A 50,540-nucleotide genomic window follows, 5' to 3' on the forward strand; every position below is an offset into this window, starting at 1 on the left:
GTCCTCCAGGTCGATCTCCGTCGATGCCTGGATCACAGTACTCATCAGGTGCGTTCTCCTTGATCAGGAGTTACACCGAAGACCGTACAGTCCCGACGGCCTGACCTTCGCCCGCCGAGGGGCACCATGAGGCATCAGAGCCCCCTGGCTTACCGTTCAATCCTGCGCGGTTCCTCTTCAACGTTCGGGGCGCTCACGGGTAAGAACCCGCCATTCGGAACCGGCAGGGAACGCGTGGGAAGCACAGAAGTACCACCTCAGACGCCATTTGGCGGCTCATCGCATGGTTCTTAACGGCACGCCTACTCGGCACGTCTCCGTGATCGCTCATGTACGTGATAACGATCCGCCATCACGTACTTAGGTCAAGACGTTCTGGGCCCGATTCGGAGTCGGTGGGTGGCTGCTCGACCGGGAAAAAGATCGGCTGAGCCGGCGTTGGCTGGTTGGTCAACAGGGGCAGGATCACGCGACGGACGCGCGGCCACCGTATTCAGGTGGCACCCTCCAGGAGGCGCCGGCCCAGCGGCCCAGGCGGTAAGGCAGGCGGTATGGAACACCCACCTTGCCCGGCCTGGCCGACGACGGCCACGCCGACTTGGTGCGAGAGCTGACTTCTGTCATGCGGGACCTGTGACACAGCGCACTGACCTCCGCCGAGCGGAGGGCTCATGCTGGGCGCCATGACCATTCGTCGATTCGGCACGCTCGCCTCGCGGCTGGGAGCCGCGACCCTGGCCGCCGCGCTGCTCGCGGCGGGACCCGTGGCCGCCGCTGAGGACGGCGGCCTCGACCGGCAGCGGCTGCGCCAGACGCTGAACGCCGTGCACGAGGCCGGCATGTACGGCATCTATTCGAACGTCGTGGACGGGGGGCGGAGCTGGAAGGGCGCCGCAGGCGTCGCCGACGTCGAGAGCCGCCGCCCGATGCGGCCCGAGATGGTGCACCGGGCCGGGAGCATCACCAAGTCGTTCGTCGCCGTGGCCGTATTACAGCAGGTCGGCAAGGGCACGATCGAGCTCGACGCGCCCATCGGCCGCTACCTGCCGGATCTGATCCCGGGTGAGCGCGGGCAGCAGATCACCGTACGCATGCTGCTCAACCACACCAGCCACATCGCCAACCACACCGAGGTGCTCTTCCCGACGGTCGAGAGCCTGGACGCCAACCGCTTCCGCGCCTTCCCGCCGGAGGAGCTGGCGCGGGCGGGGCTCGGCGCCCCCGCGACCGGGCAGCCGGGGGTGACACCCGGGGCGTACTCGAACACGAACTTCGTCATCGCCGGCCTGCTGCTGGAGAAGGTGACGGGCATGAGTGCCGAGCGGTACATCACCGACCACGTCTTCCGGAAGGCCGGGCTGCGGCACACGTCGTTCCCGCGTACGCCGTACCTCCCTGGGCAGAGCTCCAAGGCGTACGAGGCGCTGTTCGGCTACTTCGACCCGCCCAAGGACTACAGCGTCTACAACATGTCCTGGGCCTGGACGTCGGGTGCGGTCGCCTCGACGATGGAGGACCTCAACCGCTTCTTCCGGCTGCTGCTGCGCGGCGAGCTGCTCGACGCGACTCTGCTCGCCGAGATGCAGAAGACCGTGCCCATCCGGTCGTTCTCGGGCGCCGTGGTCGACTACGGTCTCGGGATCTTCCCCCTCGACCTGCCGTGCGGCAGGTTCTGGGGGCACGACGGGAGCATCCCCGGCATGCAGACCTTCGCGTTCTCCAACACCGACAGCGGCCACCAGTTCGCCTTCGGCACCAACCTGAGGAACTACCAGCAGCTCGACGAGAACGGTAGTCCTGTCGCGCACCCCATCGACTTCGCGATCGGGAACCACCTGCTGGAGGCGGCGTGCGGGCCTGACGCGGGGGCGGCGACCAGGGCGGCACGGCCGCTCCCGGCGATCGGCGTGGACGGGGGTACGGCCACACCGTGACCGGCGGCGCGGCGCGGGCGGGTCACCGATCGGCGGCCCGCCACAGCGCCGCCACCGCTTAGAGCCCGCCGGCCATGAACGACCTGGACTACTCCGTCGCGCTCGAACGGTCACTGGCCGCTCGATCAGGCACTTCCACGGCCTGGCCACCCGTTACGACAAGACCGCCACTTCCTACGTTGCCGTCGTCACCATGGCCTGCCTCCTGCTCTGGCTGTGATCATTTGAAGACACGTCTAGGCTGGCGGGGATGACGAGATCGGCGGCGGGCGTGCGGACGCAGGAGCAGATGCGGCAGCGGAACCTGAGTGAGGTGCTGCGGCGCGTCCATAAGGACGGGGCGGTCTCACGGGCCGCGCTCAGCCGCCGGATGGGCCTCAACCGCAGCACCATCATGGACCTGACCGCCGAACTCGCCGCGGCTGGGCTCGTCCGCGAGGGCGTCCCCACCGGGCGGGGCCGTGCCGGGCGGCCGTCCATCGTCGTCATGCCCGAGCGAGGGACAGTGTATGGGCTCGCATTCGACGTCGCCGTGGATCGGCTGCTCGCGGCCCGTGTCGGGCTCGGCGGCCGGGTCCTCGACCGCCGCGAGGCCGTGCGCACCCGCGCCGGGGTCGACCTGGAGGACGTCGTCGGCGTTCTCGCCACCTTTGGTCGCGAACTGGTCGTCGGGGCCGGTCCGGGCGCGTTGTGCGTGGGTGTTGGCGCGTCGTATTGCGGGTTGATCAGGCGCGCCGACGGCACGGTCCGGTACGGACCGCACCTCGGCTGGGTGGACCAGGCGTTCGGCGCGGAACTCGCCGCCGGGCTCGGCCTCGGGCTTCCCATCGAGGTGGGCAACGAGGCGCACCTGGGTGCGATCGCCGAGCACGTGCGCGGCGCGGGATGCGACGTCGACAACCTCATCTACCTGCACGGGGACGTCGGCGTCGGCGGCGGGATCATCGTCGGCGGCAAACTCCTGGACGGCGACGCAGGCTACGGCTGCGAACTCGGGCACATGCTGGTCAACCCGTTCGACGGGCGGCCCTGCCTGTGCGGGTCGCGCGGCTGCCTGGAGGCCGAGGTGGGGGAGGAGGCGCTGCTCGACTACGCGGGACGGTCCGACGAACTCGTCGGACGCGACGGCGTCCAGGCCGTCGTCGCCCTCGCCGGGACCGGCGACGCCCGAGCGCGGGACGCCCTCGACCGCATCGGCGACTGGCTCGGCGTCGGCGTCGTCAACCTCATCAACCTGTTCAACCCGGCGCTCGTGGTCTTCGGCGGGATGCTCCGCGATGTCTACCCGGGCGCCGCGCCACGCGTCCACGCCCGGATCGACGCGCATGTCCTGCCGGTGTCGCGCGAACGTGTCCGCCTGGCCGTGACGGCCCTTGGTGACGACACCACGCTCGCCGGGGCTGCCGAACTCGCCTTCGCCAACCTCCTGGACAACCCCCTCGGCACATTGGCCACCCTACGCTGATGACACTGGGGCCTGTTCTGAGTTCGGATCTTCAGGCGGGCCCAAGGTCCCCTTCTTTCATGAGTGACTCTTGGTGATCGTATGGTATCGTTCTGACATCAGCATGCCCCATGCCCAGGCGACGCGGGGCACCCTCCTCGGTCCCATAGCCGTGCACGCTGGACCGATGGCGTCCGAAAGGACGTGCCACGCGGGCCGGGGGCTTTGTCCACCGGCACCAGGACACGAAGACGATCGGCGCATGCCCGGCATTTCGCCGTGCACTGTTCCTGGGGATTCCTCAGGATCGCCAAGCCGATCAGAGACGCTTGGGATCCAGTAGGTGGCGCCTCGTACGGGTACAGCCCAAGTAAGCCGGAAAGGGGCAGTCTCCGGGTCTGGCACGATGACTCCGCCCGCCCGACAGTTACGGTCGAGCATGGCGGGATAGTCCCGGCGCGATAACGATCAGCAGCGCCTGTCAACCCTCCGGCCCCGGGGTCGGCTCCGGGACCGGCCTGCACCCGGCCGCGGCGGTCCCCTCCGCGCCGGACGCCAGGCGCAGCGTCTGCCACCCGTCGGCCGTTTCCTCCACCCGCCACCTCGGCGGCCAACTCCGCGTCACGCCCTCGGCCGGTGCCACACCCACGCCGTCCAGCTCAGCTCTCTCCAGGCCGGCGGCCCCGTCGAACCTGGCGTCGCGGATGGGAGCGCGCCGGTTGGCCAGGTCAAGGTCCTGGACGTTGTGGCGAGGACCATCGCGGCGAGTGAGCCTCACCGAGCAGAGCGTCCTTCCTGATCGGCGTGCACCTCCCCAAGCGGTGGGTGACCTTTACTCCAGCGGCAAGGCGTGCCGTCCGGCAACCTGACGGATCTCCTCCAGCGGGTACGGCGTCTTCCTGCTCTCACTCTGCAGATCGTGGTAGAAGTCGTTCAGCACGGTGGCCAGCGGGCTGTGCCGCGACAGCAGGGCCGCGACCCCGCCCGGCACGCCGGCCGGCCGCTGGCCTGCCGCCCATTCCTTCACCAGTTCGCGCCGCCCCTGCCAGTCGGCGCCGTGGAAGGCGCCGGCCAGCCAGTTCACCAGGTACGTCAGTGTGTAGGTGCGGTCGAAGGTGAGGTGCCGGCGATAGAAGGCCTGTTCCTCCTCTGACAGGTCGAACCGGATCGACACGGCCTGCCCGAAATCGGTCAGGTAGAAGCGCCGCCCGTCGGTGAGGACGTTCTCGAAATGCGCGTCGAAGTGCAGTAGACCGCCCGCGTTCATGAAGGACACGGCCTCACGCAGCCCCTGGTCCGCCAGGGCGCAGGCGCGGTCGGCGTCGCCCGCGCGCACCCGCTCGTCCAGCCACTGGTGCAGGTTGTAGGGGAAATACTCCAGGAAGAGCGTCAGGCTCGCTGGAGCCTCTGCCAGCGCTTCGAGGCGGCGGCGCACGCCGGGCGCGCCCTCCCAGAAGGTGACCGCCCGATCGATGTCGGCCAGCTCTCCGTACAGCGGGGCGGGCTCGGCGTCGGGCAGCACCCGCCAGTGATACAGCAGCGGGAAGCCGGGGAACCGGCCGGTCAGCACCCACTCGGTGGTCATCGTGTGCGCGGCCAGCTCGCGCCAGGCGCCGAAGCCGGGCGAGCCGATGCCGTACTGGCAGAAGGGCGGCAGCCCGAACAGGTCGGCCGTCGACTGCGGGTGGCGCAGTTCGGGCTCGGTGAGGGGCACGCGTTTGACGAAGACCGAGGTGCCGCCGACCTCGAGCCGCGCGGACGCCCCGCCGATGCCGGTGCCGAGGGGCACGGCCTCGCGCTCCAGCAACTCGGCCAGTTGCCGGTCGTCGTAGCGGGCCATGGCCGTGGAAACGTCTCGGTGGGTGGTCAGCCGCGTGTCCGTCATCGTGATCACTTTACTGGCCGATGACGGCCGCCCTTGCCTGGCGGCCACCCTGCCGCACTGCTTGCCGAGCTGGTCGTTGACCTCTTGGCGGCCCTAAACTGCGCCGTTCCAGCGACTGGTGCCCAGCATGTTGCGCGCCTGGCGGTACTTCCAGCCCTTCTTGTGCCGCCACGCGGGCCCAGGAAGCCCTTACGGGCGTTTCGGTCGAAACGCTTGCCCGGACAGGCTTACGCGCCTACGTGCCTGTAAAGATCATATCTCTTTGACCTGCTGAAATGAGGACAGGAACCCAAGATGACTGCGGCTCCAGCCGGTGCAGTTCCGCTCGGCCTCGGCCTCGGCCGCCGGCTCGGCGGCGGTGAAGGACCTCTTCAGCAGCCCGATGGCCACCGGCGCCGCCGCCAGTTCCGCCGGATCCGCCATCGTGCCCAGGCCCTCTCGAGTAGGAAATGTCCGGCGAACCGGGGTTACTGTCACATTTGTTAACACCGGTCGGTTGACCAGGTCAGTCTTGCTGGATGGCGGAGTTCGAGGGTGTGGCGTTCATCCGGTCGGATGTTGAGCGGTTCTGTGCCGAGCTGGTCGGGTTGGCTCCGGCGATCAGGTTGTGGCGGCTCGCGGAGTTGCGGGTGATGCTGGACGGCGTGGTCGCGGAGGCGTCGACGGCAGCGATGGCGGACGCTCGGGGGGAAGGTTGGGGGTTGCGTCGGCTCGGTCAGCATGCGGGGATGTCGCACGAGCAGGTACGGCGGCTGTTGGCGGATGCTCCGTCGGATGGCACGGCGCATGGGGCTTTGGATCAAGCCCCATGAGCGCCGGTGCTCTCGCCGACTTCATGCTGGCCCGGCTGCTCAAAGAAGAGCAGTTGACGACTGGCGCAGTGCAGGCGGTCCCCCGCCACGGCGAGTTGTCAGCGGCTGCAGTAGGCGCGGTTGAGCAGGTCGACGTAGGCCGTCCCCGCCGCGGCTTCCAGCGACAGGGGATCCTCGTTGATCATCAGGACGGTTTCGTGTCGGGTGTCTGGGCTGATCCAGGTGTAGATCAGGTATCCGGGGCTGTTGCCGCTGTGGCCCCAGGCGACGCCGCACGGGGTCCATCGCTGTACGCCGAGCCCGGAGCGGCTGGGCAGGTCGCTGTCGTCGACCTCGATGGTCGTCTTCATCTCGGCCATGAGGGCGGGTGAGAGCAACCGGCCGTCGAAGAGAGCACGGAAGAACGTCGCCGAGTCGTCCACGGTGGTGGTCAGACCGCCCGCGGCCCAGGCGAACGGATACAGGTAGGTGATGTCGAGGTCGGCCGGCGGTTCGCCCACGACGATGTAGCCGTGTGCGTGCCGGCCGGCGATGCCGGGCACGGTGGGCAGGCTGGTGTCGCGCAGGCCGAGCGGGTTGATGATGCGCCGGCGCAACTCGTGGTCGAAGCTGTTCCCGGTGACGGCTTCGACGACGTACGCGGCGAGGAAGTATCCGGTGTCGGAGTAGGAGTATCGAGCGCCCGGCGGGAACAGCGGCGCATGCTCGAAGGCGATGTCGATCAGTTGCCGGGGCGTCCACACGTGGCCGAGGTCACCCGCGAAATAGGGTTCGAGCACCCGGGGGTCGTCGCCGAAGTCGAACAGGCCGCTGCTGTTGTGCAGCAGGTGGCGCACCGTGACGCCGGCGCCGTACCCGTGCGGTATCACGCCTGGTAGCAGGCCGTCCACCGCATCGTCAAGGCCCAGGCGGCGCTCCTGAACCAGTTGGAGGACGACCGCGGCGGTGAACGACTTCATCTGACTCGCGGCGCGGAAGCGGTCGCCGGCTCGCATTCGCCGGCCGGTGGCCATGTCGGCCAGGCCGCTGGTCATCCGGGTGGTGCGCCCGTCGTGACGGTCGAGCAGGATCGCACCGGGCGCGCCGGCGGCCACGACCCGGTCGAGCGCGGCCTGTAGCTGCCGGTCGTTTCGGCCCGGTGGCGACGATCCGGACGCCGCCTCTGCCGGAAACGCCCCCGCGAGCACCAGTGAGACGGCGACCAGCAGCAGCACCGTCAGGCGGTGTCGGGCATTTCGTCGCGTGCGTACGGCGGACCGGCGGCCCGCGTCGAGACGGTTCATGGGGTTACTCCCTGTGCGGATGTGCGTGCGGTGCCGAGGTAGTGCTGGGTGAACCGGGCCACGAATGTGCGCTGGGCGGCCAACGCGCGGTGTCCGGCGCGCAGGTCATCGGCGGTGCCGGTGCTGAAATACCCTTCGAGCAGGGCACCTGTCGCGGGGTCGGCTCGCGTCGCCTGCGGGTTGAACACCACCCAGTCGGTGTAGCCGTAATGCAGGATCGCCAGCTCGCGAACCGGGTGCGGACCGCGCAGGTTTCCCAGGAACTGGGCGAGCAGCGCGTTGCCCTCCAACGGTTGCTGGGAGCTGAGCATGAGGCCGAACGGCTGGTCGAGCCCGGCCAGGAGTACCTCGCCGCGAGGGCTGCCGTCCAGGTCGACGCCGGCGACGATCTGCGGGTGGTGGAGCATCGTTTCAGCCGCCGCGGCGCCGCCGCGGGAGTGCCCGATCATCGCGATGGGGGTACGGCGGCCGGCCTCGGGCACCAGCCGCGACAAGGCGCCGAGCACAGTCGCGGCGTCGAGGATCCGCTCCTGGAAGGGGTGGGTTTCTGGGTCGGTACCGGAGATGAGCCTTCCGTCGGGTTCCTCCACCACGAGACTCTCATGCGGGTGGTCCATGGTGACGACCGCGTAACCGCGGCTGGCCAGGTCGATCACCTGCCCGGTCTGGAACGCCGCGAGCAGGCCGCCGCCGTGCTGGACGATGACGATACCGGCGATGTCGCGGCGCGGGCGGACATCCGGTGACGCGTGGGTGTCGATGTCCAGCAACCCGGCCGGCAGGCTGAGGCTCCGTTCCAGATACGCGCGGATGGCCGGCGACACGTACGGCGCTGATGGGCCGGGCCCGCTGTGTACGGCCGGGTACCAGATCCGCACCGGCAGACGTCGGGGCCTGCCGGTCTCCTCGTCCATCCGCGCCGGGTCCGTGACCGAATCCGATCGCACGCCGACGGGGTGTTGCCCGGTGGGCCGGGGCAGGCTCAATACCGGCACCGCCGCGCTCACGGATGTGCTGATCATGGCGGGAGCCGCGTACCCAGCTTGGGCCCCGAACATCACCACCGCGAGCAGCGCCGCCGAACGGATGGCGGCCTTGACGGCCTGGTTGGTGTGAGTCATGGCGTAGCCCTTCCTGGGCTGGCTCGTCTTGACCCGATCTTCGTCGGGCCTCCCTGGCGGGTTGCTCCTCACGTTGGCAGACCGGGACGCAGGGGATAAGGCGGGCTTCTAGCCGGTTCGGGGCCGGTTTTCTGGTATCTCACCGCCAGGCACGCTGCGGACCGGCGTACCTGCGCGACGAGTTGCGCGCACCAGCCCGGCCAGCAGGCCAGACCGGGGGCAGGTAGCGGTGCAGCATGGGAACACGCCGGAAACCGGCCTGGAAGCGGTGTTTCGCCCGAGGCGGCTCGCTGTTACTGCGGCACCCACGCGGGAGAGTCCGAGACCACGTTGATCCCGATCCGCCTGTAGATCTCCCCGAACTCCCTGTGCACCGGCGGCGCCTCGGGATCGTGTGCTCGCCCCGGCCAGAATCCCGTGACCATCCCGGTACGACGTCGCGCCGAGCAGCAGCGCGAACGGCTCACGGCACGACGGCGGGGTCGTCGTCCAGGGCCTCGGTACTGGGTGATCCGGCGGGCGGGTGACGCGGCCCACCAGAAAACCGGCCCCCGCATCAAGGGGTTTCCCGGCTTATCGTGTGCGATACCGGGTGCGACGGTGGATTTGTCGCTCACTTGGAGGAGCAATGACAAATCAAACCGAGCCTGTCGCCGCCGCTGTCGCCACCGGCCAGACACTGCCGTTAGCGAGGGCGGCCGGTCCGCTCACACTGGCCGCGGGCCTAGCGCTGGTCCTCACCCAACTCGTCCAGATCGCCACCTTGGACGTCGGCGACTGGGCGGCCACCCTCGCCGACCCGCTCTACGTCGGCAACGCCATCGCCCAGTTCATCGCGATGGCCCTGCTCGTCGTCGCCGCCGTGGCGATCTACCAGCGGCAGGCGGCGCGGGCGGGCTGGTTCGGCGTGACCGCGCTGATCACCGTCCTGCTGGGCACGGTCCATCTGGCGGGAGACTACTGGTTCGAGGGATTCGCCAGCCCATGGATCGCCCAGACCGCGCCGCAGATCTTCGGGCAAGGAACTTCGGGCGTGCTGCTCGCCGGCGGACGCTCGGCATACGTGCTCTTCGCGGTCGGATGGGTGCTCTTCGGCGCCAGCTGCCTGCGCGCCGGTGCCCTGCCCAAGGCCATCGCCATCACCGTCATCGCCACAGGGGCCGTCGCCGTCCTGATGGGACAGCCTCCCTTGGGCGTGCCCTTGGGGCTGGCCCTCACCTGGGCCGGCCTGTGGACGATGCGGTCATGATGCCCAGGCCACCTGGCACACCGGGAAGCCAGGCGGCCCCTCCGTGCCGCGTAAGGCGATGACCACGGCGCACGCACGTGCCGCCGTACCGCTTGGGCGTCCTGATCGGCCGGCTCCGGCGGCGGCGCGGGGCCGCGCCGCCTTGGCCTTGCAGGCGCTGGTGCAGGAGGGAGCGTCGGCGCGCTTACGGCCTTGGCATCGCGTGACCGCAGTGACCGCATCGGGGCAGCGCGGCGACCAGGGCCAGGTGCGCGGCGTCGGCGGCGCGCTTGCGCACACAGCGCCTGAGCGGCGATACCCGCGTACTGGCGGCCAACCGCTTGCGGGCCTGGTGCACCTGGCCGCACAACCCGAGCTCCAAGCCGAATCCCGGCGCACGAGGAGTGCCGCCGGACGGTTGGCTAGCTGACGGCCAGAGGGCGTGTCATGGCATGGCCCCTTCCGGGTCTGGTCTCAGGTCACAACCGCCCTGAGCCGGAGATGTTCAGGTCTTGCCGCTCCCGGATGGACGATCGTCCGCTTCTGCCTGCTGCCCGGTGGGCTGGGCGGACTGGGAGGGCGTTGGGTCGCCGGGGGGAAGCGGTGGGTCGGGCTCCTCGCACTGGGCTTCTTCGAGGGCGAGCGGTGGCTCGTCGTCTGGGTCGTCTTGGATGACCCGGGTCTTCATTGCGGCTCCCTGGCGGTTTCTCGTTGCTGTTCACGCTGGCAGGCCAGGGGCGTGGCGGGTAAGGCGGGCTGCTGGCCGGTTGGGGGGCGGTTTTCTGGTATCTCTTCGCCGCCAAGAGCCCTGGCAGGCGGTCGCCAGGGGGCGTAGCGTGTGCGCGACGCCTCCTTTCATCCTGGCCGTCGCCCTGCACGACCGTTGGGAGAGGGGTGATGGATGCCAGTAACCCCCCAGCGGGCACCGGGGCCTCTGCTGGTCGTTCTCGCCGTCGCGCTCATGGCTGGCTTGGCCGGTTCGATCGCTCTGGCGGTGGCCGTCGGCGCCAACCCGTTGAACGCGACACTCCTGTGTGGAATCTCCTTGTCGTATACCGTCAGCGGCCTGATCGCGTGGCGGCGCAGGCCGGCCAACCGGCTCGGCCCGCTCATGATCGTAACCGGCTTTTCCTCACTTACGTCGATGCTGTTCCCGTCCGGCAACGCCGTGGCGCACACCATCGGGCAGGCGTTGGACCTGCTGCCGCTGGTGCTCATCGTGCACGTGTTCCTGGCGTTCCCGACAGGCCGATTAGCCGGGCGGCTGGAGCGGGCGCTGATCGGCGTCGGCTACGTGGCGGCGACCGGCGTGCAGCTCGCCGTGATGGTGCTGGGCGGCTTGGAGCCGCACGTACTGCGGCTCGTCGAGGCGCCGGTCCTGGCGCAGGGGATCTACCAGGTGGAGCTGGTCCTGATCAGTGGGGTCGCCTTGACGGGGGTCGCGCTGCTGGCCGGGCGGCGCCGAGCGGGGGAGCGGCCGCCGCGACGCCCGCTCGCGCTGATGACCGGTATCTCCGCGCTGGCGCTGGTGATGATCGCGCTCCTGCTCCTGGTCGGGGTGTTCGCCGAACTCTTCTTCCCGACGATCCAGCAGATCTGCCTGGCGGTGCTCGGCCTGGCCCCAGTCGCTTTCCTGGCCGGGTTGCTCCAGGCGCGGCTAGCGCGGGTGTCTGTGGGCGATCTCGTGGTCGAGCTGCGGGCGGAACCCGCGGACCTGCGTGGGCCGCTGGCCAGGGCGTTGCGTGATCCGTCGTTGTCGCTGGTGTACTGGCTGCCGAAGTTCGGCAGCTGGGCAGACCAGGACGGCAAGCCCGTGGAGCTGCCCACCGACCGGACCGGGGTGACGCCGATCGAGCAGGACGGCAAGCAGGTGGCGGCCCTCATCCACGACCCGGCGCTCATCCACGAGCCGGAACTGCTGGAGGCGGTCTCAGCCGCAGCCGCCCTCGCCCTGCACACCGGCCGGCTGCAGGCCGAGCTGCGGGCCAACGTCGAGGAGCTGCGCGGATCGCGGGCCCGGGTCATCGAGGCCGGCCAGAAGGAGCGGCAGCGACTGGAACGCGACCTGCACGACGGCGCCCAGCAGCGGCTGGTCGCCCTGTCACTCAACCTGGGCATGCTGGAGACCAGGCTCGAGGGTGACGCCGACGCCAGAGCCCTGCTGGCCCAGGCCCGCGACGAGGTCACGACCTCCCTGGCAGAGCTGCGCGACATCGCGCGCGGCCTGCATCCGGCCGTACTCACCGCCCACGGCCTCGCCGTGGCGCTGGAGTCGCTGGCCGCGCGGGCGCCGGTCCCGATCCGCCTGACCGTCGATCTGGACGGCCGGCTCGCCGAGGCGGCCGAGGTCGCGGCCTACTACGTGGTCTGCGAAAGCCTGGCCAACATCGGCAAGCACGCCCGGGCGAGCTCGGCCACCGTGGACGTCACCCGGGTAGACGACCAGCTCGTGGTCGAGGTGGTGGACGACGGCGTAGGCGGCGCCGACACCGAGAGCGGCAGCGGCCTGCGCGGGCTGGCGGATCGTGTCGAGGCACAGGGCGGGCGGCTGCGGGTGTGGACCCCACACGGCGACGGCACCCGGGTGAGAGCGGAGATGCCATGCGGGTAGCGATCGCCGAAGACAGCGTGCTGCTGCGGGAAGGCCTCGCCCGGTTGCTCGCCGACGCCGGCTTCGACGTAGTGGCCCGCTGCCGCGACGCCGACGAGCTGCGCCACGCGATGCGCGTCCAGCTCCCTGACGTGGTCATCGTCGACATCAGGTTGCCGCCCACGCACACCGACGAAGGCGTCCAGGCCGCCATGGAGATCCGCGCCTCCCACCCCGGCATCGGGGTGCTGGTGCTGTCGCAGTATGTCGAGCTCGGCCTGGCCATGAAGCTCCTCGCCGACTCCGCGGAGGGCGTCGGCTATCTGCTCAAGGACCGCATCAGCGACGTCCCTGACTTCCTCAATGCCGTACGGCGGGTCGCGGCGGGCGGCTCGGCCATCGACCCGACGATCGTCTCCACGCTCCTGTCCCGGCGGCGCAGCGACGACCCGCTCGCCCAGCTGACGCCACGCGAACGCGATGTGCTCGAACTGATGGCCGTCGGCACCTCCAACCAGGGCATCGCCGACCGGCTGGTGATCACACTGCGCGCGGTGGAGAAGTACGTGTCCAGCATCTTCGGCAAGCTCGGTCTCCCGGCCACCGGCAGCGAGTCCCGCCGGGTGCTGGCAGTCCTGCTGTTCCTGCGCACCTGAGCGGGACACCAGAAAACCGGCCCCCTCAGCGGCCAGCCGCCCGGCTTACCCTCCTCGCTTCCCGCTGCGAGCGTGATGGCACGGCAAACAAGCCGTTCCAGCGAGGAGCCGCCGACCATGACCATCAGCGAGGCAACACCCACGTCCCGCCCGATCAACCGCCGCCCCCTGAGCGCAGGCCGCATAGCCGTAATCCTCATCGGCATTCTGCTCGCCATGTCCGGCCTGACCACGTTGGGCGGCGCCGGCGTCGCACTCGTGGTGGACCGGCAACAGGACGACGACGGATTCTTCACCGCCGGACCCGGACGGTTCACCACTGACACCTACGCCATCGCCGCGCCGTCGCTGGACTTCCGCACCGTCCCGCCGGACACCCTCTTCGGTCAGGAGATGCTGGGCAAGATGCGCATCCAGCTCGACCCCCTCGACCACGCCAAGCCTCTGTTCGCCGGCATCGGCTCCGCCGACGAGGTGGCCGCCTATCTCAGCAAGGTCAACCACGACGACATCGGAGACCTCGACTTCGGGCCGTTCGGCGTGAGCTACACCGAACGCCAGGGCGGCGCGCCGGCCACAGTCCCCGCGGAACAGAACTTCTGGGTCGCCTCCGACACCGGAACCGGAGCGCGAACACTGACCTGGCAGATCGTCTCCGGTGACTGGGCCGCGGTCATCATGAACTCCGACGGCTCGGCGGGCGTGCGGGCCGATCTGCGCGCCGGCATGAGCGTTCCCGCCGTCAGCGTCGCCGTCACCGTCACGTTCGTGGTCGGCGCCCTGGTGCTGCTCGTGGGCACCGGGATGGTCGCCCTGTCCGTCGCCCCCCAACGCCGACCGAGGCCGCGGCGGATGCCGCAGTCCGGTAGCGAAGGCTGATCGAAAGCCCGCGATGGCCATCCACGACAGCCCCGTGACCGTGGTCGGCGGCGGGATTCGCGGACTCACCGTCGCCCTGCTGCTGGCCGCGTCCGGCGCCCGCATCACGCTGATCGAGCGGGTGCCAGAACCCCGCGAAGCCGGGGCCAGGCTGCTCCTGCAGCCCAACGGCCTCGCTGTCCTCGACGCCCTGTTCCTCGCCGAAAGTCTGGAACGTCACGGGCACCGCTCATCGGCGCGGTCGTCCGCACCGCGACCGGCCGGATCGTTAACGCGACCCTGCCGCACTTCGGTCCCGGCCAGGATCACGCCCTGGCCGTACGGCGCGGCACCCTGTATGCAAGCCTGTTGCACGCGGTCCAGGCCGACCTCCCGCGCACGATCGAAGCCGAACTGGTGGTGGGCGCCGGCGGCACTCACTCGGTCGTCCGCGAGGGCGGCGACTTCGGTGCCGTCGCGCGCGACACCGGCACCGTCTACGTGCGCGGCATCGTCCACGGCGACGATCTTGGGCTGGAGGGCGAATACTGGACGCCGCTCGGCCTGTTCGGTGGCGCGCCGATCGGCGCCGGCACCTACTTCTACGCCGCCGCCCACGCTCCGGCCATCGCCGAGGCCCTGGCCCGGCGCGACCTGGCCGTCTTCCTGCGACACTGGACGCAGGCCCTGCCGCCGAGCGCCGCGCCGCTATGACGATCGCCGCCGTCCCTGGGTACGCAAGGTCCAGGATGTCGCCGACCGGCTCGCCCGGCTCAGCGCCATGACCAGCCCAGCCGGACGGGCCGTACGCGATCGCGGACTGCGCCTGCTCGACCGCCTGCGCCCGCTGACCACCCACCGGGCCCGCATCGCCCAGCAGGAGGACCCCCGCCTGCTCAGGGACGCGCTGGTCCGATCCCTTGAAGGACGTGACATGTCATCAATCGCTGAATGGGTCGACGCCCTCGGAACGTGGGCGTGGGACCGCCATCACAACATCCTCAGCTGGTACGTCCGGCCGCTGTTCCTGCTGCCGTTCTGCTACTTCGCCTGCAAACGCAGCCTCATCGGGATCGTCCTCACCTTGGTCGCGCTGGCGACCAGCATGGCCTGGTTCCCCGCGCCCGACCGGCCCGACCCCGCGGTCGTGGACATGTTGCGGGCCGAGCGCGACTACCTGCTCGGGGAGTGGACGGCCGCGAAGGTCGCCATCGCCCTGCTCGTGCCGCTTATGTTCGCCGCCCTGGCGCTGGCCCTGTGGCGGCGATCGATCCGATGGGCGCTGGTCGTCATCAACGGAGCCGTGCTGTTCAAGATCGCATGGACGTTCTGGTTCGGTGACACGCAGGGCGCCCTGGCCCACCTCACACCTGCCCTGGCCGGGCTCGCCGCCGTGAACGTCGCCATCGTGGTCGCGGGCCGCCGGCTCAACCGGCGCCGGTCCGCTCCGGCCCTGCCGGAAAGGACGGCCTGACATGACCACCGCATCCGGACTGCTCCGCGACCGGTTCCCCTATGTGCGCTTCGGCGCGGGACCGCACACCCTGGTCCTGCTGACCGGCCTCGTCCTGGACAACGAGGTGCCCGGCACGCTGACCGCGCAGGCCTACACCCACGGTTTCCGCCGGTTCGCCCGCGCTCACACCGTGTACATCCTTCAGCGCGGCCACGGGCTTCCCGACGGGGCCACCACCCGCGACATCGCCGGCGACTACGCCAGGCTCATCGGCGACGAGATCGGGCCCGCACGGATCATCGGGATGTCCACCGGCGGGATGGTGGCCCAGCACCTGGCGCTCGATCATCCCGGCCTGGTCGAACGCCTCGTCCTCGTCGTCACGGGGGCCCGGCTCGCACCGGCCGGCGAGGAGATCTGCCGCCGCTGGCTCGACCTGGCCGCCGACCGCCGATGGCGGCGGCTACGCGGAGACCTGGCCACCGCCGCGGTCGACGGTGCCACCATGCGGCGCCTCGCTCGGCTGGCCGGATCGCTGACCGGAGGCGGGACGCCGCCGGCCACCCGCCAGGCCGACTTCCAGACCACCGTCGCCGCCGTGCTGGGCCACGACACCCGGACACGGCTTCCCTCCTTGGAGATGCCGACGCTTCTCATCGGCGGCGCCGAGGATCCGTTCTTCCCTGCGGCGTATCTGCGGGAGACCGCCGCCGCCATCCCCGGCGCAACCCTGTACGTACACGATCACAGCGGCCACGGCCTGCCCAAACAGCGGTCCGGCCTCGTGCAGGATGAGACGCTCGCCTTCCTGGACCGGCATGCCTGACCTGGTGGCCGAGGTCACGGAACCGGGCTGCTCGGCGTCGCCGCGGATCTGGAGCGCCTGCGTGCTGCCCTACATCGAGATCACGGACCTGCGCCGGACCGGCTTCCGCACGGTCGCCGCGCCGCCGAGCTGCTCGAACGTGGCCGCGGCGTGGGAGAGCAGCTGATGCGGGCCGCCGCGGGAGCCGCCAGCGGGAAGCTGATCCGCTGGGAGGTGGCCGAGGCCAACGTGGCCGCGCAACGGATAGGACAGCCGGGCCTGAAATGGGCGATGGGCGAACCCCTCGAGCAGGAGACGTTGCGCGCATCGAAAACGGTGCACGGCCCGGCCCTGCACCCCGACGTGATCATCACGACCGGCGGCGAGGTTTTCCGGGACCTCGCCGCCGGCCGCTCAACCCTCGCCGAAGCGATCAACAACGGCGCCGGCTCCGCCTCCGGCGACCAACATGCCCTGCGCCGACTGCACCAGCTGTTCAGCCTCCCACGCCCGCAAACCCGATCAGCGGCAAAAGGCCCCGCGTCATGAAGCCGGCCCTGCGACATTCCCAGGCCCTCGCGCAGATCCCGGATGAGCTCTGCGATCCGGCAGTCACCCCGACCTGCGCAAAGGGGCCAGAAGGGGGGCCAACATCATCCTCGCCCCGCTGACGAGGTCGTCGGCTGCCGCGGCACGGTGGTCTCCTTGTTCAGGTGTCCGCGCAACCGCCTGCAGCAACCGATGACACTGCTGCTCGCCCAGCCCACCGACCCGCCGATTCTCCGCCACACCACACATCGCCATCAACGCGGCGACCTTCGCCGGCCCGAGCCCCGGCAGTGCACGCAACAGCTGAGACACCCTGGTCTTCCTCACGATCTCCTGCTCGTCGGCTCGGGCCAAGACCTCAGCGAGACTCGTCGTCCCCGACCGCAACTCGGCGAGAAGCTCGCCACGCACGCACCTGGCCTCCGCGGCTTTCGCCAAGGTGTACGCCCGCTGTTCAGGGGTCAACGCCGTCAACGCCATCAGACGCCCCCTCCTCATAGATCAACTACTGTGCGGCGGACAAATACCCCTGTGCCACGCTCCGTAGATCACTATCAGCCGGTATGTCAAAAATCGAGGCCGGCTCGTTCTGCATCTCCTGCCGTGATCCGCGATGCCCTCCTTTGCCACACGCCGGCACTCGGAGGCTTAGCGGGAATTTCCGGCCGGATATGACCGGGACCCCGAGACGCAGGTGTAGAGCAAGCTCGTGCTGGCGTGCTCGTGTCCGCCTGGGAACTGGACGAACAGTGGGCCGCGGCCGGGCCTTGATGAGGTGGGTGGCGTAGATCCGCCTGAGCCCGTGGACGTCCAGGCTGGGGGTCGATGTCGAAATCTACAATGTAAAGGCGGCTGCTTCCAGCAGAAACTACCGATAGGGAGAAGCTGCCGCCTTTCCGCAAGAGGAGGAAGGGCCGAGGGCGGATCGACAGCCCTTCTCTACCATCTGTCGAGCGGCCGGTTCGTTCAGCTCCAGCGTGGTGCGGTTCGCTGAGATGTCACTACCGAGCCCGGTCTTGTCCGAGTGCCTCGCGCAACTCGGTGGTCACAGCGGTCTCGTCGGCTTGGGACGGCACGAGCCACTCGTCGGGGCGGCCAGGCGACCGTGTGGGGGCCGGGGGAGTGGCGTCCTCGAAGTCTTCTCGATGTGGCCGGCCGCTTCGGAAGCGCGGTCGGCGCGCAGGTTCGCCATGGTGATGAACGGCCTCTCGGTCAGCGCGACGCCGCGGGCGCCGGTGAGGGATAGCGGCGCTCAAGGCCAACTCCAGACCGCCGATGTTGCTCGTGCTCGCTGTAGGAGAACCCCAGCAAGATGATCTTGCCGGGATTTCCTGTACGCACCTACTCACGTTCGGTGTCAGGGACGCTCGCCGGGCTTGTCGACGAGCGCTGAGCCCAGCTGTGCCGACCAGCCCAGCACGTCGCCCTTTTTGATGTGGACGGACGTGTGCGAGTCGGTCTCTACGTTCTTGCCTGGAGGCGGGACCGTGTGGTCGCTGATGGAGATCCGGCGGTTGCCGAGGTAGCGGTAGGTGTCCCGATCGAGGATGATCTCCTGCCGGATGTAGCCCTCGCTGATGACATACAGCGCCAGTCCGTGCCGTCCCTGGGCGTCCACGGAGTCGGGGAGCATCTTGACGCCGGGCATGCGGGCCAGGGCGCCGTACAGGGTTGCCTGCAGTTGAGGAGGCACGTGGTACGACTTCAGGATCTCCGAGACCAGGTTGAACGCCGCGATGCCGCGTGGTGTGTCGATGATGCCGTTGCCGATGAGGACCGGCCCGTCCTCGGCCTGGCCGGTGCCTCTCTCTTTGATCCGCTCGACCTCGGCGTACAGGGCGGCCAGCGCGGCGTCGGGGTCCTCGGGCAGGTCGATGAGCACTTTCGCGGTTGGCTGACGCGTGGGTACGAAGACGTTGTCGTTACGGGGCGGAACCTTCCCGTCCACGGTGCGCCATTCCTCGTACGAGGTTCGCTTGCTGCCGGGGCCGAGCACTCTTCCGTCGATCTCGACCATGAGGGTCTTGACGTAGACCCATTCGCCGGGCGTCAGTGTGACGGCGGGCTGGTTCCGGGCCGCTGCCTTGGCGTGCAGGGCGACTTCTTGTACGTTGACGACGGCTCCGCCGGGACGGTTTGCCCGCATGTCGCTGGGATGGCTCGTGGACGCGTCGTTCGGATGGTCTGCGGGTGGGCCGTCCACATTTTGAGCGATGGTGATGCCGATCGCGACGGCCGCGGTGAGGGCGCCGACCACCGCGACGGCGCCCACCAGCGGAGGGGAGAATCGCGGTGCGCGCGCTCGCCGCGGCTCGTTGATCTCCGACAGTAACCGGGCTCGCCCCTCGTGTACGGCTGTGCGGCGAGTTGGTGTTACGTCGCGGCAGAATTCTTCCAGCAGCTTCAGTTCATCCATGGTGTGGCTCCTTCAGGGTCGCGCGCATCTTCGTGCGGCCTCGGTTCATGCGGGAGGAGACGGTTCCGATGCTGACGTCCAGTGCTCGGGCGGTCTCCTTGTAACTGAGGCCGGCGGCCAGTAGGAGGAGGACGTCGCGCTCGCCCGCGTTCAGGTGTGCCAGGGCGGCCGCGAGTTGCTTCCGCATGCCCTGGGCCGATAACCGGTCGGTTACGGCATCGAGGGTCTCGGCGGCCGGATCCACGCCGGTCCGGGCGATGGCCTTGAAGAACCGGACCTCGGAGCGGCGATGGCGGCTGATCAGGTTCGTGGCGATGCCGTACAGCCAGGGGCGGGCATCGGAGAACGTCGGGTCGTATCGCTCACGTTGCCGGAACGCCCGCAGGAATGTTTCGGCCATCAGGTCGTCGCCGACGTCTGGGCCGAGTCGTCGGGCGATGTAGCGGTGTATCTCTGCGGCGTGCCGGTCATAGAGTTCCGCGAACCGTTCCGGTTCGCTGCAGGACGCCTCGATCAGAGCGGCGTCATCGGTCGTGGAGAGGGGGCCGGGGATCATGCCGGTTTCGGCTTTCTCATGGAGCTCCTTGGGGAAATGACTTCAACTCCCTTTTCCCGGACGCATCCGCCGTCTTCCAAATCCTTCCGGCTGCTGCCGCTGGAGCATCAGCGGTCGCACTCCGGCCAGGCGCAGGTTTTCGTCGCATCCTGGCGCGAGTGATCGTCAACAACATGTCCGTAGGTTCTGGCCCCGGCTGGCGGCTGTGCGGCGCGGCTGGGCTGGATCGTGGTGCTTCATGTCGACGGCCTTCAGCTTGCGATGTCGGTCACGGTGGAGGTCGGGGTGTTGAGGATGCCGTCGAGGGCGGGGTGTGCGGGTAGGCACTCTGGATCTGGATGTGGTCGGGGCCGGGGGGCAAGGCCGGCGCCGACGGAATCCTCCGTACGCGCCTGCCGGAAGGCGCGGGCATCGCCGGCGTCCCGCTGATGCTCTTTCCCTTTCTGAGCAGCGCGTTCGTGCCGATCGTCGAAACTCTGGGCGGGTTGCTGACCGGCACGCCATCGGCGGGCTCGGCCATTATGGCGATCGCCTGGTGTGTGGGGCTGGCGTTGGTCGGCTATCTGTGGGCTCGTGCGACGTTCATGAAGCGAGCGTGATTTCGGCCAGCTCACGCCAATCCCGCTGCTGTCCGTCGCGGGTCGCCTGGGCGAACACAGTTTCGCCGAGGCGATTTCGGGTCTCCGCGGCGATCCTGGATACGTCCGGCTGCGAACGATCCGGCGTACCGCGTACGGCGTCGCTCGCCGCGAGCAATCGAACGGCCTGCTTGTACTGTCCCTGGCGCAGCGCGAGATCCGCGATCCCGATCAACACCTCGGCGATCGTCGGTGGATGGGTGTGCTCCATGGCCGCGGCCGCGCGGAACGCCTCGGCCCGATACGCGCGGGCCTTGTCGAGATCCTCGGTGAGGTAGGCGTACAGGTGCATGGTCGTGGCACGGACGGAGTCGACCATTTCCGCGTCGCCCAGTACCGCCCGCATCGTGGCCAGGTGCTGGTGTGCCTTGTCCGGCTCGCCGCGCCAGCGTGCCAGTTGCGCCTTCGAGAGTGCCAGGTCGGCAAGCGCGTCCGGCCAGGCGATCCCGTCCGCGCACCGCTGTGCTTCTGCCATGGCGGACGTGCTGGCTGGCTCGTCGCCGAGCAGCCAGTACAGCTGAGCCTGCCGTGCCCGCACGCCGACCACGTCCTCGGTCGCGCCTACCTCGGTCAGCACCGTGGCCGCCTCTTCGTAGTGCTCACACGCACGTGCGAGCTCGCCGCGCATGGTGAGCCGATCGGCCAGGAAGGTCAGCGCGAACGAGATCCCCATCCGGTCGCCCAGCGTGCGGAACTCGGCAAGGGCGATCTCGGCGTCGATGTCCACGTCGGTCTCGTCGCCGCCGAGCGTGAGCCGGAATCGGCCGCGAGTGAGCCTGGCCTGCGCGCGCACCCACGGATCGTCGCCGGCGATGAGCGGCTCGAATGCGGGCAGGAGCTTCGTCGGGTCCTGCAGCGTCAGCTCCAGCAGCCCGGCGAACCCGAGCAGCGGGTGGCGGGACCCGCTGCGCTGGGCGAACCGGTGCGCCTCGTGGATCCATTCCCGTGCCTGATACTGATCGCCGCTGACCCCGGAGGTCACGAAGATTGTCACCATGAGGTACGCGATGGCACGCGCCTCATCGGTCGCCTCACCGTGCAGGGAGGCCGCCGCGATGCTCAATTCGGCGCCCTCGGCCCTGTGTCCGCTGAGGTACCAGTACCAGCCCGCGGCCGCGACCAGCCGCATCGCCTCCTGGGCCCATCCCTCGGTGATCGCCCCGCGCAGGGCCGTACTGATGTTGTCGTGCTCGGCCTCGAGCTTGGACAGCCACTCCACCTGCTCGGCCTTGCGTAGGTGCGGATCGGCCGTCTCGGCCAGCTCGGTGACGTAGGCAAGGTGCGCGCGGCGCGCCTGCTCGGATTCCCCGGCTTCGGAGAGCCGGTGCGCCGCGTATTCGCTGATGGTGTTGAGCATGCGGTAGCGCGGCGTGCCCTTGCCGTCGGCGAGCAGCAGCGACTTCTCGATCAAGGCGGTCAGCACGTCGAATACGTGCTCGCCGGCGACTGTCTCGCCCCCGCACACCTGTTCGGCAGCTTCCAGGCTGGCCCCGCCGGAGAAGACCGAGAGCCGTCGCAGTACGCTGCGTTCGGCCTCGGTCAGCAGGTCCCAGCTCCAGTCCACGACCGCGCGCAGCGTCTTGTGCCGGGGAAGCGCTGTACGGCTGCCGCCGGTCAACAGGTGGAATCGGTCATCGAGCCGGCGTGCCAGCTGATCGATGGACATGGTGCGCAGCCGTGCCGCGGCCAGTTCGATCGCCAGCGGCATCCCGTCGAGTGCCCGGCAGATCCGCGCCATGGCCGACAAGGTGTGCGCGTCGGAGCCGATGTCCTTGCGCACCAGTTCCGCGCGGTCGCGCAGCAGCCGCACTGCGGGGGAGGAGCCGACGTCGGCGGGGTCGGCTCCTTTCGCGGGCAGCGTGAGTGGCTCGACCTGCCACAGCACCTCCCCGGTGATGCCGAGCGGTTCCCTGCTTGTGGCCAGGATCCGCAGCCTCCGGCACTCCCCGAGAAGCCGGTGCGCGAAGGCCGCGGCCGCCTCGATCATGTGCTCGCAGTTGTCCAGGATCAGCAAGATCGCGCGCTCCCGGATCGCGGTGATGAGCCGATCCATCGGTTCGCCGTCTCGCGCACCACCGAGCAATGCCTGGTCGCGCAGGCCGATCGCGGTAAGGGCGGCCTGCGCCAGCTCACCGCCCGCCCGTACGGAGGCCAGTTCGACCAGCCACGCCCCATCGGGCAGTTCGGCGAGCATCGTCCGCGCGGTCTCGGTGGCCAGCCTTGTCTTGCCGGAGCCGCCCGCTCCCGTCAAGGTGATCAGCCGGTGCTTGATGGCCAGGCCGGCGAGTGTGGAGATGTCGTCGTCCTTGCCGACGAAACTCGTCAGTTCGGCGCGCAGGTTCGTCCTGTGGTTCTCCGTGCGCTCGCCCAGTTCGCCCCGCAGCAACGCGGTGTGCAGCGCGGACAGCTCGGCCGATGGATCGGTGCCCAACTCCTCGGCGAGCCGTTCGCGCGTCCGCTGGTACACGGTCAACGCCTCGTTCCCACGCCCCGCCTCGGCGAGTGCTCGCATCAAGGCTGCCACGAACCCCTCTCGCAGCGGATGTGTGGCGACCAGCTCGGTCAGCTCGGAGACCAGCTCCGAGCCCCGGCCGAGGCGAATGTCCGCATCGACCCGATCTCCGAGGGCGGCGACGTAGAGTTCGTCCAGGCGCGCGGCCGTGGCGTCGAACGCATCGCTGTCTCGCAGTGCGATGTCCGCCATGGCTGTACCGCGCCACAACGCCAAGGCCGAGCGCAGCAGATCCGCCCGCGCCGCGGGCTCGGCGGCACGGGCTTGACCGACCAGGTGCTCGAATCGGCACACGTCCACGGCATCAGGAGCCACGGCCAGGCGGTACCCGCCGGAATCCGCCTCGATCACACCGTCCGGCAGCACCCGGCGCAGTCTGGACACCAGCGCCTGTAAGGCATTCGCTTCGTCCGCGGGCGGTTGTTGCCCCCAAATCCAGTCCACCAGCCTGGCACGCGTGACGATCCGGCCAGGTTCGAGGGCGAGTGCGGTCAGCAGTGCGCGCAGCCGAATCCCTGGAACCTCCACCACGGCCCCATCGCGGTTTCGGACCTCGAACGGTCCCAGCAATCCGACTCTCACATCAGTCATTGTGGCCGAACCGTGGTGATGATCGACCAGTCGCCGCTGCGCGCACACTGTCGGCCTTCATCGGGTCATTATCATCGCAGGTGGGGCGGATGTGGTGGATTTCCGGCGGATGCTACGGCGACCCCGTCGAACATCGAGAACGGGACTGCTGTTGCAGGGTGTATCAGAAAAGATCGATTTCGTACAAGATCAACAGCGGAATCGCTGACACTAGGTATTCTCCTGGTCTTGGTGCGCGATGCCGGTCGCTTTCTGCCAGAACCCCAACCTCAGGCCGTCGCCAAGCAGCTCGCGGGTCCTTCGACAGGGGGCTGACGGTCGCCCTGTGTCGCCATCGGATCGCCCGTAGCTGTGCATCGGTCCTCCGAGCCGTTATCCATACCGTTCGACATGCTCTGGAAGGTTTCGATATCAATCCGATCGTCGCTGGCTTTGAACCGCTCGACGCCCGGCTGAGAAACGATCGGACCGTCGGGTCGTGCCGGTGTCGACGCTGAAGCAGCTGGTACCCGGGTTAGGTCCGGGCTGGTGGAGCTTGCTGAGCCAGCTCACGCGAGATTTCAGATCGCCGATCTGCGCCTCGTCCGGCTCCGCTTCCGAGATCCTGATCTCGCAGTTGGGATGCTCGTCCCGAAGGCGGCGCAGCACGGTGGGAAGGATCATGTTGGAGACGCTCTGCAGGGTGCCGACGTCGATTCGGCCATCGCCGGCCTTGAATCGATCAACCGCATGTCCCAGCGCTTCGGCTTTCGACGGCAGCTCCCTGCCTTGCTCGGGCACCACGGCTCCGAGAGGAGTTATCCGCACCGGCCTTGGACCACCGGGCCGGTCAAACACTGAGCCGCCAAGGGTCTTCTCCAGTGCTGCGATGTGCTGGCTCACGTTCGACTGGGTGTAGCCCAGTCTGTTCGCCGCTCGGGAGAACGTCCCCTCCTCCGCGATCGCGATCATCGTCTTCAGCTGCCGCAGGTCGACGTCGGCCATAGCTCCATATATCGCATATTGCGATGGATATGATCGTAAACATTCGCTTTTTTCGATCGCTCATCGCTTCTAGCGTCGACGGCATGACAGTCTCCACAACAACAGTCGACACCGGTGAGGGGAACCGCACACGCAGGCCACCGTTCGGGCTACCAGTCCTGGCGTGGATGGCTCCGACGGCGGCGGGTGCCGTGGTGGCGGCTGCGGGCATCGGCGAAGCGGATGGGCTGGACCGTGCCCTGGTACTCCTCATATGGCAGCGAGTTCAACCACGCCTCCACGTCACCGGCGACGAGTCCGTCGCGCCGGTCGAGCACAACTGCCGCTACCAGCCGAACTCCTGGCCATGGGCGACGACGGCACTGGCGAAGGCCACGGCCTCAGCGCCTTCCTCCGCGGCGAGGCAGACGAAATCGCCGCCCTGGGTGACGTCTCATTCGATGCCGTCCGCCGGATCCCATATCCCCCATCACACGGTCAGGCGCTCGTCAGAGATCCCCGGCGCCCGGCTCTTCCAACTCCACACGCGATCCACGAACACGCCGGTGAGGCGCGATGAAGCCGGCCGCGAGGCTGTAACGGAGCGCCGCCGGCGGGGAATCGCAACATCGAAACAAAAGGAGACACGTCAATGACGACAATGACCGACAACGAATGGCGATCCTTCCTCACAGCGGGAACAAGGCTTGCCCACATAGCTCTCACCCGCCGCGACGGGCGACCCCACGTCACCCCGGTCTGCTTCATCCTCGACGGCGACGAACTCGCCTTCGCCCTATCCCCTGGGAGCGTCAAGGGCAAAAGCCTGGCCCACGACCGGCGAATCGCGCTCTGCGTCAGTGATGAGCGGCAACCCTACAGCTTCGTCTCCATCGAAGGAGAAGCACACGTCTCGGCCGAGCCGGACCAGGTCAAACACATCGCCGCACGCATCGCCAACCGCTACTACCCCTCCCAATCCGCCGAGGACCTCGCTGAATCATTCGTGCAGGAAGGCTTCACCGCAGTTCGCATCAGCATCACCAACGTCATCGCTCGATCCGGGCTCGGCTGACACGCCCCACGCCCGAAGAGTCCGAGAACCATGGACGCCTTCGCGCACTCTGCCGTTGACGAGGAGGGGCGGCGACCGGGGCGGCGGTGCTGTTTGGGGATGAGGTGCCGCCAGCGGTCCCGGTCGAACTGGCGGCTGATCGCGGCGGTCTCGCCGAGCTGCGGGAAAAGGTGACCAGACCGAGCTTGCCCGCCTCGAAGACGGCCTGGTCGGCGAGGTCGGTCACCACCTGGGCGGGATTGGACCATCCGTCGGACATCTGGTTGGAGCGGAATCGGGTCACCACTGATGCCGACCGGGCGGACGTGTCCTACCGCTCGCGGTCGTAGTCGCGCTGCGCTGCGCGCACGTCGTCGAGGTGCTCATCGGACCATGTGGTGAGCGCCTGAAATACCGGCACGAGCGTCTGGCCGAGCGCCGTCATCTCGTACTCGACGCGCGGCGGGATCTCGCGGTGGTACGTGCGGGCGATGAACCCATCGCGCTCGAGCTGGCGCAGTCGCTCAGTGAGGACCTTGGGAGTGATTCCCTGAACGTGACCTTGCAGCTCGTTGAAGCGAAGCCGGCCGTGGTGCCCGAGGGTCCAGAGCACGTGCGTGGTCCAGCGGCCGAACACGAGGTCGACGACGGGCCCGATCGGACACGGCCCGACCGGCTGTTGAACCTGCGACATCGATAGTCACTTACTCCTTGGTAATTACTATAGAAAGAATAGTAACGTCGGTGAAGGCCATGTCAAGGTCACTGAGTATCCAGAAGGGAGCCGTCATGGCAGCCCAGACCGACACCGACGTCGTCAACGAGAACCGCCGGCTGATGAAGCAGGCCGACGACGCCTTCAACAGCCGCGACCTCGATGCGATGGACGCCCTCCACCACCCGGAGGTGGTCGCCTACACGACCGGCGCCGCCGAGGCGACGCGCAGCGTTCCGCCGCACCGCAAAGTGATCGAGGACGTGATCCGCGCATTCCCCGACGTCCACATTCACAACGACCCCTACCCGATCCAGTTCGGCCAGGGGGAGTGGCTCACTGTCATCAGCAAGATGACGGGCACCTTCACCGGCGAACTGATCGGTCCCGGCGGGAAGCCTATTCCGCCGACCGGTAAGTCGTTCGAGGTCAAGTTCACGACGATCGGCAGGTGGCAGAAGGGTCGGCTCGCCGAGGAGTGGGTCTTCTGGGACCAGCCGCTGCTGCTGCAGCAGATCGGGCTCGCGGGCTGAGGCGGGAGGACGACAAAATGACGGCGCTGATCAGGAACAAGCCGCTCGAACTGCCGGCCAGATCGGGCAAGCGGCCGACGACCGGCCCGGAGATCCCGCACCAGCAGCTGGACCAGACCGCACCGGCCAAGCTTCAGGAGGAGCTCTGGCAGCGGATGGCCGGGCTCGACGGGGTCCGGACCGGGCGCAGCGGCATTTCACTGCCGCAAACACGGGCGCTGCATCTCGACCCGGCACGCGCGCTCGGGCCGCGAGAGGCCTTCATGGTCGGCGACGAATTCGCCCACCTGCACGGCGCTTCCGACGGCAGCCTCCACGTGGCGTTGCCGCCGGACGTCGTCGCCCAGGCGATCGAGACAGGGTGGGCCGAGTTCCACCCCCTCGCGCGCCGCGGGATGATCCCGGCGACGCACGTCATGGTCTATGGGCCGCGCGACGAAGCCGAACTCGAGACGGTGTGGCACCTCGTCGAGATCAGCTACGCGTTCGCGTGCGGCGGGGAACGTTCGTAGCCGCCCCCAGTCCCCGCGCGCGGCCGAACGACGACAAGGAGCCACAACCGATGACCACCACATCCACCACTTTCGCACTGGGCGGCGACCTTCAGGTCGACCGGCTCGGGTTCGGGGCCATGAGGCTCGTCCTGAACGGCTTCAACGGCCCGTCCCGGGACCGTGAGACCGCCCTGGCGGTACTCACGCGCGCCGTCGAGCTCGGGGTGAACCACATCGACACCGCCGGGTTCTACCGCGGGCGCGACGGGGGGCCGAGCGTCAACGACCTCATCCGGGAGGCGCTGCACCCCTATCCGGAGGACCTGGTGATGGCCACGAAGGTCGGTCCCGTCTTCGGTCCCGACCTCGGCCCCACAGGGTACTCCGAGGCCGGGCCCGGTGACCTGCGCGCGCAGGTCGAGGCGAACCTGCAGGCGCTTGGCCTGGACCGCCTCGACCTGGTCTATCTGCGGATCGGCTACCTGCAGGTCCCGCACGGCGACTCGCTCGCGCAGCGTTTCGAAGCGCTCGCCGCCCTGCGCGAGGAAGGGCTCATCCGTCACCTCGGGTTGAGCAACGTCGACGCCGGGCACCTGGACGAGGCCCAGCGGATCGCCCCGGTCGCCGCGATCCAGAACCTCTTCAACCCCACCGACCCGGACCAGGCCGCTCTCCTGGAACGCGCCGCCACGCAGCGGATCGCCTTCGTCCCGTTCGGGACGCTCGGCAGCGGATACGGTGAGCGCGACGCTGCGCGTGACGCGCGCTACGGGCAGGTCGCAGCCCGGCACGGCGCCACGGTCACCCAGGTCGCGGTGGCACAGGTGCTGGCCCTGTCACCGGCCACGCTGACGATCCCCGGCACGGGGTCGGTCGCGCACCTGGAGGAGAACGTGGCCGCCCGCTCGCTCACCCTCACCGAGCAGGATCTGCGCGCGCTGCGCTGAGCCCCGGGAGACATCGCTGGTACCTCTTCCGCCGATGAGCGGATGTTCGGGTTCACTCGAGCCACCGAGCGTGGGGCCGCCCGGTGTGTTCGAGGCGACGCCGGGCATCCACACTCGGCCTAGAGATCGTGCCGGTGGGATGGTCCAGATTCTCATGCCCGGTTCGACTTCGCCTGGGCCCGAGACGACCTGAGCGCCTCGGCGTCGTGCCTCTCTCGGGGTCTCCCGCCTGTTGTGTGACGTTGCGCTGATCACTGCAGGCGGGTCCGTGCAGTGCCGCGCCCGAACGCGACCTGGACGGCAGCCGAGCTCGGGAATCAGGACCGTCGAGGTCCGACCAGGGCGGCGAGTTCGGTGTCGCGGACTTCGGCGGCGTAGGGGCGGCGTCCGGGATGATCGGGCGCACCAGGGCGAACACCTCCATGGACACCAGGCCGTGGAGGTGTTCGAACAGGTCGAGCTACGAGCGCCTGGAAAGCAGCGATCAGCGGAGCCGGCTCCTCTCCGGCATCCACGCGAGCCTGGTTCTCGGTCGCGATCCGGTCGTACTCTTCATCCTTCGGCCGATCGCCATGGCCGGGCACGTCCGCCGCCGCAACCGCGAAATCACACTCGGCCACGATGCCGGGGGCCTTCTTGTGCTGGCCACCGCCGTGTCCCATCAGGTGAGGGGACGAGTACCGGCGGCACCTTCTGGCGTCCACAGCACGCTCGAATCTCATCCAGGGTGAAGAGCTGTTCGGAGACGCCGTCGAATCGGATCAGCCGACGGCGTAGGCTCGGGTGATCGTCTGGGTCACCCGGTTGCCGGCGGTGTCGGTGACCATCGCGCGGAGGGAGACGAACCCGGCCGTGCGGGGGTTCGCCAGTATGGCGGTCCAGCCGGAGCCGGTGCGGGTGACCGGGACGCCACGCCAGGTGGCGCCGTCGTCGGCGGACATCTCCAGCCGGACCGATTTCGTCTCCACCTTGGTGGAGCCGGGGCTGCGCTCGACCCACACGGGCAGGCGGGTCGTGCTGCCCGGCCTGGCACGGTTGGAGTCGTCCAGGCCCTCGGGGCTGTAGCGGGCGGCCATCAGGGGCAGCGGCTGTGGCTGGGCGGTGGTCGCGGACATGAACGTCCAGACCGATTTCACCTCCGTGGAGAGCGTGGCCTGCCGGCGCATCGACGCCGTCAGCGTGTAGGCGCCGGACCCGGCGGGCAGGTCGGCGCGCAACTCGCACCCTCCCGGCTGGTAGACCACGCAGTCGACGAGGTCGGCCGCGGCCAGCACCTTGCCGTTCTCGGCGAGGGCCCGAGCCAGAACGTGCCCGAGGGCTCCTTCACCACGCCGGGCCCGTTGTCTGGCTCCCCTCTGCTCCACCGCTGCCCGTCGCGCGTGGTCCAGCTCTCGCCCCAGAAGTGCCGGCTGTCCTCGCTCTCCCGCTTGATGTGCCAGTAGGTCCCGGAACGCTGTGGCGTACGCTCCGCGCTGGCGGCGGCCACGAGCAGGACGTTCTTGGCAGAGGTCAGCGGCAGGACATCACCGGCGGAGGGCCGTGGCCCGGCGGGCTCGGCGGCCGGACCCGGGGACGCCACGACGGCGACGGCCGCCGCGACCGCGACCGCGGCGGCGGCAAGCCCCGTGACGCGCACGGTCAGAGGCCGCCGGGAGCGCCGAGGAGCCGACGTGCGGGCCATCACGGCCAGCAATCGCCCCCGCGCGCCGGTCAAGGCGTCCGGGTCGCTTTCCTTCACCTCCGAGCGCAGGTTCTTGATCAGCTCAAGGTCGTTCATTGATCGTCCTCACTCGTCTCAGCCGGATTGACGCCGCCCAGGGCGTGCGCGACCTTGCGGCGGGCACGCGACAGGCGTGAGCGGACCGTGCCGATGGGCACCTGTAGTGCCTGGGCCGTCTCCTCGTACGTCAGATCGCCCCAGGCGATCAGCAGCAGCACGTCCCGTTCACCGCGGCCGAGTTTCGCGAGCGCGGTGGCCAGGCGTTGCCGGGTGGCCGACGCGGAGACTCGGGCGGCCACCCGCTCGTCGAACGCGGCGACCACCGGGTCTTCGCCCGTCCGGGCCATGGCCCGGTACCCGCGCACTTCGGCACGCCGGTGCAGACCGATGACGTTCGTGATGATGCCGTACAGCCACGGCAATGCCTCCGTACGGCCGGATTCGTACCGGTGGCGCGTCTCGAAGTGTAAGTTCCGGCAGTAAATGGCCGGGAATCTCCGGAGCTACTCGGCCGGACATGATCTCTTGACGGCAGGAGTACAGCCCTCAGGACCAGTCCTGCCAGAGAATCCTGCCACCGGTGCTGGACCCGAAGCGTTAGCTGCCGGGCGGCAGCGGGATCAGTGCGCACGGCTGACCGGGCCCTCGATCAGCCCGCCCGAGAACGCCCAGCCCGGACCGCCCATCATGATGACGTCCACCAGCAGGGTCCGCCCATGACCGAGGAGCCGCGGGTCGCGGTTGAACGTATTTCCTGCTGGGATTGAGGAGTTCACGTGGTTTGAGGTGAATCCGCTTTCCCTGCTCCGGGTCGCACGTCTGGCCGCGCGGGACAAAGCTGATGTCGGCGTTCACCCCGAGGTCCTTCAGATCCTGTTCAAGCCACTCGGACTCTCTGAGCTCCTCGAACTCCGTCGCTGACGTTCCACGAAAGCGAGCTGGCCATTGCCGGCTGTGCCAGAGCGAAACTCGATGCGATCGCGATGGCGCCGATGGCGGCGGTCTTGAGCAGCTTCTTCATGATGCTCCTTCTGTCGGGGCGGGTTCTGGTGCCCCCCGAGAAGGAGCATGGGTCAAGGGTTGAGTCAGGCGACAGATCCCTTGGACACAGTTCGGCCGGCAGCCGTGCGGACTTTGGTCGTCGGCTGCTTGGTCGTCGAAAACCTAGCGTCTGACTAGCGTCCCACTAGCGCGCTCCGAGTGGTCTGATTGGGACATACCTCCGCCATACCGCGTCTCCGTATGGTCTCACCTCGACGGGAAATCAACGGAGGGAACCATATGAAGATCATGCGTACCGCGGTCGTCGTCGGGGCCATGGGGGCCGTGGCCATGATGGGCGCGCCCACGCCCGCGTCGGCGTCGGTGACCGCGTCCGCCTCGGCGTCCGCGCCGACGGCGTCGGTGACCACGTCGGCAGCCAAGGCCCTCGTCGCGACCTGTTCGAAGGGGTCCTACAGGCTGAAGGTGACCGTCACCTACATCAACACGACGTTTGGGCACCGCTTCAGCCGTGTCCACTGGACGGCCTCCGGAGGCCCCACCACGGTCAAGGTCAGCCTCGTCCAGGATCGGGGCGGCCTTCCGGACGCCGAGTTCCTGGCGACCGTGATCACGGGCAACAACGGCAACAGGGCGATCTCGGCGACCCGGCCGATGGCGCATCGGGTCTTCGTGAAGCTGGCCGGTAGGAACGGTGTCACGAGCTGCGTCGGGCAGAGCGGCGTCATCTGATCCGGACCGCTCGGCGCCCGCCGTCGCGAGAGACGGCGGGCGCCGGAGGTCAGGGCGAGGGGTGGGGGAGTTCGAGGTCGGCCACGATGGGGAAGTGGTCGGAGGCCTCGGTGCCGATGACGGCCACCGAGGTCGGTTTGATGTCGCGAGAGGTCATGACGTAGTCGATGCGCTGGTACGCCTGCTCACGCGGTAGGTGAAGCCGTCGCCCGCACCGGCCACGTCCCAGGCGTCAAGCAGCCCCCACCAGCCCAGAGGTCTGACAGCGTCCTCGGCCGCCGCCCTGCAAATGCCCCTCGCTCGTGGCCTGTCCGGCAAGGGTGTACTCCAACACCACACCTGGGACCGCAGGTGAAAGGCGTCAAGATAGGGTTCATTCCCGAGTTTATTGACGTCTGTCTGCTCGGTTCAGAGTTCAACCTGACATTCTGAGGCGTGGAAGGAGTTGCGCCGGTGCGCGTGGGCTACATCAGGGTCTCCAGCGTCGATCAGAACACCGTCCGGCAGCTGGACGGAATCGAGATCGAGCGGACCTTTACTGACAAGGCGTCCGGCAAAGACACCACCCGGCCGAAGCTGGAGGAACTGCTGGCCTTCGTCCGCGCCGGTGACACAGTGATCGTGCATTCGATGGACCGGCTCGCGCGCAACCTGGACGATCTGCGCCGCATTGTGCGGACCCTCACCGGCAAGGGCGTCCGAATCGAGTTCGTCAAGGAAGGCCTTGTCTTCACCGGTGAGGACTCGCCGATGGCGACGCTCCTGCTGTCGGTCATGGGCGCCTTCGCCGAGTTCGAACGCGCGCTCATCCTGGAACGCCAGCGTGAGGGCATCGCCGCCGCCAAGCAGCGCGGCACCTACAGCGGACGTCGGCCCGCTCTCACCGCCGAGCAGGCTCGCCAGCTGTGCGAGCGCGCCGCCGCCGGCGAATCCAAATCCGCGCTTGCCAGGCAGTTCGGGATTAGCCGCGAGACCGTGTACAGCTACCTGCGGACGCAGCCGAGCGCCACTTGACAGTTACTGCCGTCGACCGCGCATAGCTCCTTCACTGTCGGCGAGTTTCGTGGGTGGAGCGGGAACACTCCGAATGGGGCCAGCGCGGTCAGGGAGGGACGGCTTATGGAAGCAGCCGCCCGGGACTGTGACCCCGCCCCGCTGACAGGCTTCAGCGACGCTCAACGCCTGGAGGCGATCGAGCGCTGGCGGCTGCTGCGGCCCCACCTTGAAGAGCAGGTTCCGCTGGCCCAGGTCGCCGCGTCCTGCGCGATCCCCGAGCGGACGCTGCGCCGTTGGCGTTCCGCTTACCAGGCAGAGGGTCTGGCCGGGCTGGTGCGCCGGCCGCGCTCGGACCGCGGCCGGGTGAAGATGCCTGAGCAGTTGCGTCTGTTGATCGAGGGTCTGGCGCTGCGCCCGCCGCGCAGAAGCGTCGCGGTGATTCATCGGCAGGTGGTCAGCATCGCCACCGCACGGGGATGGCCGGTCCCGGGTACTCCACCGTGCACGAGATGGTCCGAGACCTTGATCCAGGGCTCGTCGCGCTCGGGCTGGAGGGCACGAAACGCTACCGGGAGGTGTTTGAGCTGGTGCATCGCAGGGAGGCGTCCAAGCCGAACCAGATATGGCAGGCCGACCACACCGAGCTGGACCTGTGGGTCGTGGACCCCAAGGGCCGGCCGGCCCGGCCGTGGCTGACCGCCATCGAGGACGACCACTCCCGCGCGATCGCCGGGTACGCGGTCAACCTGGAAGCCCCGTCGGCGCTGTCCACCGCGCTGGCCTTCCGGCAGGGCGATCTGGCGCAAGGCCGAGCCGGGCTGGCACGTGTGTGGCATCCCCGAGGTGTTCCACCTCGACCACGGCAGCGACTTCACCTCCTCTCACCTGGAACAGGTGATGGCCGACCTGCGGGTGCGGCCGATGTTCAGCAAGAAGGGCCAGCCGCACGGCCACGGCAAGATCGAACGGTTCATGGAGACCATGAACCAGATGTGCCTGGCCCACCTGCCCGGCTACGCCCCCAAGGGCAGCAAGGATCGTGCCGCCCAGGCCAAGCTCACCCTCGCCGAGCTCGACGCCGCGATCGGCAGGTTCATCCGCGAGGTCTACAACCTGCGGCCGCACCCAGAAACCCGCCTCCCGCCGCAGGCCCGGTGGGAGGCCGGCGCGTTCATTCCGCGCATGCCCGACTCCCTGGAGCAGCTGGACCTACTGCTGTGCACCGTCGCCAAGCCGCGCAAGGTGCACACCGACGGCATCCAGTTCCTGGCCCTGCGCTACATCGACCCGGTCCTGGCCGACTACGTCGGCGAACAGGTCACCATCCGCTACGACCCGCGCGACATCACCGAGATCCGCGTCTACCTGCGCCACCTCGACGGCACCGACGCCACCTTCCTGTGCCGGGCGATCTGCCCGCAACTGTCCGGCGAGACCGTCAGCCTCAAGGAGATCACCGCCGCGCGCAACGCCCGCCGCAAACAGCTGCGCGGCCGGCTCGCCACCCGCAGCACCGTCGTCGACACCCTGCTGGCCCTGCACGACGAACCGCTGCCAGCCGCCTACCCGGCCACGACCGAGCTGCGCCAGTGGACCACCTCCGACCAGGCCGGCCCCGCCACCACCCACGACGCAGGCGGCACTCCTACCCCTGCTGACGGTCCGCGACTCAAACGCTACTGAAATGAGTGACCGGCGCTCCGGCCGGAAAGACACCCGGCGTGGATGAGCCCGCCTCCCTAGGTGACAACCCGTCCGAACCCCACCCAGTCCCGCCCCCGACCAGCCCGTCCAGCACTCCCGACCCCGCGGCACGCGCCTACACCACCGACCGTCCCGCGCCCGGCCCCGCTCCGGCGAACCGATCCGAACGCGCACCCGCGCCGCTCATGGTGACCAAGGAGCACCGCAGATTCGGCGAGTTCGCCGAAGCCGTCCGCCGCAAGCGCTACATCGGCCTGTGCTACGGCGGCCCCGGCGTCGGCAAGACCGAATCCGCCCGCGCCTACACCCGCTGGGACCAGCTCGCCCCGAACCTCAACGGGCAGGGAGCGGCCGCCGCGCCCGAGGCCGACGACGTCCTGGCTGTGCGCCGTCATGTACACCCCCAAGGTCCACAGCACCCCGGACAAACTCGACAAAGAGATCTCCCTGCTGTGCGACCGGCTCGGCCGCACCGTCGACCTCATGCTGCAGACCGGCCGGGGCAACGGCGACAACCCTCCACCCGGAACCAGCTCCACCGGCGCCGAGCTCCTGATCGTGGATGAAGCCGACCGGCTCAAAACGGCCGGGCTCGAACAACTTCGCGACCATCACGACCGCACCGGCATCGGCGTGATCCTCATCGGCATGCCCGGCATCGAAAAGCGCCTCGCCCGCTACCCCCAGCTCTACTCCCGGGTCGGCTTCATCCACCACTACAAGCCCCTGTCCATCGATGAACAAGCTCACGTCCTGGACCGCAAGTGGCCTCACCTGGGCCTTGGCGCGAGCGACGATTTCGCCACCACTGGGGCCATCGCCGCCATCACCCGCATCACCAGCGGGAACTTCCGCCTCATCACCCGCCTCGTCGACCAGATCGAACGCGTGCTGGAGATCAACCAGCTCACCACCGTGACCAAGGAAGTCGTCGAAGCCGCCCGCGAGAACCTGATCATCGGCGTCATGTGAGGCTCCCGCCGCTTCCGCCTCGAACCCGCGACCCACCACCTACACCGACCACCCCGGCCCCGCCACGGCGGGGCCGTCCTCGTTCCGTTAAGAGATCACGTCTGGCCAAATACCGCCGGAGCCCGGCCATTTACCGCCGGAACTTACACGCGGGCAGCTCGGCGAACTGGCCGACCGCGCCCGCTACCTGGATGAGATCACCTACCTGACCAAGCACCGTTGTGCTCGAGTTCCCGTAGGGGGGCCGGGCTCGGCGCTCGGGACGCCGAGGAGGGTTTGTGAATGTCGGCGACTTTCGTGATGCACTCCGGCGGCTTGGGCCAGCGCTTCGAACTCCTTGCGCGCGATCGAGCGGTAGGTGTCAAAGTCAAGTGCGACAGGGACTCTGCCGAGGCGATCGCTACTGTTTGGGACTGATTTCGGCGTCCAGGTCGGCTTGGCGCATCCGGCAGAGCTTTCTCGATCATTTACACAACTGGCCGGATCCGGTCAGAACTCACCTCTGGCGGCGAGAGTCGGCCTACCGGATCATGGAAGTAGCTGCATCGGCAGCAGCGTCAAGGAGGTCAGCATGAACGAGACGAAGGCCGGTCACGCCACACGGAGACGATTAGGAACGAGGCGGCGATGGGGCGGCCGCATCGGCCTGATCACCACGATCGCCATCGTGCTCTCCGGACTACTCGTCCCCGCCCCCGCGCACGCGGGCGACATCGTCCCCTGCCCCGCGACGATCACCCAGTGGAGACGACTGGGCTTCGGCGGACGCCCGCCGGTGACCACCTGGGAGGGGTACCGCTTCACCACACTCTCCGTCGCCCCGCAGTTCTTCGTCAGCGACGGGCGCACGCTCGACAACACCACGGACCTGTCCGTCAGCTACACGGTGTCGTCCTCGGTGTCGCAGACGTACTCCGTCTCAGCCACGGTCGGCATCACCGCCAACCCCAGCCCCTACCTCTCAGCCAACGTCAGCTCCACCATCGTGGCGAGCCGGACCACCTCCATCGGGGTCTCCCTGACGACGACCGTACCGCCCCGCACCCGCCTCATCGCCGAGTATGGCGTGGAAGGCTACAACGTCAGCTATGCCGTCGAGGCGTGGCGGGTCAGGAAGGCCGGCAGCGCGACGCCCGTGACCGGCGACCGGTGCGAGGAGTGGGGCTGGTACCCACAGAACACCAACGCGCCCACCTACATCGAAGGATGGCGCCTGAGAACGGCGTGACCGGCTGCAAGTGATCGTAACGGGCGCGCCAGGCCGCCGTCTGCGTCCACTTCCCGCCGCCTCCCCGGGAAGGGCCAGCAGCTCGACTACGGTCGGCGAGCCGGTGGAGAGCGTGCCGGAGCCGTTTTTCCAGTTGCCCGACCAGCGCGAGGTTCCGGTGACTCGCACGTGTGCCTCCAATATTGATGTCGCTGCAGCGCCTGCCGTGCGGCAGGTCTCGGACTCAGGGTCGGGCGGTGTCGCGCTCGATTTGCTCCGCGAGCGTCCCGACGACCTCGGCGATATTCAGTTCGGTGTCGCCGTCGCGGTTCCAGCCGAGGCTGTTCATGGCCGCGAACTGTGGTTGCGCGCCGGGCCAGGAGAAAGCGTCCAAGATCTCCCGGAAGGACTGCAGGAGCTCGCCGGGTGAGGGTGGCGAGACGCGGGAGTTCACCAGGCGTTTGATGCTGCTCAGGGCCTGTTTGTCGAAACCGGCCAGGCGACGCGCGGCGCGGTCGACGAAGGCGTCCAGTTCCGTGTCGGGCACTGCACGGTTGATCCAGCCGTATTGCGCGGCGGTGACGGCGTCCAGGTCGTCGCCGACGGTGAGGATCTCCAGGGCCCGTGAGCGCCCGAGTAGGCGGGGCAGCCAGTCGATGGCGCCGCCACCGGGGACGACACCGAAGCCGACTTCGGGCTGGGCGAACAATGCGCGCTCGGTGCTGGCGAAGCGCATGTCGCAGGCCAGCGCGAATTCGCTGCCGATGCCGCGGGTGCGTCCCCGGATCGAGGCGATGGTCAGCACCGGCGCGTGCGCTATCCGGGTGACGGTGTCGTGCCAGGTGTCGGCCAGCAGTGCGGCGCCGGCGATGTCGGGGACCTCGGCGAGGCGCTCGACGTCCAGGTGGGCAATGAAGTAGTCCGGGTCGGCGCTGTCGAAGACGACGACCTTGAGTTCCGGGTCGGTGTGCATCCGGTCCGCCAGCAGCCGCAAGGCGTCGTGGAGGTCCGGATCGAACAGGTTGATCGGCGGGTTGGCGAAGGTGTAGCGCAGCAGGCCCGCGCTTTCCTGAGTGATGGTGACGGGCGAGTCGAAGCCTGAACTGTCATAGCGAGATGTCACGGTCTGCCTCCTGCATACCAGTGATGGAAGCGCCGGGTGTCGGCGCAGGCCACGCCCACGGGCCGTGGGCCGGCGACAGCGCGATGCGGATCACCGCCCGCGCTGGGGCACACCGAACTTCCCGTCAGCCCGCTAAGGGATAACGGTCGGTGTACTTTCTTGGGGTTCTCGCGGCCGCAGCGGTATGAACGTCGCGGCGGGCGAGCGTGACTACATGCCGTAGGCGCTAACTGACGTCAGCCGACGACATCCGAGCCGGATCGCTGCCGCGGCCGCTGGGTGCGGCCGGGGCGTTTCAGGATCGCGACGGTGATCGCCGGGCGGTGAGGAAGTCACTGAGCCCGATCTGTGGGCGTCCGGTCAGCCGTTCGATGTCGTCGCTTGCGGTGAACTCGCCGGCGGCGTTGGCGCCGAACCAGGCGCCGAGGAATTCCGCGGCCGGTTCGGGATAGCCGGTCGCGACAAGGCCCTGGATGTAGTCGGCCATCGGGATGTTCTGGTAGGTGACGGCGGTGCCGGTGATCTCGCTGAGGATGCGGGCAAAGTCGTCGACGGTGAAGGTTTGTGAGCCCGAAAGGGTGTAGTCATGGCCCGCGTGGCCGTCGGTGATGAGGATCTGAGCGATCGCCTGGGCGATGTCGTGCCGGGTGGCCAGCGCGGTCGGGGTGTGCCCGGCCGGCACGCGGATGACGCCGTCCGGCGGGACCTGGCCGATCATGATCTCGTCGAACGCGTCCAGGTAGTGGGGAAGTCGCAGGACGGTGACGTCGAGTCCGGAGGCGGCCAGCTCGGTCTCGGTGTACGCGTCGCACTCGGTGACCCGGGGAATCGTAAAATCTGACCCGGCTCGGTGCTGGATCGCGGTGTAGAGGATGTGCCGCACACCGGCCGACTGCGCGGCGCGGATCGTGTTGCCGTGGGCTGCCTTCAGATCGGTGAAGGCGGGCGCGGAGATCAGAAGCAGTGTGTCGACCCCGGCGAAGGCCGTTTCCAGAGCGGCCGGGTCGAAGTAGTCGCCTTGGCGCACGCTCACGCCCCGCTCGGCGAACTCGGCGAGCGACTCGGGCTTACGGGCCAGCGCCGCGATCCGGTCCGCGGGCGCCCGGTCGAGCAGTGCCCCCAGAACCTCGCCGCCGAGGTGACCGCTGGCACCTGTGATCATGACGAGTCCATTCATACTCTTACTCCTTCGAAAGGGGCCAGGCATTCGCCCGCGTGTGCAGGTCTACTGCCGGTGATTCCGGTTGGTCGGCGAGCGGTCAGGCGACCGGTAGGGCCGGGCGGCGGAAGCGCTCGGTGTCGCCGCCGAGCACGATCGGGGTCTCCGCGGCGATCACCTCGTGCGGCTGCCCCAGCGCGACCGCGCTCGCCTGATCGAGATGCCGGTAGAGTTCGGCGTCCAGCCGCAGATCGAGCGCACCGAGATAGTCCTCGAGCTGCGGCAGCGTCCGCGGGCCGAGCACAGGCACCAGTGGAGTAGTGAAACGGTCGGCACGTTCGCGGACCCAGGCGACCGCGACCTGCGCCGGGCGGGCGCCGACCTGCTTCGCGACCTCGAGCACGGCGTCCACCACGACACTCTTCTGCGAGGTGTCCTCGGTGTGCACGACGCGGCCACCCCAGGCGGTCAGCCGCCCCTCGTTGCTGGTGCGGTATTTGCCGGTGAGCAGCCCACCGCCCAGCGGGGACCACAGCGCCCCGCCGAGCCCCAGAGCTTCGGCCATCGGCAGGATCTCTCGATCCGCGGTGCGTTCCACCAGGCTGTATTCGAACTGGACGCCGATGATCGGGGCCAGGCCCCGAACCTCGGCGAGGGTGACGGCGCGGGCCGAACGCCACGCGGGAAAGTTCGACAGCCCGCCGTGCAGGATCTTGCCCTGCCGTGACAGGTCGTCCAGACCGCGCAGGATCTCCTCGATGGGTGTGACCGAATCGGGGAGATGCACCCAGAGCAAGTCGATGTAGTCGGTCCGCAGGCGGCGCAGGCTGTCCTCAAACGACGCAAGGTCACCCGGCGTCGGCCGGGCGCCCGTACGCGGTCAGTCCTGCAAGGCCGTGGCGAGGCCGAGCTTGACGGCGCGGCTCGCGTCGTCGGCGAGGATCTCGGGTCGGCCGGCGGCGACGCCGTCGAGGGCGAGCCGGGCCACCTCGGCCGGGTCCATCTTCTGGTCGGCCGGCACGAAGTCGGCCATGTCGGTGTCCATGTAGCCGACGTGCAGCGCCGCGACCGCGATGCCGCGCGGCGCGAGCTGTTCGCGGACGGCGTCGGTCAGCGCCCACGCGGCGGCCTTCGCGGCCGTGTAGCCGCCGACCGCGCCCGGATGCAGCCAGGACAGCACGGACAGCACGTTGAGGATCGCGCCGCCGCCGTTGCCCTCGATGACCGGGGCGAACGCGTTGGTCACGGCGAGCGTGCCGAAGTAGTGCGTCTCCATCTCGAGCCGGATGTCGGCCAGGTCGCCACCGATCAGGGTCGCGCCGGTCGAGATACCGGCGTTGTTGATCAGGAACGTGGCGCCGGTCGCGACCTTGGCGGCCAGGGCGACCGACTCCGGGTCGGTGACGTCGAGCCGCAGCGGGATCGCGCCCGGCAGGTCGACGTTGTCGGGGTTACGTGCGGCGGCGTACACCGTAGCGCCACGCTCGAGAAGCTGGGCGGCGAAGTGCCGGCCGAGTCCACGGTTCGCGCCGGTGACCACGGCGACTGACGTTGAAATGTCCATGCCGATAGATTATGGGCATCATCCATGCGCCGCAAGGTGATAGATGACACCAATAATCTATACTGGGGGCATGGGACGGGTGTCGCAGGCGCAGGCGCAGCAGAACCGGAACTCCGTGGTGGAGGCCGCCGCTCGGCTGTTCCGCGAGCGCGGGGTCCAGGCAGTGAGCGTGGCCGACCTGATGGCCGAGGCCGGGCTCACCCACGGCGGCTTCTACAAGCGGTTCGCCTCCAAGGACGCGCTGGTGGCCGAGGCGACGGGCCGGGCGTTCGAGGAGCACGACGCCCGGCTGCGGTCCCTCGACGAGAACCGGCCGGACGACCACGCGGCGGCCCGCGCGGCGCTCGTCGAGCGCTACCTGTCGGCCGAGCACCGCGACGACGCCGGCGCGGGCTGCCCCACCGCCGCGCTGGCCGCGGACGTGGCCCGCGAAGCGCCCGGCAGCCCGGCCCGCGAGCGGTACGCCGACGGCGTCGAGGCGTTCGGCGGATGGCTGGCCACCGGCGACGACGACGAGGGCCTGGCCGCCCTGTCCACCCTGGTCGGCGCGCTGCTGCTGGCCCGGGCCACCCGCGGCACCGAGCTGTCCGACCGCATCCTCGCCGCGTCCCGCGCGGCCCTCGGCGGATGAGCCGGCCGGCCCTCATCCGGCCGCGGCGTCGTCCGGGCTCAGCGGCAGGCCGGACCGCAGCAGCGTGAACGCCTCGTCGATCCGGCCCAGGTCAGCGATGCCGTAGTCGGACATCAGGCCGCCCGGCGTCGCCGCAATCACGGCTCCGATCACCGCGCCCACCAGCACCCGGGCGGAGAAATTGCCGGCCGATAGCCCCATTAGCAACGCCCCATCTACGTCCAGCTCGGCGAGGAGACTTCCGCCCGCATCACCGCCGAGAACGACGAGCACCACCGTCGGCACCGGCGCTGACGTTCGCGTCCCACCTACCGGGATCAAGGAAAACGGCCGAAGCAGCTGCCCGGAAACCCCAGCTCGAGTAAGCGACCCCCAGGTGAGAACCTAGATCAACTGCTTACCGTTGTTTTTGGTCTGGAAACTACGGGCGGGCCGAAGCTGGTACGCGACGCCTTGATCACCCTGTTGATGATCATGCGGCCGGACTGGGGCAATCGCCAGGCGGTGGCCAGCCGGGTGCAGTTGGGCTGCCAGTACTACACGAACGGTGAGCCGGGGCTGCCGTCACATCGTGTGACACCGAGACTGTGAGGTGCTTGCTGCTGCAAGCGACCAATCCGGGCTAGGTTGATGTAAAGGTACTTACTGGGCAGCACCACCTGCAGAAACGCGCTGTTGATCGCTATCGTGGCGATGCCTGCCGGACTCATCCCCTGGCGTCCCGACCGAAACCCGCACACTTTGCTCCGTTCCGCGTGCTCGGGCCAGCGCCACACCGTGATCCACCGCTGACCTGGATGAAGATCCAGAGCGTCACAAGATGCGATGGTAACCCCGGCTCACCGGTCCGTTCCTACTCGGAGGCCGGGCTCGTGGGGATTTTGCTCGTCGCTGGGCGTACTGAACGCCCCGGAGGGTGGGGAGTCCAGGGCACGGTCAAGGGCACGGTCAGGGCGATCGACTTCCCAGCCCTCAGGCCGCGTCGCCTCACCCGAAGATGGCGAAAATGCCAGCGATCATGGCAGCCCGTTCAAGCGGAAGGCGGCCGGGCCCGTGAGCTCCGGGATTGAGGAACGGGCGGACAGCCGTTGGCGGTGAAAAGGATCTTGATTGCGGTGAGGTGAGGCTGCTCTTGGCAGCTCATCATGGGCAAGACGCAGCACAAGAACCCGCGCACCGCCATGCGCTATGTCAAACCCGGCGCCGAAGCCATCGCCAAGGTCACCGAGGTGCTGGCGTCCCGCCGCTGTACCCACTGATCAGCGATATCTCAGGCAGGGCAGGACCCTACCCCTTTTCTCGTACTTGGTCTGGCCCCCCAGTAGGGCGGGTTGTGCGGGTGGTGGTCGCCGATGCCGTCCGGTGTTCGACGTGGACGCTGAAGCCCAAGGCTTGACGTCCATGCCCGATCATGGTCCATGATCGGGGCATGAACGCCTTAATCCGGGCGGCCCTGGTGGGGGCCGTGATCGGGATCGGGGAAGCCGCCCTGGCGCAAGTAGTGGATGACAACATCCTCGTGTTCCTGGCGATGCTGGCCATGCCCTTGCCCGCGGGCACGCTGCTGACCCTCTGGGGCAGGCTGCCCTTGTGGTGGCTGATCTCGATCCTGGGACCGGTCTTCGTCGTCATGGGCTTCATCGCGGCTCCGGTCCCGCCCGCCGGGATCGCGGAGATGGGCGGGTGGGGCAGCCTTCTGGCCTTCATGGGGATAGGAGCGGTCGGCTACCTGCTCGCCGGGGCCACGGCGCTGCCGCTGCGCATGGTGACGCGCCTGGCCACCATCGGGACGGTCCTCGTCCTCGGCATCGCCGCCGTCCTGGGAGAGAGACCCCTCTCGGCGCTGGTCGCCGCACAGACGATGGCGCGTGAACAAGTGCCCGTCATCGCCACCGACCAGCCGGAATACCGTCTCGACTCCGTCGACGTGGAGGAAGGGATCCTCTTCCTCCACTACGAGCGCCGGCGCGATGGTCTGGAGGTGGCCGTCACCGTCCAGGCACCTTATGGGCTGACGGCCGAGCAGGCTTGCGGCTCCGAGGTGCGGGGCGCGTGCGGGGAAGTAGCCCCGGGAATCTGGGGCGATCATGTGGACCTGGGCTCGACGCTGGTCACCGTGCGGGGGAACGCGCTCGCGGAGGTGACGGGCGAGCTGGCGACGAAGGACGACCTGCTCGCGGTGCTGCGGGACGTGCGCCCGATGGACGCGTGGGAGCTGGCCTGGCTGGCGCTGAAGGACAGCTCCTACGACCAGGGGATGATCGTCGCGGAGTGAGGCGTCCGGGGGCGTCCCGCGCGGCGGTGTCGTAGGACGGCAGGACGGCCCGGGCGGCGGGTTCGACGACCGCCGTGCCGAGGTCGTCCCCGGCGAAGGCCCTGATCGAGTCGAAGGACTCCCAGAGCGTGATGACCTGCAGCTCGACGTGTTCGTCCGTGTCCCGCCGGAGCACGTACGCGCCCCGGTGCCAGCCGGTCCCGCGCAGCTCGGGCAGCACGGCCGCGTGATGATCCTTCTCGGCCTGTCGTTAACGAAGCTGTCACCAGGTACACGCGATTGCGTTATCCCTGCTCAAAGCAGCCTGAATCGGAAGAGGCCAACTGTGCGATCAATGCGCGGCTCGGTCGCGGCGGCGTCGGGCGGCGCGGATCTCGGTGTCGGCGACCTTGTCGTCCAGCAGCGCGTACAGCTGCGTCGTTTCGGTCGAGGCGTGCCCGAGCCGGCGGCGGACGGCCTCGATGGACACCCCGGCGTTGATGAGCTCGGTGGCGTGGGCGTGGCGCAGCTGGTGGATGTCGATCTCGACGCGGGCCTGGGCGCAGTAGCGCTGCCAGCGGTGGTGGGCGGCGTCGTAGGACAGCGGATCGCCGCGGCCGTTGATGGAGGCGCGAAACAGCGGCCCGGCGCTGTAGCCGGCGCGGGCCAGGTAGAGCTTGAGCAGGGCGACGTAACTGCGGTCGTCGAGCAGGACGGTGCGCACGCTGCCGCCCTTGCCGTGGATGCGGACGTGTTCGTCGTCCAGGCGCAGATCGAGGTCTTCGACGTACAGGCCGCACACCTCCGAGGCGCGGGCGCCTCCCACGTAGGCGGTCTCGAACAGCACCCGGTCCCGTAGCCGGTCCAGTGGCGTCTCCTTGCGCGGCCGCCGTGAGCAGATCACCGCCAGCACCTTGGCCACGTCGGCCGCGCTGGCGGGACGGGGCAGCGCCTTCGGGACCTTGACGGTGTCGATGCGGTCCATCGGGTTGGCGTCGAGAAGGTCGTGCCGGACCGCCCACTTGGTGAAGGAGGCGACGGCGGCGCGCTTGCGCTTGCGGCTGGCCGGCGACAGCTCGGCGAGCTCGGCCAGAAACGCGCGGACCGGCGTCGCGGTCAGCTCGGCGAGTTCTTCGCCGTGGTGGGCGGCGAACGCGATCAGGTCGCCGCGGTAGGCGCGCCGGGTGTGCGCCGACTTCCCGGCGTTGGCCAGGTCAGTGAGGAAGTCGTCGAGGTGCCGGGCGAGCGGGTGGGAGCTGCCGAGCTGCTCGGCGATGACCGGATCCACCGTGCCGACCTCTACCATCCGCGAAGTTGCCAGATAACCGGCAAACGAAGCGTGCGCGCCGGACGGCGGCGGCCCAGCTCGCGCTCTGCCGGTGATCGCTATCTTGCCAGATAACGAACGTTATCCCGCAACCGTGGTGACACTGCAGCAACCCAATGGCTCCGCCTGCATCGGCTCGCTGGAAGGAGGTAACCCTGCCTGCCCTGCCTCGCTATCGCCACTGACCACTCGACCTCAACCTCGATGATGCATGGCGCACCAGCCCCGGCTTGGATAAATCGGGCCTAGCCGCCGAACGTCACCTCGGGATAGTGGGCGGACGGCTTGTCCAGCAGGGGCTGCGGCTTCCCGGTGAGGTGGCGGGTGAAGAAGGCGGCGACGTAGGTGCGGGTGATCTCCACGGATCGGGCTCCGGTCATGGCGAACCCGAGGTCGATGCCGAGCTGTTCGGCCAGCAGCGGGACGTCGGTGAAGGACGCGTGCTCCGCTCCGGTCACCACCAGCCACCGCTTCCAGCCGGTCAGCTTCTTCCAGTCGCGTCCCCAGCTCCCGTCCTTGCCGCCGGGGCTGTGCATCGTCGGCGATCCCATGAACAGGAACGGCCGGGCCAGGCCGCGCTCGGGGATCGGGGCGAAGGTGGTGCCGTCCAGGTTGACCCCGGCGCGGATGCGCTGGTCGCGTACCATGGCCGCGATGCTGCTCGCGCCGCCGACGGACTGACCGGCCATCCCGATGCGCGACCGGTCGATCAGCGCGGCTCCCCGCCATTTCGGCTTTGCGCCGGTGAGCTGGTCGAGGACGAAGGAGACATCCGCCGCGCGGCTGCGGACCACCTGCTCCCCGAAGTCCGGGTCCTTGTTCCCGCAGGCGACGCACGTGGTGACCCGCCCGTCGGGGAAGGCGGTGGCGACGCTCTCGTAGGTGTGGTCGATCCCGACCACCACGTTGCCTCTGCTGGCCAGGTCCTCGGCCAGGCTGGTGAGTGAGCTGCGCGGGGAGCCGAGGCCGGGGGAGAGCACCACCAGGGGCAGGCTGTGCTTGCGGCCTGCAGGCACGGCGTCGGTGAAGGCGTTGGTCCGCACCTTGCTCAGCGTGTCGGGCGCGATGGGCAGCTCCGCGTCCTTGATCAGCAGTTCGGACTCCTTCGGCGTCACGTACGGGGCCTGCTGTCTGCCTCGCGTCCCGGCTGCTGGGTACCACAGGGAGACCATCAGCTCCCTCGACTTCGCCGCCGGAACCCATGGGTCGCTCCGGGAGGCGTCCTTCAGGTGAAGGGAGGTGACGCCGACCGCGTGGGAGCCCGTCGGCGCGGGCAGCCGCGGTGCCGCCGGCGCCGCAGCGGCGGCGGGAGTGGGGGCCGTGAGGGTGAGTAGCCCGGCCAGGGCGAGGGCCGTCGTTCTCGCAAGATGCATCAGTGTGTCGCCTTTTCTCGGGAGGCCGCGGTCGTCCGCGGACGGGACGACGCTAGGCGCGGTCATGCGGCGGGCGCGTCGGCCGTCGTGCCGAATCTGGGTAGCTCCGAGGAACGATCCGAGCCCGATGTCATCACTGCGATGTAGTCCCGGCGGACGGCGCTCCCGTCATCGGGACGGATGCGTGGCCGGTCGCGCAGCCGTGACAATGTCCCGATGACGGTGGAACGAAGGTGGCGGATGTGGCGGCAGTATGTGCTGGAGGTGTTGCGTCCGGAGGAGGCGCGCGCCCGGCCGTCACGCGGAGCGCTGGTGGCCGACGTCGTGCTCGCGCTGCTGCTTACCGTGCTCGCGGTGGCCGCGGTGGCCGATCTGCACGACGCGTCCACCGAGGGACGGCAGGGGCCGGCGGCCGTGTCCCTGCGGCTGCGTCCCGATCCACCCGCCCGGCCGGTGAGCCCGGCCCCGCCGAGCCCGCGGTCCGGCTCAGAGCAGGGGCCGCACCCGCTGCTGGTGGTCCTGACCGCGTTGCCGCTGGCGGTGCGGCGCCGGTACCCGCTGGCTGTCTTCTGGACGGTCCTGCTCGCCGCGCTGGCCACCCACGAGGCCGCGACGTGGATCACCGTGCTCGCCTGCGCCGTCGCCGCCTACGGCACGCTCGCCTACAGCCGTCACCGGCTGGCGGCGGCGGGCGGGCTGGCGGCGGCGGCCGTGCTGACCGGCGTGGTCTTCCAGGACGTCGTCCCCGCGCTGCCGTCCTGGCTGGGCCCCATCGTCGTGCTGGCTGCGGCGGGGGCGCTGGCGGTGGCCGTCCGCTTCTGGCAGGGGCGGCTGCGGGCCGGCCGGGATCGCCTCGACGCGCTCGAGCGGGCCCAGGCGGAGGCCATGCGCGCGGCCGTCGACGAGGAGCGAGCCAGGATCGCCGCCGAACTGCACGACATCGTGACCCACAACGTGAGCGTGATGGTGATCCAGGCCGGGGCGGCGCGCAAGGTCATGGACGCCGAGCCCGCGGAGTCGAAGCGGGCGCTGCTCGCGATCGAGGCGGGCGGCCGGGCGGCCATGTCCGAACTCCGTCACGTCATGGGCCTGCTGGCCACCGAGAACGAGGCCATGGGCCACGGGGGCATGAAGAACGAAGTCACGCAGAGCGGGCCGCCCGGTCCGCAACCCGGGCTCGATCAGCTCGACGCGCTGGTCACCCGGATCCGGGCCGCCGGGATCCCGGTCGACGTCGAGCTGTCGTTGCCGACCGGCCCGCTGCCCGCCGGGGTCGATCTGGCCGCCTACCGCGTGGTCCAGGAGGCCCTGACGAACACGATCAAGCATGCGGCGGGCGCGGCGGCGTCCGTCTCGATCCGCCACGAGGGCGACCGGCTGGAGATCGAGGTCACCGACACCGGCGGTGCGCGGCGCGGCCCGTCCCACCCGGGCGGGCGCGGGCTGATCGGGCTGCGCGAACGGCTGGCCGTCTACGGCGGCACCCTGAACGCGGGACACACCCCTGCGGGAGGCTACCGAATCTTGGCCCGTGTACCGTGGCGAGCCTCATGAGCCACTCTCTCCGCGTGATCATCGCTGACGATCAGGCCCTGGTACGCACCGGGTTCCGGATGATCCTGGCCGCTGATGGCATCGAGGTGACGGCCGAGGCGGCAGACGGCGCTGAGGCGGTGGAGGCGGCCCGGCGTACCAGGCCGGACGTCGTCCTCATGGACATCAGGATGCCGCGCATGGACGGCATCGAGGCCACCCGGCGCATCCTCGCCGACGACGCGGCCGGCGGCACCCGCGTGCTCATCCTGACCACCTACGACCTCGACCACTACGTCTACACCGCGCTCGCCGCCGGGGCCAGCGGCTTCCTGCTCAAGGACGTCACCCCCGAGCACCTGGTGGCCGCGGTGACCCTGGTGCGCACCGGCGACGCCTTGCTCGCCCCGGCCATCACCCGGCGCCTGGTCGAGCGGTTCGCCCGCCGGGACGACGCCGGTCCTCCGGCCCCGCACCGTGACCTGTCGGAGCTGACCGCGCGGGAGCTGGAGGTGCTGCGGCTGCTGGCCACCGGGCTGAGCAACGTCGAGCTCGCCGAACGGCTGACTCTCAGCCCGGCGACGGTGAAGACCCACGTGGCCCGTATCCTGGCCAAGCTCAGGCTCAGGGACCGGGTCCAGGCCGTCGTGCTCGCGTACGAGACCGGGCTGGTATCCCCGGGCGCGACGTGACGGTGCACGGAGGCGGACCACCGACTTCAAGCATGCTCCTGATCACAGGACGTGACAGCCCCTGACAGGGAAGGTCTTTTGCACCGTCCCAAGATCGCTTAGCGGGATCGAGACACCTTCTCGCCAGCGGGCACTTCACGTCACCGGGAGGCGAACGGTCCGCGCTTCAGACGCCGTCCTCATCCACGACAGTGGCATTGGCGGTGCTGGCATCGGGCAACGCCGCCGTGCCGAGTGGCCGCAGGCCCTTGTCCGGGGCCGAGGAGGCGATCGCGTAGCGGCCCAGGCAGTTGAGGTGGGCGTGGCCCAGCGGGGATAGCCGCGCCACGTCCTCGTCCTTGACCGGCACGCTCTGGGCGCGCAGCTGGTCCACGATCGCCGACAGATAGCGTGAGTTCCACAACACGACGGCATTGAGAACTCGGGATCACGCTGGTTTGGTCGCTCATGCAGGGCATCGACACCCTGATGCGCCGGCACGCCGACGACCCGGCCGCCCTCGGCCCGGCCCTGGGCGCGCTGTTCCACGAATGGGACCACGCCGCCGACGCCGGGTACTGGGAACTCCCGGCTGGTCGCCACCCCGCCTTCCAACGCCACGGGATACAGGAACTGGGCTTCGAACGGTCGCGGCGGGAGCCGGAGTGGAGCGCGGCCTGCCGGGTCGCGGGGCGGCAGGCGGAGGTCGACCTGCCCAGCCTGAACATCGGCGGCTGGTACGACATCTTCTGCCAGGGCACGCTGGAGAACTTCGTCGAGAGCCGCGCCGCGGGCCGCCCGGCCACGCTGATCATGGGCCCGTGGGCCCACACGAACAGCGCGGGACAGATCGGCGACATGAACTTCGGGATGGCCGCGAGCGCGAACCTCCTCGGCTTCCGCGGCCCGCTCGCCGATGTCCAGACCGCGTGGTTCCGCAAGTGGCTCACCCCCGACGCCGACGCCGCTCCGTCAGGACCGGAGCTGCCGCCGGTGCTTCTGTTCGTGATGGGGAAGAACGAGTGGCGTGAGGAGCAGGAGTGGCCACTGGCCCGCGCCGTGGACAAGGACCTGTTCCTACGCGCGGACGGTGCCCTGGCCTTCGAGCTTCCGCAGGGCGACGAGGGCGTGGACACATACGTGTACGATCCCGCGGACCCGGTGCCCACGACGGGCGGCGCGACCCTGATGTCCAGCGAGTACCGGCCCGGTCCCCTGGACCAGACGCGGGTGGAGGCCCGGGAGGACGTGCTGGTGTACACCACCGAGCCCCTGGTCGAGGACCTGGAGGTCACCGGCCGGGTCCGGGCCTTCCTGCATGCGGCGACCGACGCGCCCTCGACGGACTGGGTGGTGCGGCTGTGCGACGTCGACCCCGAGGGCGTGTCCCTCAACGTGGTCGACGGGATCGTAAGGATGGAGACAACCACGGCTGAGTTTGCCGAGCACGCCGTGGACCTGTGGTCCACCAGCTACGTGTTCCGCGCCGGTCACCGTCTGCGCGTCCACGTCACCTCCAGCAGCTTCCCGCGCTGGGACCGCAACCTGAACACCGGCGAACCCGTCGACAGCGGTACGGACTTCCGCCCGGCCCGGCAGCAGATCGCCCACGACGCCGCACGGCCCTCACGTCTGGTGCTCCCGGTAGTCGGATCCTGAATGCGTTCTGGCAAACCGGATCTCGTTCGAGGTGCACGGCGTGGGTGATCATCTGGACAGAGGTACGGATGAGGCCGCGGGCACGAAAGAACGGGCCCCTCGGTAGTGACGCGGTTACGACACCCAGCACGACCAAGGAGCCCGTTGCCTGATCAGTTGAGCAGTACCACTGTGCCTGCGTCCACCGCGGTCACCCCTGAGTGTTACTGCTACGTGCACCGGTTCGGTTCGATCGCTCCGGGGTTGCGGGCAGGCGGCTATCCGAGTGACATGACGGATGCGGAGTGGGCCGAGGTCCGCTCCGCGATGCCGGTGCCGGCTGACCGACCCCCTTCTGACCAGGCCTCGGGCAAGGTCCGGTTTATGAAACCGGTCGTGAGCTGGGGCGAGCAACATGCGCGAGGGAGCCCGGGTCATGTCTGGCTGGGTATGGCGGTAGAGGGGAGGACGGCTTCCCACGGAGTCGTCGATGAGGAGTCGCTGGAGGTCCTCACTATAAGGATTCTGCGTCGGGCTTGAACTCTGGACTGTACTTCGAGAACAACCTTCTTGAATCAACAAGATCGATTGCCGCGCATGTCCGCATCTCGGGGGTCACCTCAGGGGTCACCTCAGTGGTGGCTTCGTCAGTTCGTGAGGCCGGTGACGCCGTTGATCGTCATGGTCAGGCCGAGGAGGGTCACGACGCATGCGGACAGGACTGGGAGCCAGGCAATGAACCGGCTGTGGCGGGGGTGGCGGAACCTTTTCAGCGGTGCGCGGGCGCTGACCAGGATGAGGCCTAGTACTCCAGTGACATTTCGCGATCATGGTTGGGATCTGCGCTGGTAGTGGCAGCGTCGAGCGGCGGCTTGATGACGGCGGCGCCATTGT

General features: G+C 69.0%; 54 protein-coding genes and 3 pseudogenes. 31 read left to right on the top strand and 26 right to left on the bottom strand.

The window, feature by feature from the left end; genetic code table 11:
• Window positions 1–683: 683 nt before the first annotated feature.
• Window positions 684–1,934 carry a serine hydrolase domain-containing protein gene (locus tag ACIBX3_RS58265; protein ID WP_397129471.1) on the top strand — a complete coding sequence of 417 codons (1,251 nt, stop codon included), beginning with the start codon at window positions 684–686 and terminating at the stop codon, window positions 1,932–1,934.
• A gap of 250 nt (window positions 1,935–2,184) precedes the next feature.
• Window positions 2,185–3,399 carry an ROK family protein gene (locus tag ACIBX3_RS58270; RefSeq protein ID WP_397129472.1) on the top strand — a complete coding sequence of 405 codons (1,215 nt, stop codon included), beginning with the start codon at window positions 2,185–2,187 and terminating at the stop codon, window positions 3,397–3,399.
• 460 nt (window positions 3,400–3,859) lie between these two features.
• Here ACIBX3_RS58270 and ACIBX3_RS58275 read toward each other — a convergent pair whose 3' ends face one another.
• From ACIBX3_RS58275 to ACIBX3_RS58285, 3 genes are all read right to left on the bottom strand, one after another.
• Window positions 3,860–4,156, bottom strand: a complete 297-nt coding sequence (locus tag ACIBX3_RS58275) for a hypothetical protein (protein WP_397129473.1) — start codon at window positions 4,154–4,156, stop codon at window positions 3,860–3,862.
• A gap of 54 nt (window positions 4,157–4,210) precedes the next feature.
• Window positions 4,211–5,263 carry a protein kinase family protein gene (locus ACIBX3_RS58280; RefSeq protein WP_397129474.1) on the bottom strand — a complete coding sequence of 351 codons (1,053 nt, stop codon included), beginning with the start codon at window positions 5,261–5,263 and terminating at the stop codon, window positions 4,211–4,213.
• 252 nt (window positions 5,264–5,515) lie between these two features.
• Window positions 5,516–5,686: a hypothetical protein gene (locus tag ACIBX3_RS58285; protein ID WP_397129475.1), complete on the bottom strand. Its 171-nt coding sequence runs from the start codon at window positions 5,684–5,686 to the stop codon at window positions 5,516–5,518.
• A gap of 95 nt (window positions 5,687–5,781) precedes the next feature.
• Between ACIBX3_RS58285 and ACIBX3_RS58290 the strand changes: the two genes are divergently transcribed.
• Window positions 5,782–6,075 (top strand): hypothetical protein, encoded by a 294-nt coding sequence (locus ACIBX3_RS58290; RefSeq protein ID WP_397129476.1) that lies wholly within the window; start codon window positions 5,782–5,784, stop codon window positions 6,073–6,075.
• A gap of 98 nt (window positions 6,076–6,173) precedes the next feature.
• Here the strand turns inward: ACIBX3_RS58290 and ACIBX3_RS58295 are convergent, their stop codons facing one another.
• Together ACIBX3_RS58295 and ACIBX3_RS58300 are read right to left on the bottom strand one after the other, a co-directional pair.
• Complete coding sequence (locus tag ACIBX3_RS58295; RefSeq protein ID WP_397129477.1) at window positions 6,174–7,358, bottom strand: serine hydrolase domain-containing protein; 1,185 nt, start codon at window positions 7,356–7,358, stop codon at window positions 6,174–6,176.
• Window positions 7,355–8,479: an alpha/beta fold hydrolase gene (locus tag ACIBX3_RS58300; RefSeq protein WP_397129479.1), complete on the bottom strand. Its 1,125-nt coding sequence runs from the start codon at window positions 8,477–8,479 to the stop codon at window positions 7,355–7,357. The genes ACIBX3_RS58295 and ACIBX3_RS58300 overlap by 4 nt, the downstream gene beginning before the upstream one ends.
• Window positions 8,480–9,107: 628 nt before the next feature.
• Between ACIBX3_RS58300 and ACIBX3_RS58305 the strand changes: the two genes are divergently transcribed.
• From ACIBX3_RS58305 to ACIBX3_RS58350, 10 genes and pseudogenes are all read left to right on the top strand, one after another.
• The gene (locus tag ACIBX3_RS58305; RefSeq protein ID WP_397129480.1) at window positions 9,108–9,728 is read left to right on the top strand and encodes a hypothetical protein; all 621 of its coding nucleotides are present in this window, start codon (window positions 9,108–9,110) and stop codon (window positions 9,726–9,728) included.
• Between the two features lie 880 nt (window positions 9,729–10,608).
• Entirely contained in the window at window positions 10,609–12,318 is a 1,710-nt protein-coding gene (locus ACIBX3_RS58310) for a sensor histidine kinase (protein ID WP_397129481.1), read from the top strand.
• Window positions 12,309–12,953: a response regulator gene (locus tag ACIBX3_RS58315; RefSeq protein WP_397129482.1), complete on the top strand. Its 645-nt coding sequence runs from the start codon at window positions 12,309–12,311 to the stop codon at window positions 12,951–12,953. Before ACIBX3_RS58310 ends, ACIBX3_RS58315 begins: the two co-directional genes overlap by 10 nt.
• A 117-nt stretch (window positions 12,954–13,070) precedes the next feature.
• The gene (locus ACIBX3_RS58320; RefSeq protein WP_397129483.1) at window positions 13,071–13,832 is read left to right on the top strand and encodes a hypothetical protein; all 762 of its coding nucleotides are present in this window, start codon (window positions 13,071–13,073) and stop codon (window positions 13,830–13,832) included.
• 13 nt (window positions 13,833–13,845) lie between these two features.
• Window positions 13,846–14,055 (top strand): annotated as a pseudogene (locus ACIBX3_RS58325) (FAD-dependent oxidoreductase); the annotation flags it as partial.
• 125 nt (window positions 14,056–14,180) lie between these two features.
• Window positions 14,181–14,525: a hypothetical protein gene (locus ACIBX3_RS58330; protein ID WP_397129526.1), complete on the top strand. Its 345-nt coding sequence runs from the start codon at window positions 14,181–14,183 to the stop codon at window positions 14,523–14,525.
• Window positions 14,526–14,592: 67 nt separating this feature from the next.
• On the top strand, window positions 14,593–15,285 hold the full coding sequence (locus ACIBX3_RS58335; protein WP_397129527.1) for a hypothetical protein: 693 nt from the start codon (window positions 14,593–14,595) through the stop codon (window positions 15,283–15,285).
• Between the two features lies 1 nt (window position 15,286).
• Window positions 15,287–16,093 carry an alpha/beta fold hydrolase gene (locus ACIBX3_RS58340; protein WP_397129484.1) on the top strand — a complete coding sequence of 269 codons (807 nt, stop codon included), beginning with the start codon at window positions 15,287–15,289 and terminating at the stop codon, window positions 16,091–16,093.
• On the top strand, window positions 16,086–16,259 hold the full coding sequence (locus ACIBX3_RS58345) for a hypothetical protein (RefSeq protein WP_397129485.1): 174 nt from the start codon (window positions 16,086–16,088) through the stop codon (window positions 16,257–16,259). Before ACIBX3_RS58340 ends, ACIBX3_RS58345 begins: the two co-directional genes overlap by 8 nt.
• Window positions 16,244–16,621 carry a hypothetical protein gene (locus ACIBX3_RS58350; RefSeq protein ID WP_397129486.1) on the top strand — a complete coding sequence of 126 codons (378 nt, stop codon included), beginning with the start codon at window positions 16,244–16,246 and terminating at the stop codon, window positions 16,619–16,621. The genes ACIBX3_RS58345 and ACIBX3_RS58350 overlap by 16 nt, the downstream gene beginning before the upstream one ends.
• A gap of 63 nt (window positions 16,622–16,684) precedes the next feature.
• Here the strand turns inward: ACIBX3_RS58350 and mihF are convergent, their stop codons facing one another.
• From mihF to ACIBX3_RS58365, 3 genes are all read right to left on the bottom strand, one after another.
• Window positions 16,685–17,119, bottom strand: coding sequence for an integration host factor, actinobacterial type (mihF, locus tag ACIBX3_RS58355; RefSeq protein WP_397129487.1), 435 nt, complete (start codon window positions 17,117–17,119; stop codon window positions 16,685–16,687).
• An 859-nt stretch (window positions 17,120–17,978) separates the two neighbouring features.
• A complete protein-coding gene (locus tag ACIBX3_RS58360; protein ID WP_397129488.1) occupies window positions 17,979–19,037 on the bottom strand; it encodes a CU044_5270 family protein in 1,059 nt (352 codons plus the stop codon).
• The gene (locus ACIBX3_RS58365) at window positions 19,030–19,488 is read right to left on the bottom strand and encodes an RNA polymerase sigma factor (RefSeq protein WP_397129524.1); all 459 of its coding nucleotides are present in this window, start codon (window positions 19,486–19,488) and stop codon (window positions 19,030–19,032) included. Before ACIBX3_RS58365 ends, ACIBX3_RS58360 begins: the two co-directional genes overlap by 8 nt.
• Here ACIBX3_RS58365 and ACIBX3_RS58370 point away from each other — a divergent pair.
• Both ACIBX3_RS58370 and ACIBX3_RS58375 read left to right on the top strand, forming a co-directional pair.
• Window positions 19,405–19,755 carry a hypothetical protein gene (locus ACIBX3_RS58370; RefSeq protein WP_397129528.1) on the top strand — a complete coding sequence of 117 codons (351 nt, stop codon included), beginning with the start codon at window positions 19,405–19,407 and terminating at the stop codon, window positions 19,753–19,755. The two genes, ACIBX3_RS58365 and ACIBX3_RS58370, sit on opposite strands and share 84 nt — an antisense overlap.
• Window positions 19,756–19,931: 176 nt before the next feature.
• Window positions 19,932–20,192, top strand: coding sequence for a hypothetical protein (locus tag ACIBX3_RS58375; protein ID WP_397129489.1), 261 nt, complete (start codon window positions 19,932–19,934; stop codon window positions 20,190–20,192).
• Here ACIBX3_RS58375 and ACIBX3_RS58380 read toward each other — a convergent pair.
• Window positions 20,176–23,334 carry a BTAD domain-containing putative transcriptional regulator gene (locus ACIBX3_RS58380; protein WP_397129490.1) on the bottom strand — a complete coding sequence of 1,053 codons (3,159 nt, stop codon included), beginning with the start codon at window positions 23,332–23,334 and terminating at the stop codon, window positions 20,176–20,178. The genes ACIBX3_RS58375 and ACIBX3_RS58380 overlap by 17 nt on opposite strands.
• A 411-nt stretch (window positions 23,335–23,745) precedes the next feature.
• The gene (locus tag ACIBX3_RS58385) at window positions 23,746–24,318 is read right to left on the bottom strand and encodes a LysR family transcriptional regulator (RefSeq protein ID WP_397129491.1); all 573 of its coding nucleotides are present in this window, start codon (window positions 24,316–24,318) and stop codon (window positions 23,746–23,748) included.
• Window positions 24,319–24,540: 222 nt separating this feature from the next.
• Here ACIBX3_RS58385 and ACIBX3_RS58390 point away from each other — a divergent pair, with 222 nt between their 5' ends.
• Window positions 24,541–24,747 (top strand): hypothetical protein, encoded by a 207-nt coding sequence (locus tag ACIBX3_RS58390; RefSeq protein ID WP_397129525.1) that lies wholly within the window; start codon window positions 24,541–24,543, stop codon window positions 24,745–24,747.
• Between the two features lie 202 nt (window positions 24,748–24,949).
• The gene (locus ACIBX3_RS58395) at window positions 24,950–25,372 is read left to right on the top strand and encodes a PPOX class F420-dependent oxidoreductase (RefSeq protein WP_397129492.1); all 423 of its coding nucleotides are present in this window, start codon (window positions 24,950–24,952) and stop codon (window positions 25,370–25,372) included.
• A gap of 310 nt (window positions 25,373–25,682) precedes the next feature.
• On the opposite strand, the gene ACIBX3_RS58400 is transcribed toward ACIBX3_RS58395, so the two are convergent.
• Window positions 25,683–26,045: a winged helix-turn-helix transcriptional regulator gene (locus tag ACIBX3_RS58400; RefSeq protein WP_397129493.1), complete on the bottom strand. Its 363-nt coding sequence runs from the start codon at window positions 26,043–26,045 to the stop codon at window positions 25,683–25,685.
• Window positions 26,046–26,140: 95 nt separating this feature from the next.
• Between ACIBX3_RS58400 and ACIBX3_RS58405 the strand changes: the two genes are divergently transcribed.
• From ACIBX3_RS58405 to ACIBX3_RS58415, 3 genes are read left to right on the top strand one after another with little or no spacing between them, the layout of a single operon-like run.
• Entirely contained in the window at window positions 26,141–26,599 is a 459-nt protein-coding gene (locus ACIBX3_RS58405) for an ester cyclase (RefSeq protein WP_397129494.1), read from the top strand.
• A gap of 17 nt (window positions 26,600–26,616) precedes the next feature.
• Complete coding sequence (locus ACIBX3_RS58410) at window positions 26,617–27,111, top strand: luciferase family protein (protein WP_397129495.1); 495 nt, start codon at window positions 26,617–26,619, stop codon at window positions 27,109–27,111.
• Window positions 27,112–27,161: 50 nt separating this feature from the next.
• Window positions 27,162–28,040, top strand: a complete 879-nt coding sequence (locus ACIBX3_RS58415) for an aldo/keto reductase (RefSeq protein ID WP_397129496.1) — start codon at window positions 27,162–27,164, stop codon at window positions 28,038–28,040.
• 317 nt (window positions 28,041–28,357) lie between these two features.
• On the opposite strand, the gene ACIBX3_RS58420 is transcribed toward ACIBX3_RS58415, so the two are convergent.
• The 6 genes from ACIBX3_RS58420 to ACIBX3_RS58445 all read right to left on the bottom strand — a co-directional run bounded on the left by ACIBX3_RS58420 (window position 28,358) and on the right by ACIBX3_RS58445 (window position 30,781).
• Entirely contained in the window at window positions 28,358–28,702 is a 345-nt protein-coding gene (locus ACIBX3_RS58420) for a hypothetical protein (protein WP_397129497.1), read from the bottom strand.
• Window positions 28,703–28,801: 99 nt separating this feature from the next.
• Entirely contained in the window at window positions 28,802–29,257 is a 456-nt protein-coding gene (locus ACIBX3_RS58425) for a hypothetical protein (protein ID WP_397129498.1), read from the bottom strand.
• Window positions 29,215–29,817 carry a hypothetical protein gene (locus ACIBX3_RS58430; protein WP_397129499.1) on the bottom strand — a complete coding sequence of 201 codons (603 nt, stop codon included), beginning with the start codon at window positions 29,815–29,817 and terminating at the stop codon, window positions 29,215–29,217. Before ACIBX3_RS58430 ends, ACIBX3_RS58425 begins: the two co-directional genes overlap by 43 nt.
• A complete protein-coding gene (locus tag ACIBX3_RS58435) occupies window positions 29,814–30,182 on the bottom strand; it encodes an RNA polymerase sigma factor (RefSeq protein WP_397129501.1) in 369 nt (122 codons plus the stop codon). Before ACIBX3_RS58435 ends, ACIBX3_RS58430 begins: the two co-directional genes overlap by 4 nt.
• A 198-nt stretch (window positions 30,183–30,380) precedes the next feature.
• Complete coding sequence (locus ACIBX3_RS58440; protein WP_397129502.1) at window positions 30,381–30,536, bottom strand: hypothetical protein; 156 nt, start codon at window positions 30,534–30,536, stop codon at window positions 30,381–30,383.
• 101 nt (window positions 30,537–30,637) lie between these two features.
• Window positions 30,638–30,781: a hypothetical protein gene (locus ACIBX3_RS58445; RefSeq protein WP_397129503.1), complete on the bottom strand. Its 144-nt coding sequence runs from the start codon at window positions 30,779–30,781 to the stop codon at window positions 30,638–30,640.
• A gap of 260 nt (window positions 30,782–31,041) precedes the next feature.
• On the opposite strand from ACIBX3_RS58445, the gene ACIBX3_RS58450 reads away from it, so the two are divergent.
• On the top strand, window positions 31,042–31,494 hold the full coding sequence (locus ACIBX3_RS58450; RefSeq protein ID WP_397129504.1) for a hypothetical protein: 453 nt from the start codon (window positions 31,042–31,044) through the stop codon (window positions 31,492–31,494).
• Between the two features lie 49 nt (window positions 31,495–31,543).
• Here the strand turns inward: ACIBX3_RS58450 and ACIBX3_RS58455 are convergent, their stop codons facing one another.
• Window positions 31,544–31,651: an endonuclease/exonuclease/phosphatase family protein gene (locus ACIBX3_RS58455; RefSeq protein WP_397129505.1), complete on the bottom strand. Its 108-nt coding sequence runs from the start codon at window positions 31,649–31,651 to the stop codon at window positions 31,544–31,546.
• 296 nt (window positions 31,652–31,947) lie between these two features.
• On the opposite strand from ACIBX3_RS58455, the gene ACIBX3_RS58460 reads away from it, so the two are divergent.
• From ACIBX3_RS58460 to ACIBX3_RS58480, 5 genes are all read left to right on the top strand, one after another.
• Window positions 31,948–32,508, top strand: coding sequence for a recombinase family protein (locus tag ACIBX3_RS58460; protein WP_397129506.1), 561 nt, complete (start codon window positions 31,948–31,950; stop codon window positions 32,506–32,508).
• Between the two features lie 105 nt (window positions 32,509–32,613).
• A complete protein-coding gene (locus ACIBX3_RS58465) occupies window positions 32,614–33,186 on the top strand; it encodes a helix-turn-helix domain-containing protein (RefSeq protein ID WP_397129507.1) in 573 nt (190 codons plus the stop codon).
• Window positions 33,187–33,333: 147 nt separating this feature from the next.
• Window positions 33,334–34,173, top strand: coding sequence for a Mu transposase C-terminal domain-containing protein (locus ACIBX3_RS58470; RefSeq protein WP_397129508.1), 840 nt, complete (start codon window positions 33,334–33,336; stop codon window positions 34,171–34,173).
• A gap of 414 nt (window positions 34,174–34,587) precedes the next feature.
• Window positions 34,588–35,166, top strand: coding sequence for an AAA family ATPase (locus tag ACIBX3_RS58475; RefSeq protein WP_397129509.1), 579 nt, complete (start codon window positions 34,588–34,590; stop codon window positions 35,164–35,166).
• 571 nt (window positions 35,167–35,737) lie between these two features.
• A complete protein-coding gene (locus ACIBX3_RS58480) occupies window positions 35,738–36,394 on the top strand; it encodes a hypothetical protein (protein ID WP_397129510.1) in 657 nt (218 codons plus the stop codon).
• A gap of 223 nt (window positions 36,395–36,617) precedes the next feature.
• On the opposite strand, the gene ACIBX3_RS58485 is transcribed toward ACIBX3_RS58480, so the two are convergent.
• The 4 genes and pseudogenes from ACIBX3_RS58485 to ACIBX3_RS58500 all read right to left on the bottom strand — a co-directional run bounded on the left by ACIBX3_RS58485 (window position 36,618) and on the right by ACIBX3_RS58500 (window position 40,219).
• Window positions 36,618–37,496 carry an enoyl-CoA hydratase/isomerase family protein gene (locus ACIBX3_RS58485; RefSeq protein ID WP_397129511.1) on the bottom strand — a complete coding sequence of 293 codons (879 nt, stop codon included), beginning with the start codon at window positions 37,494–37,496 and terminating at the stop codon, window positions 36,618–36,620.
• A gap of 295 nt (window positions 37,497–37,791) precedes the next feature.
• Complete coding sequence (locus ACIBX3_RS58490) at window positions 37,792–38,673, bottom strand: NAD(P)H-binding protein (RefSeq protein WP_397129513.1); 882 nt, start codon at window positions 38,671–38,673, stop codon at window positions 37,792–37,794.
• Between the two features lie 82 nt (window positions 38,674–38,755).
• Window positions 38,756–39,487: pseudogene (locus tag ACIBX3_RS58495) on the bottom strand (aldo/keto reductase); the annotation flags it as partial.
• A gap of 48 nt (window positions 39,488–39,535) precedes the next feature.
• Window positions 39,536–40,219: an SDR family oxidoreductase gene (locus ACIBX3_RS58500; protein WP_397129514.1), complete on the bottom strand. Its 684-nt coding sequence runs from the start codon at window positions 40,217–40,219 to the stop codon at window positions 39,536–39,538.
• 70 nt (window positions 40,220–40,289) lie between these two features.
• Here ACIBX3_RS58500 and ACIBX3_RS58505 point away from each other — a divergent pair, with 70 nt between their 5' ends.
• Window positions 40,290–40,850, top strand: coding sequence for a TetR/AcrR family transcriptional regulator (locus tag ACIBX3_RS58505; RefSeq protein ID WP_397129515.1), 561 nt, complete (start codon window positions 40,290–40,292; stop codon window positions 40,848–40,850).
• A gap of 12 nt (window positions 40,851–40,862) precedes the next feature.
• Here ACIBX3_RS58505 and ACIBX3_RS58510 read toward each other — a convergent pair whose 3' ends face one another.
• Complete coding sequence (locus ACIBX3_RS58510; RefSeq protein WP_397129516.1) at window positions 40,863–41,135, bottom strand: hypothetical protein; 273 nt, start codon at window positions 41,133–41,135, stop codon at window positions 40,863–40,865.
• 1,144 nt (window positions 41,136–42,279) lie between these two features.
• Between ACIBX3_RS58510 and ACIBX3_RS58515 the strand changes: the two genes are divergently transcribed.
• Window positions 42,280–43,125 carry a hypothetical protein gene (locus ACIBX3_RS58515; RefSeq protein WP_397129517.1) on the top strand — a complete coding sequence of 282 codons (846 nt, stop codon included), beginning with the start codon at window positions 42,280–42,282 and terminating at the stop codon, window positions 43,123–43,125.
• A gap of 331 nt (window positions 43,126–43,456) precedes the next feature.
• Here the strand turns inward: ACIBX3_RS58515 and ACIBX3_RS58520 are convergent, their stop codons facing one another.
• Window positions 43,457–44,392, bottom strand: a complete 936-nt coding sequence (locus ACIBX3_RS58520) for a tyrosine-type recombinase/integrase (protein WP_397129519.1) — start codon at window positions 44,390–44,392, stop codon at window positions 43,457–43,459.
• A gap of 284 nt (window positions 44,393–44,676) precedes the next feature.
• Window positions 44,677–45,804 (bottom strand): alpha/beta hydrolase family protein, encoded by a 1,128-nt coding sequence (locus ACIBX3_RS58525; protein WP_397129520.1) that lies wholly within the window; start codon window positions 45,802–45,804, stop codon window positions 44,677–44,679.
• Window positions 45,805–46,020: 216 nt separating this feature from the next.
• Between ACIBX3_RS58525 and ACIBX3_RS58530 the strand changes: the two genes are divergently transcribed.
• Window positions 46,021–47,358 (top strand): sensor histidine kinase, encoded by a 1,338-nt coding sequence (locus ACIBX3_RS58530; protein ID WP_397129521.1) that lies wholly within the window; start codon window positions 46,021–46,023, stop codon window positions 47,356–47,358.
• Window positions 47,355–48,029, top strand: a complete 675-nt coding sequence (locus ACIBX3_RS58535; RefSeq protein WP_397129522.1) for a response regulator — start codon at window positions 47,355–47,357, stop codon at window positions 48,027–48,029. The genes ACIBX3_RS58530 and ACIBX3_RS58535 overlap by 4 nt, the downstream gene beginning before the upstream one ends.
• A gap of 166 nt (window positions 48,030–48,195) precedes the next feature.
• Here ACIBX3_RS58535 and ACIBX3_RS58540 read toward each other — a convergent pair.
• Window positions 48,196–48,450 (bottom strand): annotated as a pseudogene (locus tag ACIBX3_RS58540) (Tn3 family transposase); the annotation flags it as partial.
• Window positions 48,451–48,476: 26 nt separating this feature from the next.
• Here ACIBX3_RS58540 and ACIBX3_RS58545 point away from each other — a divergent pair.
• On the top strand, window positions 48,477–49,667 hold the full coding sequence (locus ACIBX3_RS58545) for a CocE/NonD family hydrolase (RefSeq protein WP_397129523.1): 1,191 nt from the start codon (window positions 48,477–48,479) through the stop codon (window positions 49,665–49,667).
• Window positions 49,668–50,540: the final 873 nt, after the last annotated feature.

It is taken from the genome of Nonomuraea sp. NPDC049480, from assembly GCF_044465905.1.
In the GTDB taxonomy this organism is placed as follows: domain Bacteria; phylum Actinomycetota; class Actinomycetes; order Streptosporangiales; family Streptosporangiaceae; genus Nonomuraea.

Bases quoted from the DNA above. Each gene is read 5' to 3' on its own strand.
- ACIBX3_RS58265 (WP_397129471.1), top strand. From the start codon at position 684: ATGACCATTCGTCGATTCGGCACGCTCGCCTCGCGGCTGGGAGCCGCG.
- ACIBX3_RS58270 (WP_397129472.1), top strand. From the start codon at position 2,185: ATGACGAGATCGGCGGCGGGCGTGCGGACGCAGGAGCAGATGCGGCAG.
- ACIBX3_RS58280 (WP_397129474.1), bottom strand. From the start codon at position 5,263: ATGACGGACACGCGGCTGACCACCCACCGAGACGTTTCCACGGCCATG.
- ACIBX3_RS58285 (WP_397129475.1), bottom strand. From the start codon at position 5,686: ATGGCGGATCCGGCGGAACTGGCGGCGGCGCCGGTGGCCATCGGGCTG.
- ACIBX3_RS58290 (WP_397129476.1), top strand. From the start codon at position 5,782: ATGGCGGAGTTCGAGGGTGTGGCGTTCATCCGGTCGGATGTTGAGCGG.
- ACIBX3_RS58295 (WP_397129477.1), bottom strand. From the start codon at position 7,358: ATGAACCGTCTCGACGCGGGCCGCCGGTCCGCCGTACGCACGCGACGA.
- ACIBX3_RS58300 (WP_397129479.1), bottom strand. From the start codon at position 8,479: ATGACTCACACCAACCAGGCCGTCAAGGCCGCCATCCGTTCGGCGGCG.
- ACIBX3_RS58305 (WP_397129480.1), top strand. From the start codon at position 9,108: ATGACAAATCAAACCGAGCCTGTCGCCGCCGCTGTCGCCACCGGCCAG.
- ACIBX3_RS58310 (WP_397129481.1), top strand. From the start codon at position 10,609: ATGCCAGTAACCCCCCAGCGGGCACCGGGGCCTCTGCTGGTCGTTCTC.
- ACIBX3_RS58315 (WP_397129482.1), top strand. From the start codon at position 12,309: ATGCGGGTAGCGATCGCCGAAGACAGCGTGCTGCTGCGGGAAGGCCTC.
- ACIBX3_RS58320 (WP_397129483.1), top strand. From the start codon at position 13,071: ATGACCATCAGCGAGGCAACACCCACGTCCCGCCCGATCAACCGCCGC.
- ACIBX3_RS58335 (WP_397129527.1), top strand. From the start codon at position 14,593: ATGACCAGCCCAGCCGGACGGGCCGTACGCGATCGCGGACTGCGCCTG.
- ACIBX3_RS58340 (WP_397129484.1), top strand. From the start codon at position 15,287: ATGACCACCGCATCCGGACTGCTCCGCGACCGGTTCCCCTATGTGCGC.
- ACIBX3_RS58345 (WP_397129485.1), top strand. From the start codon at position 16,086: ATGCCTGACCTGGTGGCCGAGGTCACGGAACCGGGCTGCTCGGCGTCG.
- mihF (WP_397129487.1), bottom strand. From the start codon at position 17,119: ATGAGGAGGGGGCGTCTGATGGCGTTGACGGCGTTGACCCCTGAACAG.
- ACIBX3_RS58360 (WP_397129488.1), bottom strand. From the start codon at position 19,037: ATGGATGAACTGAAGCTGCTGGAAGAATTCTGCCGCGACGTAACACCA.
- ACIBX3_RS58375 (WP_397129489.1), top strand. From the start codon at position 19,932: ATGTGGTCGGGGCCGGGGGGCAAGGCCGGCGCCGACGGAATCCTCCGT.
- ACIBX3_RS58380 (WP_397129490.1), bottom strand. From the start codon at position 23,334: ATGACTGATGTGAGAGTCGGATTGCTGGGACCGTTCGAGGTCCGAAAC.
- ACIBX3_RS58385 (WP_397129491.1), bottom strand. From the start codon at position 24,318: ATGGCCGACGTCGACCTGCGGCAGCTGAAGACGATGATCGCGATCGCG.
- ACIBX3_RS58390 (WP_397129525.1), top strand. From the start codon at position 24,541: ATGGGCTGGACCGTGCCCTGGTACTCCTCATATGGCAGCGAGTTCAAC.
- ACIBX3_RS58395 (WP_397129492.1), top strand. From the start codon at position 24,950: ATGACGACAATGACCGACAACGAATGGCGATCCTTCCTCACAGCGGGA.
- ACIBX3_RS58400 (WP_397129493.1), bottom strand. From the start codon at position 26,045: ATGTCGCAGGTTCAACAGCCGGTCGGGCCGTGTCCGATCGGGCCCGTC.
- ACIBX3_RS58405 (WP_397129494.1), top strand. From the start codon at position 26,141: ATGGCAGCCCAGACCGACACCGACGTCGTCAACGAGAACCGCCGGCTG.
- ACIBX3_RS58410 (WP_397129495.1), top strand. From the start codon at position 26,617: ATGACGGCGCTGATCAGGAACAAGCCGCTCGAACTGCCGGCCAGATCG.
- ACIBX3_RS58415 (WP_397129496.1), top strand. From the start codon at position 27,162: ATGACCACCACATCCACCACTTTCGCACTGGGCGGCGACCTTCAGGTC.
- ACIBX3_RS58420 (WP_397129497.1), bottom strand. From the start codon at position 28,702: ATGGGACACGGCGGTGGCCAGCACAAGAAGGCCCCCGGCATCGTGGCC.
- ACIBX3_RS58430 (WP_397129499.1), bottom strand. From the start codon at position 29,817: ATGAACGACCTTGAGCTGATCAAGAACCTGCGCTCGGAGGTGAAGGAA.
- ACIBX3_RS58445 (WP_397129503.1), bottom strand. From the start codon at position 30,781: ATGAAGAAGCTGCTCAAGACCGCCGCCATCGGCGCCATCGCGATCGCA.
- ACIBX3_RS58450 (WP_397129504.1), top strand. From the start codon at position 31,042: ATGAAGATCATGCGTACCGCGGTCGTCGTCGGGGCCATGGGGGCCGTG.
- ACIBX3_RS58455 (WP_397129505.1), bottom strand. From the start codon at position 31,651: ATGACCTCTCGCGACATCAAACCGACCTCGGTGGCCGTCATCGGCACC.
- ACIBX3_RS58465 (WP_397129507.1), top strand. From the start codon at position 32,614: ATGGAAGCAGCCGCCCGGGACTGTGACCCCGCCCCGCTGACAGGCTTC.
- ACIBX3_RS58475 (WP_397129509.1), top strand. From the start codon at position 34,588: ATGTACACCCCCAAGGTCCACAGCACCCCGGACAAACTCGACAAAGAG.
- ACIBX3_RS58480 (WP_397129510.1), top strand. From the start codon at position 35,738: ATGAACGAGACGAAGGCCGGTCACGCCACACGGAGACGATTAGGAACG.
- ACIBX3_RS58490 (WP_397129513.1), bottom strand. From the start codon at position 38,673: ATGAATGGACTCGTCATGATCACAGGTGCCAGCGGTCACCTCGGCGGC.
- ACIBX3_RS58500 (WP_397129514.1), bottom strand. From the start codon at position 40,219: ATGGACATTTCAACGTCAGTCGCCGTGGTCACCGGCGCGAACCGTGGA.
- ACIBX3_RS58505 (WP_397129515.1), top strand. From the start codon at position 40,290: ATGGGACGGGTGTCGCAGGCGCAGGCGCAGCAGAACCGGAACTCCGTG.
- ACIBX3_RS58515 (WP_397129517.1), top strand. From the start codon at position 42,280: ATGAACGCCTTAATCCGGGCGGCCCTGGTGGGGGCCGTGATCGGGATC.
- ACIBX3_RS58525 (WP_397129520.1), bottom strand. From the start codon at position 45,804: ATGCATCTTGCGAGAACGACGGCCCTCGCCCTGGCCGGGCTACTCACC.
- ACIBX3_RS58530 (WP_397129521.1), top strand. From the start codon at position 46,021: ATGACGGTGGAACGAAGGTGGCGGATGTGGCGGCAGTATGTGCTGGAG.
- ACIBX3_RS58535 (WP_397129522.1), top strand. From the start codon at position 47,355: ATGAGCCACTCTCTCCGCGTGATCATCGCTGACGATCAGGCCCTGGTA.
- ACIBX3_RS58545 (WP_397129523.1), top strand. From the start codon at position 48,477: ATGCAGGGCATCGACACCCTGATGCGCCGGCACGCCGACGACCCGGCC.